The sequence below is a fragment of the Ensifer canadensis genome (assembly GCF_017488845.2).
Taxonomy (GTDB): Bacteria; Pseudomonadota; Alphaproteobacteria; order Rhizobiales; family Rhizobiaceae; genus Ensifer; species Ensifer canadensis.
Genome location: NZ_CP083371.1, coordinates 1,255,743 through 1,311,758, shown reverse-complemented (window position 1 = coordinate 1,311,758; position 56,016 = coordinate 1,255,743). Strand labels below are relative to the sequence as shown.

The 56,016-nt window shown below is 61.1% G+C and carries 55 protein-coding genes and 5 pseudogenes (2 of these 60 running past the window's edge); 40 read left to right on the top strand and 20 right to left on the bottom strand.

All coding sequences use genetic code 11. The annotated features are described in order from the left end of the window. The 6 genes from J3R84_RS25860 to J3R84_RS25835 form a co-directional block, all read left to right on the top strand. On the top strand, positions 1–72 hold the end of the coding sequence (locus J3R84_RS25860; RefSeq protein ID WP_113567482.1) for a LysR substrate-binding domain-containing protein. The gene continues 846 nt to the left of window position 1, outside the view; only the last 72 of its 918 coding nucleotides appear in the window; the start codon falls outside the window, past its left edge; it ends in the stop codon at positions 70–72. A 367-nt stretch (positions 73–439) separates the two neighbouring features. Beyond that, positions 440–1,279, top strand: a complete 840-nt coding sequence (locus tag J3R84_RS25855; RefSeq protein ID WP_113567480.1) for a tryptophan 2,3-dioxygenase family protein — start codon at positions 440–442, stop codon at positions 1,277–1,279. An 88-nt stretch (positions 1,280–1,367) separates the two neighbouring features. Next, positions 1,368–2,396 (top strand): glutathione S-transferase family protein, encoded by a 1,029-nt coding sequence (locus tag J3R84_RS25850; protein WP_113567478.1) that lies wholly within the window; start codon positions 1,368–1,370, stop codon positions 2,394–2,396. An 899-nt stretch (positions 2,397–3,295) separates the two neighbouring features. After that, on the top strand, positions 3,296–3,655 hold the full coding sequence (locus J3R84_RS25845) for a hypothetical protein (protein ID WP_113567476.1): 360 nt from the start codon (positions 3,296–3,298) through the stop codon (positions 3,653–3,655). 76 nt (positions 3,656–3,731) lie between these two features. Next, positions 3,732–3,974: a hypothetical protein gene (locus tag J3R84_RS25840; protein ID WP_113567474.1), complete on the top strand. Its 243-nt coding sequence runs from the start codon at positions 3,732–3,734 to the stop codon at positions 3,972–3,974. A gap of 33 nt (positions 3,975–4,007) precedes the next feature. Continuing rightward, positions 4,008–4,382, top strand: a complete 375-nt coding sequence (locus J3R84_RS25835) for a GNAT family N-acetyltransferase (protein WP_113567472.1) — start codon at positions 4,008–4,010, stop codon at positions 4,380–4,382. 246 nt (positions 4,383–4,628) lie between these two features. Here the strand turns inward: J3R84_RS25835 and J3R84_RS25830 are convergent, their stop codons facing one another. Then, complete coding sequence (locus J3R84_RS25830) at positions 4,629–4,862, bottom strand: DUF6429 family protein (protein ID WP_113567470.1); 234 nt, start codon at positions 4,860–4,862, stop codon at positions 4,629–4,631. A 289-nt stretch (positions 4,863–5,151) separates the two neighbouring features. Here J3R84_RS25830 and J3R84_RS25825 point away from each other — a divergent pair, with 289 nt between their 5' ends. Next, positions 5,152–5,625, top strand: a complete 474-nt coding sequence (locus tag J3R84_RS25825) for a GNAT family N-acetyltransferase (protein ID WP_113567468.1) — start codon at positions 5,152–5,154, stop codon at positions 5,623–5,625. Positions 5,626–5,673: 48 nt separating this feature from the next. Here J3R84_RS25825 and J3R84_RS25820 read toward each other — a convergent pair whose 3' ends face one another. Together J3R84_RS25820 and J3R84_RS25815 are read right to left on the bottom strand one after the other, a co-directional pair. Continuing rightward, positions 5,674–6,366: a hypothetical protein gene (locus J3R84_RS25820; protein WP_113567466.1), complete on the bottom strand. Its 693-nt coding sequence runs from the start codon at positions 6,364–6,366 to the stop codon at positions 5,674–5,676. A 61-nt stretch (positions 6,367–6,427) separates the two neighbouring features. Then, entirely contained in the window at positions 6,428–6,691 is a 264-nt protein-coding gene (locus tag J3R84_RS25815; protein WP_113567464.1) for a hypothetical protein, read from the bottom strand. Between the two features lie 292 nt (positions 6,692–6,983). Here J3R84_RS25815 and J3R84_RS25810 point away from each other — a divergent pair. The 3 pseudogenes from J3R84_RS25810 to J3R84_RS25800 form a co-directional block, all read left to right on the top strand. Next, a pseudogene (locus tag J3R84_RS25810) lies at positions 6,984–7,587 on the top strand (ImuA family protein). After that, a pseudogene (locus tag J3R84_RS25805) lies at positions 7,508–8,427 on the top strand (Y-family DNA polymerase); the annotation flags it as partial. The pseudogenes J3R84_RS25810 and J3R84_RS25805, both read left to right, overlap by 80 nt. A gap of 19 nt (positions 8,428–8,446) precedes the next feature. Further along, positions 8,447–8,853, top strand: a pseudogene (locus tag J3R84_RS25800) (DUF72 domain-containing protein); the annotation flags it as partial. 131 nt (positions 8,854–8,984) lie between these two features. Here J3R84_RS25800 and J3R84_RS25795 read toward each other — a convergent pair. The 6 genes and pseudogenes from J3R84_RS25795 to J3R84_RS38545 form a co-directional block, all read right to left on the bottom strand. Next, a complete protein-coding gene (locus tag J3R84_RS25795; protein ID WP_203528088.1) occupies positions 8,985–9,533 on the bottom strand; it encodes a YidB family protein in 549 nt (182 codons plus the stop codon). Positions 9,534–9,563: 30 nt separating this feature from the next. Next, positions 9,564–10,059 (bottom strand): annotated as a pseudogene (locus J3R84_RS25790) (YciE/YciF ferroxidase family protein). Between the two features lie 54 nt (positions 10,060–10,113). Then, entirely contained in the window at positions 10,114–11,016 is a 903-nt protein-coding gene (locus J3R84_RS25785) for a PhnA-like protein (RefSeq protein WP_203528087.1), read from the bottom strand. 854 nt (positions 11,017–11,870) lie between these two features. Continuing rightward, positions 11,871–12,263: pseudogene (locus J3R84_RS25780) on the bottom strand (extracellular catalytic domain type 1 short-chain-length polyhydroxyalkanoate depolymerase); the annotation flags it as partial. Between the two features lie 242 nt (positions 12,264–12,505). Beyond that, positions 12,506–12,802, bottom strand: coding sequence for a hypothetical protein (locus J3R84_RS25775; protein ID WP_113567457.1), 297 nt, complete (start codon positions 12,800–12,802; stop codon positions 12,506–12,508). 467 nt (positions 12,803–13,269) lie between these two features. Further along, complete coding sequence (locus J3R84_RS38545) at positions 13,270–13,509, bottom strand: HNH endonuclease (RefSeq protein WP_225968549.1); 240 nt, start codon at positions 13,507–13,509, stop codon at positions 13,270–13,272. 78 nt (positions 13,510–13,587) lie between these two features. Here J3R84_RS38545 and J3R84_RS25765 point away from each other — a divergent pair, with 78 nt between their 5' ends. Continuing rightward, positions 13,588–14,382 carry a DUF429 domain-containing protein gene (locus tag J3R84_RS25765; protein ID WP_203528085.1) on the top strand — a complete coding sequence of 265 codons (795 nt, stop codon included), beginning with the start codon at positions 13,588–13,590 and terminating at the stop codon, positions 14,380–14,382. Between the two features lie 752 nt (positions 14,383–15,134). On the opposite strand, the gene J3R84_RS39105 is transcribed toward J3R84_RS25765, so the two are convergent. Next, positions 15,135–15,437 carry a YdcA family protein gene (locus J3R84_RS39105; protein WP_113567579.1) on the bottom strand — a complete coding sequence of 101 codons (303 nt, stop codon included), beginning with the start codon at positions 15,435–15,437 and terminating at the stop codon, positions 15,135–15,137. Positions 15,438–16,258: 821 nt separating this feature from the next. Between J3R84_RS39105 and J3R84_RS25755 the strand changes: the two genes are divergently transcribed. Further along, the gene (locus J3R84_RS25755; protein ID WP_113567455.1) at positions 16,259–17,290 is read left to right on the top strand and encodes a trans-3-hydroxy-L-proline dehydratase; all 1,032 of its coding nucleotides are present in this window, start codon (positions 16,259–16,261) and stop codon (positions 17,288–17,290) included. Positions 17,291–17,301: 11 nt separating this feature from the next. Here the strand turns inward: J3R84_RS25755 and J3R84_RS25750 are convergent, their stop codons facing one another. Then, positions 17,302–17,922, bottom strand: coding sequence for a helix-turn-helix domain-containing protein (locus J3R84_RS25750; protein ID WP_113567453.1), 621 nt, complete (start codon positions 17,920–17,922; stop codon positions 17,302–17,304). Positions 17,923–18,152: 230 nt separating this feature from the next. On the opposite strand from J3R84_RS25750, the gene J3R84_RS25745 reads away from it, so the two are divergent. The 15 genes from J3R84_RS25745 to J3R84_RS25675 all read left to right on the top strand — a co-directional run bounded on the left by J3R84_RS25745 (position 18,153) and on the right by J3R84_RS25675 (position 36,389). Then, positions 18,153–19,730 (top strand): ABC transporter substrate-binding protein, encoded by a 1,578-nt coding sequence (locus J3R84_RS25745; protein ID WP_113567451.1) that lies wholly within the window; start codon positions 18,153–18,155, stop codon positions 19,728–19,730. A 65-nt stretch (positions 19,731–19,795) separates the two neighbouring features. After that, positions 19,796–20,737, top strand: a complete 942-nt coding sequence (locus tag J3R84_RS25740) for an ABC transporter permease (RefSeq protein ID WP_113567449.1) — start codon at positions 19,796–19,798, stop codon at positions 20,735–20,737. Further along, on the top strand, positions 20,734–21,603 hold the full coding sequence (locus J3R84_RS25735; protein WP_107027220.1) for an ABC transporter permease: 870 nt from the start codon (positions 20,734–20,736) through the stop codon (positions 21,601–21,603). The genes J3R84_RS25740 and J3R84_RS25735 overlap by 4 nt, the downstream gene beginning before the upstream one ends. A gap of 1 nt (position 21,604) precedes the next feature. Continuing rightward, the gene (locus J3R84_RS25730; RefSeq protein ID WP_025428617.1) at positions 21,605–22,618 is read left to right on the top strand and encodes an ABC transporter ATP-binding protein; all 1,014 of its coding nucleotides are present in this window, start codon (positions 21,605–21,607) and stop codon (positions 22,616–22,618) included. After that, positions 22,615–23,628: an ABC transporter ATP-binding protein gene (locus J3R84_RS25725; protein WP_082523801.1), complete on the top strand. Its 1,014-nt coding sequence runs from the start codon at positions 22,615–22,617 to the stop codon at positions 23,626–23,628. Before J3R84_RS25730 ends, J3R84_RS25725 begins: the two co-directional genes overlap by 4 nt. 28 nt (positions 23,629–23,656) lie before the next feature. Continuing rightward, positions 23,657–25,459: an aminopeptidase P family protein gene (locus tag J3R84_RS25720; protein ID WP_025428619.1), complete on the top strand. Its 1,803-nt coding sequence runs from the start codon at positions 23,657–23,659 to the stop codon at positions 25,457–25,459. Between the two features lie 226 nt (positions 25,460–25,685). Next, a complete protein-coding gene (locus tag J3R84_RS25715) occupies positions 25,686–26,417 on the top strand; it encodes a DeoR family transcriptional regulator (protein WP_038577837.1) in 732 nt (243 codons plus the stop codon). 178 nt (positions 26,418–26,595) lie between these two features. Continuing rightward, a complete protein-coding gene (deoC, locus tag J3R84_RS25710) occupies positions 26,596–27,609 on the top strand; it encodes a deoxyribose-phosphate aldolase (RefSeq protein ID WP_025428620.1) in 1,014 nt (337 codons plus the stop codon). A 5-nt stretch (positions 27,610–27,614) separates the two neighbouring features. Then, positions 27,615–29,999 carry an aldehyde dehydrogenase family protein gene (locus tag J3R84_RS25705; RefSeq protein WP_025428621.1) on the top strand — a complete coding sequence of 795 codons (2,385 nt, stop codon included), beginning with the start codon at positions 27,615–27,617 and terminating at the stop codon, positions 29,997–29,999. A gap of 153 nt (positions 30,000–30,152) precedes the next feature. Beyond that, positions 30,153–30,608, top strand: coding sequence for an RbsD/FucU family protein (locus J3R84_RS25700; RefSeq protein WP_025428622.1), 456 nt, complete (start codon positions 30,153–30,155; stop codon positions 30,606–30,608). A 121-nt stretch (positions 30,609–30,729) separates the two neighbouring features. Continuing rightward, positions 30,730–31,662, top strand: coding sequence for a ribokinase (gene rbsK / locus J3R84_RS25695; protein WP_025428623.1), 933 nt, complete (start codon positions 30,730–30,732; stop codon positions 31,660–31,662). Beyond that, entirely contained in the window at positions 31,659–32,537 is an 879-nt protein-coding gene (locus J3R84_RS25690; protein ID WP_057218111.1) for a carbohydrate ABC transporter permease, read from the top strand. Before rbsK ends, J3R84_RS25690 begins: the two co-directional genes overlap by 4 nt. Continuing rightward, entirely contained in the window at positions 32,534–33,562 is a 1,029-nt protein-coding gene (locus tag J3R84_RS25685) for a carbohydrate ABC transporter permease (protein WP_025428625.1), read from the top strand. Before J3R84_RS25690 ends, J3R84_RS25685 begins: the two co-directional genes overlap by 4 nt. A gap of 41 nt (positions 33,563–33,603) precedes the next feature. After that, a complete protein-coding gene (locus tag J3R84_RS25680) occupies positions 33,604–35,058 on the top strand; it encodes an ABC transporter substrate-binding protein (protein ID WP_025428626.1) in 1,455 nt (484 codons plus the stop codon). Positions 35,059–35,297: 239 nt separating this feature from the next. Continuing rightward, a complete protein-coding gene (locus J3R84_RS25675; RefSeq protein ID WP_025428627.1) occupies positions 35,298–36,389 on the top strand; it encodes an ABC transporter ATP-binding protein in 1,092 nt (363 codons plus the stop codon). A gap of 46 nt (positions 36,390–36,435) precedes the next feature. Here the strand turns inward: J3R84_RS25675 and J3R84_RS25670 are convergent, their stop codons facing one another. The 5 genes from J3R84_RS25670 to J3R84_RS25650 are packed head-to-tail and all read right to left on the bottom strand — an operon-like array spanning position 36,436 to position 40,528. Beyond that, the gene (locus J3R84_RS25670) at positions 36,436–36,942 is read right to left on the bottom strand and encodes a GAF domain-containing protein (RefSeq protein WP_025428628.1); all 507 of its coding nucleotides are present in this window, start codon (positions 36,940–36,942) and stop codon (positions 36,436–36,438) included. 21 nt (positions 36,943–36,963) lie between these two features. Continuing rightward, positions 36,964–37,704: an ABC transporter ATP-binding protein gene (locus J3R84_RS25665; RefSeq protein ID WP_025428629.1), complete on the bottom strand. Its 741-nt coding sequence runs from the start codon at positions 37,702–37,704 to the stop codon at positions 36,964–36,966. Beyond that, positions 37,701–38,534 (bottom strand): ABC transporter ATP-binding protein, encoded by an 834-nt coding sequence (locus tag J3R84_RS25660; protein ID WP_025428630.1) that lies wholly within the window; start codon positions 38,532–38,534, stop codon positions 37,701–37,703. Before J3R84_RS25660 ends, J3R84_RS25665 begins: the two co-directional genes overlap by 4 nt. Further along, a complete protein-coding gene (locus J3R84_RS25655; RefSeq protein WP_025428631.1) occupies positions 38,534–39,439 on the bottom strand; it encodes an ABC transporter permease in 906 nt (301 codons plus the stop codon). The genes J3R84_RS25660 and J3R84_RS25655 overlap by 1 nt, the downstream gene beginning before the upstream one ends. A gap of 12 nt (positions 39,440–39,451) precedes the next feature. Further along, a complete protein-coding gene (locus tag J3R84_RS25650; protein ID WP_025428632.1) occupies positions 39,452–40,528 on the bottom strand; it encodes an ABC transporter permease in 1,077 nt (358 codons plus the stop codon). Positions 40,529–40,648: 120 nt separating this feature from the next. Between J3R84_RS25650 and J3R84_RS25645 the strand changes: the two genes are divergently transcribed. The 3 genes from J3R84_RS25645 to J3R84_RS25635 all read left to right on the top strand — a co-directional run bounded on the left by J3R84_RS25645 (position 40,649) and on the right by J3R84_RS25635 (position 43,510). Then, positions 40,649–41,335, top strand: a complete 687-nt coding sequence (locus tag J3R84_RS25645) for a helix-turn-helix domain-containing protein (RefSeq protein WP_225968514.1) — start codon at positions 40,649–40,651, stop codon at positions 41,333–41,335. Positions 41,336–41,345: 10 nt separating this feature from the next. Then, positions 41,346–42,935 carry an ABC transporter substrate-binding protein gene (locus J3R84_RS25640; RefSeq protein ID WP_057218105.1) on the top strand — a complete coding sequence of 530 codons (1,590 nt, stop codon included), beginning with the start codon at positions 41,346–41,348 and terminating at the stop codon, positions 42,933–42,935. 146 nt (positions 42,936–43,081) lie between these two features. Next, entirely contained in the window at positions 43,082–43,510 is a 429-nt protein-coding gene (locus J3R84_RS25635) for an OsmC family protein (protein ID WP_025428635.1), read from the top strand. A gap of 44 nt (positions 43,511–43,554) precedes the next feature. Here J3R84_RS25635 and J3R84_RS25630 read toward each other — a convergent pair whose 3' ends face one another. Together J3R84_RS25630 and J3R84_RS25625 are read right to left on the bottom strand one after the other, a co-directional pair. Continuing rightward, entirely contained in the window at positions 43,555–44,076 is a 522-nt protein-coding gene (locus J3R84_RS25630) for a hypothetical protein (protein WP_038578194.1), read from the bottom strand. Between the two features lie 41 nt (positions 44,077–44,117). Beyond that, complete coding sequence (locus J3R84_RS25625; RefSeq protein ID WP_025428636.1) at positions 44,118–44,543, bottom strand: Lrp/AsnC family transcriptional regulator; 426 nt, start codon at positions 44,541–44,543, stop codon at positions 44,118–44,120. 127 nt (positions 44,544–44,670) lie between these two features. Between J3R84_RS25625 and ocd the strand changes: the two genes are divergently transcribed. The 8 genes from ocd to J3R84_RS25585 all read left to right on the top strand — a co-directional run bounded on the left by ocd (position 44,671) and on the right by J3R84_RS25585 (position 51,862). Further along, entirely contained in the window at positions 44,671–45,720 is a 1,050-nt protein-coding gene (ocd, locus tag J3R84_RS25620) for an ornithine cyclodeaminase (protein ID WP_373688522.1), read from the top strand. Position 45,721: 1 nt separating this feature from the next. Next, a complete protein-coding gene (ctlX, locus tag J3R84_RS25615) occupies positions 45,722–46,693 on the top strand; it encodes a citrulline utilization hydrolase CtlX (RefSeq protein WP_025428638.1) in 972 nt (323 codons plus the stop codon). 31 nt (positions 46,694–46,724) lie between these two features. Beyond that, positions 46,725–47,528, top strand: a complete 804-nt coding sequence (locus J3R84_RS25610; protein ID WP_025428639.1) for a dimethylarginine dimethylaminohydrolase family protein — start codon at positions 46,725–46,727, stop codon at positions 47,526–47,528. Positions 47,529–47,558: 30 nt separating this feature from the next. Then, the gene (locus J3R84_RS25605; protein WP_113567447.1) at positions 47,559–48,359 is read left to right on the top strand and encodes a transporter substrate-binding domain-containing protein; all 801 of its coding nucleotides are present in this window, start codon (positions 47,559–47,561) and stop codon (positions 48,357–48,359) included. A 124-nt stretch (positions 48,360–48,483) separates the two neighbouring features. Then, complete coding sequence (locus J3R84_RS25600; RefSeq protein ID WP_025428641.1) at positions 48,484–49,197, top strand: ABC transporter permease; 714 nt, start codon at positions 48,484–48,486, stop codon at positions 49,195–49,197. Further along, the gene (locus tag J3R84_RS25595) at positions 49,197–49,898 is read left to right on the top strand and encodes an ABC transporter permease (RefSeq protein ID WP_025428642.1); all 702 of its coding nucleotides are present in this window, start codon (positions 49,197–49,199) and stop codon (positions 49,896–49,898) included. Before J3R84_RS25600 ends, J3R84_RS25595 begins: the two co-directional genes overlap by 1 nt. A 37-nt stretch (positions 49,899–49,935) precedes the next feature. After that, on the top strand, positions 49,936–50,700 hold the full coding sequence (locus J3R84_RS25590; protein ID WP_025428643.1) for an ABC transporter ATP-binding protein: 765 nt from the start codon (positions 49,936–49,938) through the stop codon (positions 50,698–50,700). Between the two features lie 10 nt (positions 50,701–50,710). Continuing rightward, on the top strand, positions 50,711–51,862 hold the full coding sequence (locus tag J3R84_RS25585) for a M20 aminoacylase family protein (protein WP_107027223.1): 1,152 nt from the start codon (positions 50,711–50,713) through the stop codon (positions 51,860–51,862). Positions 51,863–51,892: 30 nt separating this feature from the next. On the opposite strand, the gene J3R84_RS25580 is transcribed toward J3R84_RS25585, so the two are convergent. Together J3R84_RS25580 and J3R84_RS25575 are read right to left on the bottom strand one after the other, a co-directional pair. Next, the gene (locus J3R84_RS25580; RefSeq protein WP_113567445.1) at positions 51,893–53,269 is read right to left on the bottom strand and encodes an FAD-containing oxidoreductase; all 1,377 of its coding nucleotides are present in this window, start codon (positions 53,267–53,269) and stop codon (positions 51,893–51,895) included. Continuing rightward, complete coding sequence (locus tag J3R84_RS25575; RefSeq protein WP_025428646.1) at positions 53,266–53,733, bottom strand: membrane protein; 468 nt, start codon at positions 53,731–53,733, stop codon at positions 53,266–53,268. The genes J3R84_RS25580 and J3R84_RS25575 overlap by 4 nt, the downstream gene beginning before the upstream one ends. A 335-nt stretch (positions 53,734–54,068) precedes the next feature. Here J3R84_RS25575 and osmF point away from each other — a divergent pair, with 335 nt between their 5' ends. Together osmF and J3R84_RS25565 are read left to right on the top strand one after the other, a co-directional pair. Next, positions 54,069–54,980, top strand: coding sequence for a glycine betaine ABC transporter substrate-binding protein OsmF (gene osmF, locus J3R84_RS25570; protein ID WP_025428647.1), 912 nt, complete (start codon positions 54,069–54,071; stop codon positions 54,978–54,980). A 115-nt stretch (positions 54,981–55,095) separates the two neighbouring features. Continuing rightward, positions 55,096–56,016, top strand: partial view of an ABC transporter permease gene (locus J3R84_RS25565; protein ID WP_025428648.1) — the 5' portion only. The gene runs 246 nt beyond the window's last position; the window shows 921 of its 1,167 coding nt (coding positions 1–921); the start codon lies at positions 55,096–55,098; the stop codon falls past the right edge of the window.

The window sequence follows — 56,016 nt, the reverse complement described above, 5'->3', positions numbered from 1 at the left end:
GTACGGTCGCTCGTGGACTTTCTGGCCGCAGAGGTCCCCAAAGTGACCGCCTTCACTCCGAGAACCGAATAAGCCGCTGTCGGCTGCCTCTCACCCGCGAATGAGTTTGTTTTCCGCCTCGTGCCAGCCGGATAATGTGCCCAGGAAAGCGTTTCGATCGATGCGAAACGCGCTGGCCCAGGATTCCTTAAAATGAAGCAGGGGCCTGAAGAGCCTGGCGCTCGAGCTTGGCCCTGTCACATGAGGGAACAGGCAACGCCCGCCCGCCCGCCGTCGCCGAGCGTCAGCGGCAGCGTGAGGGCAAACATCTAATTGATCTCATCGTCCAACCTTTTGAACGCAGAGTCGAAAAACACCTGCCTGTCCGAGTACCACGTTTGCCCCTACGCTCCCTGCCTGACCGGATCAGAAGACCGGCGTCAATAACGAGGATGGAACGATGAATGAGACCGTGTTGAATCCCCAAGCTGCCGGCGATGGCCATACTCCTTACAGCAGATACGTTCAGACGGAGGTACTCCACACGCTCCAGGATCTCGTAAGCGATAGTCCAGCTGAGCCGGCGTTTCTGGCAAACGTCCAGATCAGTGAAATCTATTGGGCGTTGATCACCCGCGAGCTTCTCACGGCACAAGTCGAGCTGCGCAACGACAACGTTCCGGCGACCACTCGCGTGCTTCGCCGTATCGTTAGCCACATGGAAGCCTTCAATGCCAACTGGCGGTCGCTTTCCTGGTTGACCCCGGCCGAGTTGATGCCGATTCTCAAGGGCCTCAGCGCGAAGCATGGCAAGGACACGGCTCTCCAAGGTTGGACGTTTCGCGAAATGGTCTTCCTGCTGGGGGTGAAGGACAGGCCCTCGCTCGAACACTTCGAGCCGCAGCCGCACCGCCGCAAACAGCTCGCCGAGCGCCTCAACTCTCCTAGCCTCTACGACGACATTCTCGCTGCATTGGCCCGTGACGGCAAACCGGTCCCTCCGCAGTATCTGACACCGAACTACGCCGCGGCCTACGTTCCCAGCAAGGACATCGAGGAGATATGGGCTGACATTTATCGCAAGGACGATCCGGCGGACGCTTGGCGGACACTCGCCGAGCTGCTGGCGGACATCGCCGTTGAGTTCACGAACTGGAAATATCTGCATCTCATGGCTACTCGGCGCACCTTCGGTTCGCGTCCGGCCTACCATGGCGTCGACGCGATCCAGTGGCTGCTTCCGACAATGGAAGAGATCCCGTTCCCGGAAGTTTGGACGGCGCGTGGAATGGTCGCCTGATCGGGGCTGAGACACCGCGGGCAATGATCGATAACCAGCAGGGTTCAGCGCCTGAGCCTGCTCGGTGGCAAACTCGGAGAGTGCGAGAATGGACAGATCCCAATTGGAAGCAATGATCGAATTGGCGCAGAAAGGCATCGTGGAGAAGTCACGGGTCGGAACCATTCGGAATCCGGACGGGGACCACAAAGGCAGGTTCGTCCTGTTTCATGCTGCGATGTCGTTTTGCTCACAGAAGGTGCGGGCGACCTTGGCTCAGCGCGGGGCAGCTTTCAAGTCGAACGAAATGCTCATCCTCGGTCGCAGATTGCCGGATGGCGCTTTAATTCCCGCCGAGAACTACTCCCCTGATTATGTGCGCCTGAGGCTGCTGGGGAGAGAGGTCATGAAGGGGCCGTTGGTCGAAGCCTATTCCGGCATTTCTTCGGTTAGCGCCGCTGGGCTGGATCCGTGCGCGGTCCCAACGCTTGTCGACCTAGATACGGCAGAGGTCATCGTCGACTCTTTACGTATATGCATCCACATTGACGCCGTCCTGCCAGGATCGAACCGGCTTATTCCGGTGGATGCCCGCCAGTTAAAGAACGTGCGGAGGCAGCTCAGGGCAGTCGACCTAACTCCGCATCCCGGACTCCTCTACGGCTTCCATCCGGAAGACGACAGGCGGCCCGAACCTATCAAGCAGGCGATGTCTTCTGTCTACGAGGAGAAGATCGAGGCGTTGAACTCGTTGATTAAGGCAAATGAAGAAAACTGCGAGCTCGCCGCTGCGTATCAGGCGAAGATAGCGAAGGAAGCCGGCGGGAAAGATCTCCGCCGCGATCCCGGCTTTCAGATCAAGCTTCGTGGCTCCACCCGCAACATCCTGCTAGGGCTAGACGCGGACCTGCGCCAAAACCATTACGATTGGCTTTGCGCACCCCACTTAACGCTCGCCGACCTGTTCTGGGGGGTTAGCCTGGTCCGCTTGAAGTATTTGGGACTGGCGAGCCTATGGGGCGATCTACCGACGATCGATGCATATCTTAAGCGCCTCCTCGAGCTGCCGTCGATTCAGTCCGAAGTGCTCGCTTCGACCATATCGTCCATGCCCCCGTCCGACCATCTGGCCGCCTGAAGTCTTGATGTCTTCATCGGCCAGCTAGTTCACCAACGGACGAGATACTGAGCTGTGTATCGGGCTATGAACCGGGACTTAGTCCGAATATTTAAGGGCAAAAACTCGTGGTCCCATTGATGTAGCTATTACAGGTGCAACAAGGGTTGTTGGGGTATGAAGCCGGACCGCCTGCGCCATGCGCGGTCGCCAACGAACAAGCCTCGCGGCCGCACCGGCCGCGGACGGCTGGCAGAATTTCTGAGCGAACGTCCCTGCAAAATCGTCCGCTCACAAGTGTGGGGAGGCGGCATAAGGCGCCTGCTCTACAGTTAGACGAAGGCCGGGTTGGACAACCTTCGTGAAGGACGGCTAGATCGTGTCCATGGGAGGGGTGTAGCTGACGGCTGATGGCCGTGCTTTCCGACATAGGTCGGAGGGGATATCAGCGAGCCACAACGGGAAAACTGATTGGGGCTCATCGCTCATTTGTGCCATGGTCTCCGACACGCAAGCGGGAATAACTGTAGGGGCCGAGTCTGTGCCATCGCTTATTTAGGTATGAAAAACCCGGCTGGTTAGGCCGGGTTCTCGACTTTAAGCGGGTGTCGAGCCCGCTAGTGCGTGGTGCTGTTTATAAGTGCGTCTATGAGTGCGATCTGCGAGCGAGTACCATGCTTGTACTCGTTTATTAATATCTTCGCTTCTGCAGTGGCATCCTTGCGCAGAATGCACTGCTGTGTGCACCAAGCGTCAAGAACCGACTGGAGCATATTGAGGTCATTTGGTGGTATTGAGACATCCGTTATCTGCATCATTTCCCTCCCAAGGATTGACATCTTTTTCGTGAGAAGCCGCCTCCCAACGGCCTCCGGCACATGTGACTTTAGTCTAATGCAACAGGGGCACAAGATGAAAATGTGTCACTTGACCTGAGGTACGTACCCGTTTTTCTATCAGCGAAGATCGCCCTCGACCGTGTTGTCGAAGCTTTGGGTGGAACCGAGGACGAGGCCATGCCGGCTGCGATCCAAGGCGTCGGCCGCGGACGAATACTCGAAATTGAAGTTCCCATGTCGTCCACCCAGGGTGTCGATCCGCACTCCGCGACGAAGACGATGTTCGATGTAGTGGAACGTTCGTTCGGCCACGAGAACTCCTTGGCGCTCGACTTCAACTCACTCGAGTCTCTGCCGCCATCGGTGATCAAACGGGTAATCTCTAAAGGCGAGGACGAATTTCATGATGTGGCGGGGGCGTTCGGTTGCAAAGCCTCCTGAGATCGCCGGGACCTTGATCAATGAAAGACAACGTGGAAGTGTCCGCTACTTTCCCGGGTAGGAGTCAGCGACGGACATGGACGGCGAAAAACTCGAAGAGGACGGCTACCTGAAGGTAGAGACGATCTTCAGCAAGCATGCGGAAGCGCCGTTTGTGCTAGACTTCGCAGTCGTCCTGAGACGATATCCTGAGCACGATGACACCCCGGACCAGCTCTCGCACACCTCAAAGGCTTTCTCTTCCAACCTGGATATATCCCGGATGATGACGAGCGGTATTTCGATGTCTTCGACGAGCGGAGCCAACACGCCGCCATAGGCTATCGCATCCTCGTGAACGACCGGAAATCTCGTGGCGAAAGCGTTGAAAAAAGATGCCGATTTGGATGAGCTCGACGCGGTGGCGTATCTCGAGCGACTGTGGGTGAACCCGTCCCTGCGAGGACACGGCATCGCCCACCGACTTCTCCGCGAAGCTCAGCATGTCCTCGGTCGCGCTGGGCTTCTCGTCATGATGAAGGCACACCCTGACGATTTCGATGAAGGCGCCAATCAGAAGCTCGCCGCCTACTATCAATCAGAAAAGCAACTGCGCTTCCGTCAGGTTTCGAAGAAGCACGAGGGGTGGCTAGTCGCCGCGTGGCAGGATCCTGCCGTCAACAAAGAGGACGAGAGCTTCCTTGATCTTGATGTCAGGGAAACTCCCGCAATCGACGAGAACGAGTAGCGAACACATCATCTTCTGAATAGCCGGCCTAGCAGGCCCCGGCGCGCTGACGGCGCGGTCGCTCGGGGGAGTCTCGACTTCGTCTTCTTTGTTCCAGTAGTCGAGAAATCGCCCCATCCGCTCGGCGTCTTCCCGCCTCCTATCGGCATCGAGCCGTGGGAGTAGCCGCCTTGTCTGAGATGAATATCGTTTATTTCTAACGTAATATCGTCATCGGAGGCGGCCGGAAGTCCCACAAAGGGACGGTTAATGCGGCCGCCGCGTAAACAACTCCCGGAACAACGCTTCCGAACGCTCCAAGCCTTCATCGGTCAGGATCAATGACTTCGACTTGTTGACTGGGTCGCCGATCATGCCCTTCTTGTGAAGCCGATCCGTCGTTGCCCAGTCGAAACCCTTCCAGGCACAACGCTCGTTATGTAGCGTCAGCCATAACAGCGCCAAAACGATATCGTCGATCTTGTCCTCATCGATCTCCATGACCAACGTTACCACGCGCTGCGCCCAAAATCGCGGGGTCCTGCTCGGATACACACCTACCGAAACGACGCTTCTACAAATTGCGCAACGATAGTTGCACGAGCATCCAGCCGCTGGTAGCAAGAGGTCCTAGTCTTTGGAGATGCCTTTGCTTGCCGCCGACCCCACTCGAACTTCACCGGCCGTGCCGCCGGAGACGTCAGTTTGCGATCTCGTGGGCAACTGAAACTCAAGCGCGTTCGGCCAATGATCGCCTTTGAAAGGCGTGATCTCAAAAGCTGAGAAACTCATGATCATATTACTTACACCGGGCGACTTCGAAGCGCTCGCTGAGGGCGTTGCGCCTTCGGGCCTCCGCCTCGTTGAGGATAGCGTCATCGCACCGCAGGAGGTACTGCGCATGCTGTCCGATCTCAACCGAGCCATCGCGGCGGATTTCAGTCCGTCCGCCTGGATGATCGTGGCCAACGAAGAGATCGTCGGACTCTGTTCGGTCATTAGGCCGCCAGGGAACGGTGAGCTGCATATCGGCTACGGCGTTGCGCCGTCGCGCGAAGGTCGCGGCATCGCCACGGCAGCCGTGGGCGACCTGCTGGACTGGGCGCGTAGCGATCGTCGTGTTAGGCGGATTTCGGCCGAAACAGCGGTGGACAACGTCGCCTCCCAGCGCGTGCTGGAGAGGAACGGGTTCGCACAGGCAGGACAACGGACCGACCCTGAGGACGGTCCGCTCATCTGCTGGGAAATCGCTACTCTCCAATGAGGCAGAAGAGGGAGGGGGCACGTGTCCTCTCCCCACTCGGCTGGTTGTTCAGCGGCTGCCCGGCAGGATCTGGCTCTGACGTAGGTCGTCGATCGACTGGCTCTGCGTCATCCGATCTTCAACAGGACGGTCGCTTTCGGACACGTCTCGCTGATGACCCGTCGGCAGGACGTCGTCGACCACGTCGTCCGGAAGCTCCTCTGTCAGCTCGTATGCGCGAACCCGAGGCGACGTCCGCTCGGCGCTTCGCGCGTATAGGCCGACACCCGTTGGAGGACTCGTCGTAACATCCGCTTGGAAAGCGTCGTCGCGGGATGCGGCCTCCTGCCGGTCTCGGCCGCCCGTCCAGCCCTCCGTCCGCCAGATGTCCGCGCGCTCGTCCAGATCAATCGCGCCTTCTTCGTCTAGGATGCCGTGAGCGGTGTCGTAGGTGGCGGCGTCGACGGAGACGGAAACAAGAAAGCCGCCGCGTCGCAGGCCCTCGGCGTAGACGTCGCGGTCCTCGTCCGGGAAGAACCAGTCTCCAAGCCTCGACCAGAAGCCCGAGCCTTCCGCGGCTGCCAACGCGCCTTCCCCGTCGGCCTCGTAGCCCGGCATTAGGCGCACGTCGGCAACGCCCGCTTCTTTCAGCTTGTCGATTGCCGTCTCCGCGTCGCTTCTGGAGTCGAAGAACGCCGTCAGCGTACTTTTGGCGCGGCTGCCGGGTACGCTTGGCGCGTCGTCGTCATACAGATTGGTCATGGAATTCTCCTCCAGTGTTCGTCTGTGGAAAACGAACGGACGGAAGAGCTAAATGTTCCTGCTAGAAGGTGGGCTTCTCATCCAGGCCCGGAAACCGCGTCTGGCACCTGTCACCATCCGGATGCGTCATGCGCTCGCACCCCAGCGCGAAGCGACGCCGCAGCGTCAAGAGGCTCACTCCCGCGCCGAACTGCGTGACGAGCGCCTTCCGATCGAGGCTGTCCCGCCGGTCGCAAAGCGCGCATTCCACCTCGATGAACGAACTGCGGATGTCGCGCAAGGCAGGGCCGCCCTCGTTGTCAGGTCTGGGTCGTCGTCCCGGCATTGCGTCCCCGGAGCCCGACCTCATGTCGGGAAAGGCGGCGTAGCTACATGATCGGGAATCCACAGGCAAGGCGGCGAGGCCGACAAACTATTTTCAATTAAGACGCCCACTTGCGCCTTTCGGCTACGATCTTGATTCACTTCGCTAATCTTTGACGCTCTAATCCACAGGAATAAATTCCCTTCTGGGAGTGCCTTTGACGCAGCGCTCGGGAAGGAACAAAAAGAGAACGATTAGGTTTCAAAACGAAATGCTGTCGTAAGTGTCCAACCGATATCCAAAGGATTCGTGAATGCCTTCGCCTGTCCGCGAGCAAGCCATCGCCGATCTTCGCGAACTCATCGCCGCTCTCAAAGGCGGCGTTGAGAAGCGAAAGGAATGCCTTCCTTTCGGAGTAGACGAGATCGACGCAGTGCTTCCCGGAGGAGGCCTCGCCTACGGCGCTCTGCACGAAATCGCAGGTGGGGGATCGGGCACCGTCGATGGAGCGGCGGCGGCCCTCTTCGCCGCGGGTATCGCCGCCCGCACGAAAGGGAAGGTCGTTTGGTGCTTTTCGAGGCCAGATCTCTTCATGCCCGCCTTGGCGCAGGCGGGCCTTCACCCGGACCGAGTGATCTTCGTGGAAGCCGACCGGGAGGGTGACGTCCTCGCGAGCATGGAGGAGGCCCTCGGCTACGGTGGCCTGGGCGCCGTGGTCGGCGAGATCGTTCGCCTGCCGATGGTCTCCTCGCGCAGGTTGCAGCTTGCGGCCGAGAAGACGGGAACGATGGGGATCGCGTGCGGGCGAGTGTGCTGAGTTTGAAGTAGGAGCCTGCGATGACAAGGGTTGTCTCGATATATCTTCCCGATCTGGCGACCGATCGCATTCGACGAGCCGATCCCGCGATACCGCTTGAACAGGCGATCGCGGTAATCGCGAAGAGCGGCTCCAAGCGCTGGGTTTCGGCCGCCGACGCCGCCGCGAAGAAGGCCGGCGTCCGAGTGAGAATGCCAGCCGCGAAGGCGCAGGCGTTCGTCCAAGGCCTCATGATGATTGACGCCGACCCCGTTGCCGACGCCGAGGCGCTCGAACGGATAACGCTGTGGGCACTGACCGTCTACTCGCCGATCGTCGCCGTGGATGCGCCCGATGGCATCGTCCTCGACACGGAGGGTGCTGACCACATCCAAGGCGGAGAAGAACCGATGCTGAGCGGGATCGCCAACCGCTTTCGTTCCAAGGGTCTTACGGCCAGGGTGGCGATAGCCGACACGTGGGGTGCGGCACACGCCTGCGCGCGCGCGATCAGCAGGGAAACCGTCATCACGCCGCGCGGCGAGACCGTCAGAGCCGTCGAGCGTCTGCCGATCGCCCTGCTGCGGCTGCCCGAGAAGGTCGTCGGCGACCTACGTACGCTGGGGTTCCAGACGATCGGGGAACTGGCGAACACCGCTCGCGCGCCGCTCGCCCTCCGGTTCGGTCCCGAAGTGGCCGGCGTCTCGACCAGATGTTCGGTCGCGTGTCCGAACCCATCGATCCCATCCGCAGCCCAGAGCTGATCGAGGTCAGCCGCTCGTTCGCGGAGCCCATCGCCGCGTCCGAGACGATTAACAAGTACGTCGGACGTCTGGTCGTCCAGCTCGTCGACGGGCTTCAGCGCAAGGGTCTCAGCGTCCGGCGGACCGACTTGATCGTCGAGAAAGTCGACGGCACCCGGCAGGCGATCCGAGCGGGTACCGCGAAGCCGGCACGCGACGATGGCCCCAGGAACATGACTGCTTCCAAGCGTTCGGTACTCCGCCGAGATGTCGCGCGCTATTCTAGATCAGCTTGATCCTCGCCGTAGAAAGTTGTGGAATTCCGCCACAAGAGTTGGTGGAACGACGGCGTTTTCAGCGCCTTTGAGAAATCCGGGACTATCTTTTGCTCCTGCAGTGGCCCCTGCTTGCCCGACGAATTGGTGAAAACGGCTGATGATATCTACATAAGGTTTCACGGGCTCAGCCAATGGTATCGGCATGACTACAGCGACGCTGAATTGAGGACCTGGGCGGAGCGCATTCGTCAAAGCGAGGCGAAAGCTGTTTGGGCATATTTCAACAACGACCGCGATGGTCATGCGCTTAAGAATGCCAAGCGACTGTCGGAACTGCTACTAGCGCAAAGCAAAAGCGGTTCGTGAAGGGTGCGCACGGCGACCCCTCCTGAGTGGGTACGGCGCCTTTTGAACAGGTTCAGCGGATGCCTTCTGGCCAGCGCCGTCGGTAGTGCTTAAGGACCGCTATGCGGCGGCCCTTAAGCGTTCTGTTGCTACTAGATTATCTGTGTTTTTGGCGGCGGAACGGTTTGCCTGCCGTCCAACGAGAATTCGTCCTCTTGAGGCAGGACCCCATTGGGTGTGAGGTCGTCCACGGCCTTTGGCAGATCACGGCTGAGGCGGCTTAGAATCTCCTCTTGAGGCAGACCGGTCCTTGCGGAGAGATCCTCCAGAACTTCCGGCCCGAGCGCTTCGGACAACTCACGATCATCGATCTCAATGTTTGGGCCGGTTTGCACCCACGATTTGGCGGCCTCTCCTTGTCCGTTCTGCTGGAACTGCTTGAGAAGATCGCCGAGACCGCCCGCTAACATGCCGCCTGTCGTTGTGCCGCCGAGCAGGCCGCCAAGTCCGCCGAGGCCACCCGAGCCGCCGGTCAGACCGCCAAGGAGGTCGCCCAATCCCCCTGTCGCCTCCTGCTGGTCAATTGATCCGCCTTGTGGTTTCTGCGTCAGACCTCGCAGAAGCTCCCCGATTTTCTCCCTGTTCTGATACCCCGCCACCGCCAGGACACCGAGAAGGGCTTTCAGTGCTGTGCTTGCCATGTGCTTCTCCTCCTTTGTCGCGAAAGCCTCTTAGGCTTCTGCCTTCTGGTTTACGAAAGACGTGGCGATCGCCGTGAGCGTGAGATCGGTGGCCTGCTCTTAGTCAAGTGTCGACTGCAGGTGCCCCGCGGCTTCGTTGTAGCCCAGTTCGAGCGCCCATGTTCTCAGCGTGCCGTAGCGGGACATCTCGTAATGTTCGACGGCCTGTGCCGCAGCAAGCAGCCCGGCATCTAGGGCAGGCGAGCCCTCGTAGTCTTTCATGACCTCCTCACCTTCCTCGGTAATTCCAAGAATGGCGTTGCAGGTCTTTGCTTCAGGTTTCTTGCCGATCATCTCGAACACCTGCTCAAGGCGTTCGACATGGACCTTCGTTTCGCCAAGGTGCCTTGGTGAAGGCGTCCTTGAGTTGCTGGCTAATGGCAGCCTCCTGCATTTTGGGCAGGGTAGCGACGATCTTCTTTTCGGCGAAGTACACGTCCTTCAGTGTATCGTGGAAAAGGTCGGCGAGTTTCTTTCTGTCGGCCATGATGGGCTCCATGGTGGTAAAACCCGACCACCGAACTCCGGTGGCCGGAGTTGGTTAAACACGAGGGCGGGTTGCTGCTGGGCCGGAGAGCAGGAGGGTATGCTTCGTTCCGCTGACGCCTCCGAACCAGGCTGCGACGGCACCAAGCACGAGCGCGAGGAAGCCGAGGATGGCCCCGGCGGAGATTGCTGTGGCTGTGGCTTCGGCCGCCTCCAGGGCCTGTTGCTTGGCAGCTGCGACGTTTTCTCGATATGCCTTTTCGTATTGGTCGACCTGCGCGCGCGCCTGATCGGCAGGAATGCCCTGTGCCTTCGCAACGGCATCGGCCGCTTTAACGCGAGCATCTTCGGCGGTCGCTTCGTCACCCGTCACAGCAGCCTGCACAGCGGCGACTGCCGCATCCTGCAGGGCTTTGGGATCGTTGCCGGTCGACCCCCGAATTTGTTGTTCTATCCCGGCCATGGGGTTGGCAGAATTGGCAAGGGCGGGAACTGCCGCGGTCGCTGCCGTGGCAGCTGTCTGTCCCACGCCGCCCACCACGCTCGACAACCCGCTGAAGGCGCCGCCCACCAGCGCACCGACTGAGGTCGTCAGTAGATAGAGCACGACGAGAGTGGTGACTGCCCAGGTCGTCAAGCCGTGGTAGCCGCCAGTCGTATTGCTCGGACGACCGGAAAGGCGACTTGCGATATATCCGCCGACAAATGAAGCGATGATGCCAGCGACGACAAACCATATGCCGCCCATGATCGAGAAGGTGGTTGCTTCGGGGTTGTCGGGCGTTGCGGGATCAAGGACCGCCGCGCCGATACCGACGCCCAATAGGTTCAAGAGAAACTGGACAGCAAGTGCCATCGCAACGCCCGCGAAAATCGAACCCCACGAAATCTTGTTGAACAGCGTTGTGGCAGACGGATCGCCGATGGCGCCGGGATGGATCGAGACAGGTTCGGTCATGGCTTTTCCTTTGGCTCACGGGAGCGTGATTAAAGGCTTAAACGCCATCCGACATCGCTTGTTCCGTTCCGCAGATGTTCCAACTCAAAACAGCGTAGCGGCGGGAGTTCGAACAGCGAGCCTGTCGTTCATTGTGCGGTCGAATGAGACAAAGATTCTTCAGGACCCATATTGGAGCCCGCCTTCATACCACCCGGTTGGGACAGCTTATGCGCACGATGACGTACTCTTCTCTTACGATCTCAGTGGCTCGGCGACCGACAACACCCGTCGATCACGATTATATTGACCAAGGTACGAAAGCATAGACGCTCCGTGCATTATCTGACTGCTCACAGCTGCTGGTGTGGTTGAGGCGGCGCGGGGAGGGCTATGGCTGCCATGTTAACGGCGGGTCGTCCGGCCTTCCTCTCGCAGCGAATGTGCCCATTCACAAACATCAACCGACTGTATTGACCGGAGTAGAAAGTCGATCGACGCCGCCCGACGGCTCGCCCGACTCCCTAGCGAGCGTTACGGACGCACCGCTCCGATCGGAACACAATGGGCTATCGCGCTGTTTCCTGGGCACACACAAGGAGTGATGAAATGAACCAGATCATCTATCTCGTCGGCCTCGTTGTCATTGTCGTCGTTATTTTGTCATTCTTTGGACTGTCCTGAGATAACGATTCGCGCTTGCCGGAGCGCCGCGACCATGAGCGGCGGGCTGGCCTCCCGGCTAGACACTGTTCGCGTGGACCGACTTCGTATGCTCGGCAACGGAGCTGTTAGACTGGAAGCAGTTCATCCGGGTTCGATCTCGTCGGGAAGGACGTCAGGCTCGGGTTGGCGAAAACAAAAATGAGCTACGGCGAGAGGCCGGTGATATAGATTCGCTGTTCATCGACATCATACTTTGCCACCATCGCAGCGATCATCTGCCGGATGGACATCGCCTCGCCCTGATCGCGACGCGTATCGGCAATGTCGAACCAGTTGAAACACAGGTTTGCGTTATTCTGCCGGACCTGTTCGGGAAAGAGAACCACGAAACCGTAGTCCTCGGCCAATGCGGACCAGCCGGAGCCGGCGTCGTAACCTGCGGCTGTCTGCGTGCAGCCGTGCAGCACGACCACAAGGGCTGGCGAAGAGGGGAGCTGGGCTGGCGCGTATTGCCAGGCCGCCAGAGCCCCGGGATTGTCCCCGAAATGGTCGAGTTTCCGAAGGATCGAGGTGGTGTGGTCACCGGCTTTGACCGTGCGCATTCGTGCTAGGCGTTCGAGAGTATCGGAGATCTCATGGGTGCTCCAAGGACGCGTCAGGCTGGCGGATATACTTAACCCTCGGGCGGCGATAAGGTTGCTGCACCGCACAATAGATCTTCGTCCGGTGATAGATCGGAGGGTGCCAAAATAGGGCCTGCCCGCTTGCCACACTCGCAACGCGTGCAACTTGTCATGCTCCATGATGCGTGCGTGAGACGGGATTGGGAATGGTCCCATCAGAGCTAGAGCCGTTCTATCATAATTGAACGGATGATGATCTCATCCTGGTGCAGTCGAGCCTCGAGTTCCTTTCGATAAGTCCCCCACCAAACACGGTCTAGTTCTTGGGCCATCACCTCGACGATGACGATGCGGTCCCGTTCCACGCCGCCGCCCGATTGCCACAGCCCTTCAGCTGGCGCCGTCACATGCATTGTCACTCCGCCGAAGGTCGCCGTTAGCTCTTGCCGCATACCCTCGAGTATTGTGCGGGTATCATCATCCGGAACAGGAACGAGTATCTCGATGAGGTGTGCCACGTCGTCTCCATTGTTCTCAAAGTGGCTATCCGCCGTGCGATGCAGCGCATCATGTATGCAATGAACCGAGGTCTTACCGCCTGTTGCCAACGCCAAACGGAACGGCACGAAGCTCGGTTGTTTAAGTCAGAGAAGAGAGCCGCCGCCAGACAAACCGTACCGCAGCCACCGCTCACGAAAGCGAGGTCGTTGGGGCGGGGCGTTGGTTCCAGCCCATACCTGCTCGCACACTTCCCTAACCGGGATAGGAGCCTGACCTGTTCCTTGCTGCTTATACTGCGTCGGATGCAATGTTCTACAACATCGAATACGGGTCTGGGTGGCTGCGTGTTGAGCTTTTGATCAACGATTTGCTGGGGTCGTACCTCCGGCCCCGATAACGCCGGAAATGGCGGGTGAGTTCCCTGTGTATTAAGCTTTCAGGCTTCGCCCCGAGCCCTGGCTGCCAGCGAGGGCCGCTTACGGTCTCACGAGGCGAGAATAAGGGCGGATAGCCATGCACCGAGTGCCAGCAAAACCCATACTTTCGCGTGCCTGAACCCCCGTTTTCGGGTGACGAGGTTCGATAGCTCGTCGGACCCGCCCATCGATCTCGGAAGGAGATGATGCACGTCGGCATCGCGGGACTTTACTTTTGCCGCGCACGAGACGCATTTGTATTCATCCCTCGCCAGAACAAGGCCACGGGTGTCTTCCCAATTTCCCACGGAATGCGGCTCTTCTTCGGTTGTCTTTGCAACAGTTTGGAGGAAAGTCACTAGAAAGCGTAACCGCACGGAGACGAAATGAGATCAGTTCTGGGGATCGACGCAGCTTGGACCGAACGCGAGCCCAGCGGGGTCGCGTTGATCGCCAACGACGGCTCCGGCTGGCAGTTGGTCGAGGTTGCAGCTTCTTATTCTGCCTTCCTGCAGCCCGACCTTGGCGGCGTTCCGATCCTGCGGCATCGGGGATCGCTGCCTGATGCGACTGCCATCATTGAGGCCGCCAGCGACAAGGTCGGCACCCCTGTCGATCTCGTGGCAATCGACATGCCGCTATCAATGACACCGATCACCGGACGGAGGGCATCGGACAATATGATTTCGTCCTTGTATGGCGCGAGACATGCGAGCACTCACACTCCGAGCGTGACCCGCCCGGGCAAGCTCAGTGACGAACTCCGGATCGGGTTCAACGACATCGGATATCCGCTGGCTGTCGAGGATCCTGCCGGGCGCGTCCTCATCGAGGTCTACCCGCACCCGGCGCTTATCGAATTGGCGGACGCAGAGCGAAGGCTACCGTACAAGGCTTCGAAGGTGAGAAAATACTGGCCGGAAGTGGCTCCAGGCGCGCGACTGGAGAAGCTTGTCGAGGTCTGGAGCCAGATCGTCGGACTTCTGGATGCTCGGATCCGAGGCGTTGCGGCGGCATTGACATTGCAATCGGTCACCGCTCGGAGATACGAGATGAAGGCCTTCGAGGATGCATTGGATGCTGTCGTATGCGCCTGGGTGGGGGCATGCGTGATGGACGGGATGGCAAGCGCGCATGGGGACGAGCAGTCGGCGATATGGGTGCCGCGGCTTGGGGGTTGAGGAAAGATTGCTGACGTAATCTGCTATTCGTTGGCTGGAAGGACGGCCCCAGAATCGGAACGCGAGCAACTGTGCGAAGACGGTGCATCACTTCAATCGGAAAGCGTCGCGATCTGGAGGACCGCGGCCAGTCTATGATCTGAACAGGGAAGTTAATGGTTTGATCAAGTCCCATCATCGTCTACTTGAGTTGGTTCATCTTGTGACCGACGAGATGAGCGCGCGATATCCATTATATTCGGCAGCATGCGGGCTCGCTCGTAGAAGTGTCGCACCTGTTCCTCCGGGACGTGCCACTGCCAGTGAGTGCGTCCCGAGAACAGAGTGCGTATGCCAACAGATAACGGCACCCGGGACGCGATGATAGATGTACCAACGTATGTCCGGAGAAATCGCGCGAACCTGTCAGCGCTTTCTACCGACGACGCGAAGCGGCACGGCGGAGCCGCGATGTTTCGGGAGAATTCCTTAGACCGCTCTGTCGAGCTTTAGGTTACACATAGGTTGATCCGAACTGCGAAGCCAAATGGCCCTGCGGTACGATGAGGTAACGCTCGGCCACATGAAAACCATGGTTGAACTCGGCCTAGCCATGGGCATAATCGAGTCAGGCGCCGTGGAAACGGAGACCCAGTAGTCGGAAACGACTTTTCAGGCATATGCAATCGCGCAATCGGGAAGCAGGTAGGGACGCACGAAGGGTCCCATTAGATTTGCGCATAAGCGAGATGGCCAGAACCCCATCAAGCAAACTACTTCTTTAAATAACTTTTTGAGCCGTCATCCGTAATGCAGAAGTGCCCGCCACGCGGACCGATGCAATAAGTACCGCTGGCGCAGGGGCAGCTTCCGGTCGCTGTTGGTGCCATCTCTGAAGTAGCCGATCCCATTAGCGATGCGCCACCCATGTAAGATCGGCAATCTTTTTTGCTGCCGCTCACCGAACCATCGTTGCATATAAACGTCGACCCTTGGCAGTGATTGACACCTCCCTTTCTGCCGCTGCAAGGCTCGTTCGCTGTCGCGACTCCATTGAAGGCGAACGCGGCCCCGATAACGGCAGCGTAAACGGGCGCTCGAAGGAACGTCGTCCTACGTCCCGCGACAAGACCGGGTGTTCGGAAGGTTCGATTGCATGGGTTGACGAGTGAACGGGACAGACGCTCCCGATTTCCAGCCCGTAGCGAGGTCAATGAGACGTTACACAATTTTCGCCTGCTCCGACTGAGAGTTCCGACTCCAGATCTACTCCGCATTCCGTGAATATCTTCCTCACAGCGATCGGCCGGGCTTCTGCATTCCCTGGCGGAGGCGAGATCTCGAGATTTTCTTTTCAGGACGGTAGACGCCGGCCTCTTCCTGTCGGTTTCAGCTGATCACCTGACGTCTGGTATTCGTCTGACAGCATGACGCCGAGCCTCATTGCGGGAGGGCTCGCTGGTCGCCTCCTCAGATTGGTCAATGCGTGGCCTTCGATGCATCGGATCTAATCAGCAACTGCTTGCTCCATCCGACACCCTCGAAATCCATATGACCGCTGGGTAGGATGGTCGGCAATCCTCCCAGTGCCTTCGAAATGCCAGTCTGGTCGGCATTTCGGCTCGTAATCGCGCGCACGATAAAACCCAACGATTGCCGGTGTTTGGGCGCCGGTTCGCCCGTGCGGCAGAGTTCGTTGCTTTCAGCATCGCGGCTTTGCGCAAAAAATCGTATATTTCAGATTGTATATTGGATCCAATATTTCTATTACTGGTCCCACGTCGGCTGCGGCGGCCGTTTGGTCACTGAAAAGAGAGCCAGTCTCCCGAGTGTCGGCGTACAGATATCAAGGCATGGCATGTGGATGCGGTCCGCATGCATCGCGTGGAGGCGAGAGATGCGCAGCAGCAAGGTCATTCATATTGTTTCCTGCCATGCGGAGGGTGAAGTCGGCGATGTCATCGTCGGCGGCGTTGCGCCACCGCCGGGCAAGACGCTGTGGGAGCAGCGACGCTTCATCGCCGAGGATCAGACCCTGCGCAATTTTGTGCTCAACGAACCGCGTGGCGGTGTTTTCCGCCACATCAACCTGCTGGTGCCGCCAAAGGATCCACGCGCGACCATGGGCTTCATCATCATGGAGCCTGAAGACACGCCGCCGATGTCCGGGTCCAACTCGATCTGCGTTTCGACCGTCCTGCTCGACAGCGGCATCGTGCCGATGCAGGAGCCGGAGACGAGAATGGTGCTGGAGGCGCCCGGCGGGCTCGTCGATGTCGTTGCCACCTGCCGCAACGGCAAGGCCGAGCGCATCACCGTCACCAACGTCCCGTCCTTTGCCGGCAAGCTCGATGCCAAGATCGAGGTGGAAGGGCTCGGCACACTCACCGTCGACACCGCCTATGGCGGCGACAGCTTCGTCATCACCGATGCTCGCATGCTCGGCTTCTCCGTGACGCCGGATGAGGCGCGAGAGCTTGCCGAGACCGGGATCAAGATCACCCGTGCCGCCAACGAGCAGCTCGGCTTCGCGCATCCGGAAAACCCGGAATGGGCACATATCTCGTTCTGCCAGCTGACGCTGCCGGTGGAAGAGCGCGATGGCGTCCTGCACGGACGCAACACAGTGGTGATCCAGCCGGCAAAGCTCGACCGGTCGCCGACCGGCACCGGCTGCTCCGCGCGGATGGCGGTGCTTCACGCGCGCGGCCAGATCAAGGTCGGCCAGCGTTTTGTTGGCCACTCGATTGTCGACTCGACGTTCGATTGCCGTATCGTCGGCGAAACCACCGTTGGCGGGCGCCCGGCCGTCGTCCCGGAAATCTCCGGCCGTGCCTGGGTGACCGGTACGCATCAGGTGATGCTCGACCCGGCCGATCCGTGGCCATCAGGCTATCGGCTCGCGGATACCTGGCCACGCAAGCAATAGGCCGTCAGACGCTATTGTTCGGCAATGATGCGCGTTGTGCCGACCCAGAGTTCACGGGCCGGCCCTGCGCCGATGTTACGGGCGCGGTGCGGTAGCGACGAGGGGAAGTGCAGGGTGTCGCCCGCTTTCAGGACATACTCCTTGCCGTCGATCTCGTAGAGCATTTCGCCTTCAATCAGATAGAGAAAATCCTCGCCCTCATGGCTGGTTAACTCGGAAGCGTAGCCGGCCGGCATGTGGGTGATGCAGCCGTTGAGCTGGGCGCCGGGAAAGCCGCGCTCGAGCAGTTCATAGACACGCTCCTTCGTCTCGACATTGTAACCGCGGCGTTCGCCGGCGTGAGACACAATGGAATGGGCGTGCTGCGGCGGCTGCGACAGGAACGTATCGACGCTGGTGCCGAGCGCATTGGCGACATTGTAGAGCGAGATCAGCGAAGGGGTCGAAATGCCTCTTTCGATCTGGCTGATGAAGCCCTCCGTGAGGCCGGCTTCACGCGCGACCTGCTTCATCGTCTTGCCGATTTCCTTGCGGCGCGCGCGTAGCATCTGGCCGATCGTTGCGGCCGCAGGCATGTCGGTGAGGGGGGCGCCGGCGTTTGCCGCTGGCGCCTCATCGGTATCGAGAGGCATGATTTTCTTTCCGCTTGACTCGCGTCTATTGTTGTACTTTAGTCCAGCTAAAGTCGGTTATGCAAGCTGATCAACTCGGCTTAGTACCGCTTTAAAAAGGGGAACAACAAGAATGCCTTCGCTGCAATCCGGACGCAAAGGAAAACGTTCGGAAAAATTGGATCCAATATCCAATTGGTGTGAGGCGTCGTGCCGGCGCTAGCCGGTCGATCAAACAGGAGGAGTGAGAGATGAAACGTTTGTTGCCGATCTTACTGGGTGCCGCCCTTGGGCTGGCCGCGGCCACGTCTGCGCTCGCCATCGAACGTGGCGGTGCGATGACCTTTGCGCGTTATGACGATTCCACGGTCATCGATCCTGTTTATGCCGATCGCAACCCGGACCTCTGGATGGTCACCGGCCTATACGAAACGCTGCTGCGCAACGGCCCGGACGGTTCGATCGTTCCAGGGTTGGCCGAGGGCTATGACGTTGCTGCCGACGGGCTTTCGATCAAGCTCAAGCTGCGCGACGGACTGAAATTCTCCGACGGGTCGGCCCTGACCGGCGCCGACGTGGTGTTTTCCCTTGACCGGGCCCGCAATCCCGAGCTTGGCCCTTGGGCGGGTCTGCTTGGCGCCGTCGACAAAGTCTCCGCCGATGGCAATCAGGTAACGCTGGCGCTCAAGAACCCGGACCCGACCATCGTCTCTATCCTCGCAACCTTCAACACCGGCATCATGCCGCAAGCGGCCTTCGAGAAGGCGGCCGGCGCCAACGATCAGGAAAAGGCGCGTGCCTTCTTCGAGGCCGGCCCGGTCACATCGGGCCCATTCACGATGAAGAGCCGCGTGCAGGGCTCAAGCATGACCTTCGCACGCAATCCCAACTACTGGCGGCCCGGCACGGATGGGCAGCCGCTGCCCTATCTCGATCAGGTCGATTTCGTCATCATCCCAGACGATGCCACCCGCATCCTTAAGCTTCAGGCCGGTGAAGTTGATGCCGCGGAGTTCATTCCTTTCGCTCGCGTTGGCGAACTCAGCGCTGATCCGGCTCTGAAGATGGAGCTCTTTCCCTCGACCCGCATCGTCTACGCACCGATCAATACGCGCGAGACACGCGAGGACGGCTCCAAGAACCCGCTTGCTGATGTAAAAGTGCGGCAGGCGCTGAACTACGCCACCGACAAGAACGTGCTGATCAAGCTCGTCACTTTCGATACCGGCAAACCGATGACGTCGTTGATGTCGGCCGCCACCCAGCTCCATTATGGGCCTGAGCCGCTCTACCCCTACAATCCAGACAAGGCCAAGCAACTGCTTGACGAAGCCGGTCTCGGCGGCGGCTTCGAGGTGAAGTTTACGACGCTTGCCGGCAGCGCCGACGACGCGACCTTGTTCACCGCGCTGCAGCAGATGTGGTCGCCGCTCGGCGTTAATCTCAAGGTCGAACAGGTCGACAATCCGACCCGCGGTGAGAAGAACCGCTCCGGCGACTTCGACATCCACACCTATGGCTGGGCAAACGACGTCAACGACCCGGCGCAGGTGACCGGCTGGCTCGGCTACTACAAGCAGCGCCAGGCCGTGGGCACGGGCTGGAACAATCAGGAGTTCAACACGCTGTTCGAAGCGTCCAACATCGAGGTCGATCCGGCCAAGCGCAAGGACGAGTACAAGCAGATGCAGGAAGTCTATGCAGAGGGCGCGCCGCTGCTCTTCCTGTTCGAGACCCCTTTTGCCGTTGCCGTCTCGAAGTCGATCGAGGGCTACGTGCAGACGCCGCTCGGTGCGAACGACTTCTCCGAGGCCTGGCGGGCCAAGTGACGACAGCCTGAATTCATGATGTTGGGCGGCGAGAGCTGCCCGGCATCGCTTACAAGGTTCAATCCATGCCCTCGTTATCCTATCTTCTGGCGCGGTTGCTGCAGATCATCCCGACCTTTCTTCTGGTGATGATCTTCATCTTCCTGCTCGTCCGGCTGCTGCCGGGCGACCCGGCCATCGCCATGGCCGAAGCCAAGGCAACGGACGCGCAACTTGAGCAGATCCGCCACAATCTCGGCCTCGATCAGCCGCTGCCGATCCAGTTTCTCGTCTTCGTCAAGAACACGCTGACCGGCGATCTCGGGCGTTCGATCATGCTGAAGGCGCCCGTGACCGAGATCATCCTCGCGCGCCTGCCGACCACGGTCTTCCTGGCGCTCTATTCCGTTCTGCTGGCGATCTCTCTCGCAGGGCCGCTGGCGTTCCTTGCCGCGTCGCGGGTCAACGGTCCCGTCGATGTTGCAATCCGCAGCGTCTTCCAGGTCGGGCTGTCCATGCCGGTCTTCTACATCGGCCTCGTGCTGTTGACGGTCCTCGCAGCCCAGCTGCGCTGGTTTCCGGTCGGCGGCTACGGAACGGGCTTTCTCGACAATCTTCATCACCTGATCCTGCCGGCGCTCAGCGTCGCGCTTTACACCTCGGCCATCATTCTTCGCAATCTCAGGGCCTCGCTGATCGAGGTGCTCGATGCCGACTACGTGCAGTTCGCCCGCGCCAAGGGGCTTTCGCGGCGCATCGTCATGACCCGGCATGTGCTGCGCAACGCACTGGTCTCCACCGTGACGCTGCTCGGCCTTTCCATCGGCAACCTGATGAGCGGAACGCTGGTCACCGAGACCGTCTTTGCCGTTCCGGGCGTCGGCCGGCTGATGCTGGAGGCGATCTTCGCGCGTGACTATCCGCTGATCCAGGGGCTCACACTCACCTTCGCCGTGCTGGTTTCCGTCGTCTTCTTGCTGACGGACATCGTGCAATCCTGGCTCGATCCGAGGCTTCGTCAGTCATGAGTATCGTCGTGCAATCTCCCATCCGTAAGGCGGGTCGCGTGCGCGCCTTCCTCGGCCGGGCCTTCTTACGACCGTCCTTCGTCATCGGCTTTGCGATCCTCGCGCTGTCGATCGCGCTGGCGCTGTTCCCTGGGATGTTCGCGCCCTACGATCCGCTTGCCTTCGACCTGAGTGCAATCCAGCAGGGGCCGAGCCTCGCCCATCCCTTCGGCACCGACAATTTCGGGCGCGACGTGCTCTCGCGCGTCATCTGGGCCTATCGCGTCGACATGCAGATGGCCTTCTTCGCCACGATCTTCGCACTTCTGATCGGCATGACGATCGGAGCTTTCGTCGGCTATTACGGTGGCATCGCCGACACCATCTTCGGCCGCTGCGTCGATGCGATCATCACCTTTCCCTTCCTCGTTCTGGTCATCGCCATCGTCGCGGTGCTCGGGCCTGGCCTCGTCAACATGTATGTGGCGATCACCGCGGTGAACTGGGTGTACTACGCCCGTCTCACGCGGGCCGAGATCATGGCGCAAAAGGCCAATGATTATGCCGCGGCCGGCCGCGTGCTCGGTTATTCCGACCGACGCATCATCTTCCGGCATCTGCTTCCCAACGCGATCTCGCCGATCATCGTCTACTGGATGACCGATATGGCGCTCGCCATCCTGCTCGGCTCTTCGCTCGGCTATCTCGGCCTGGGCGCACAGCCACCGGCGGCCGAATGGGGCGTGTTGATCGCCGAAGGCCGCAACTTCCTGCTGACAGCCTGGTGGATGAGCCTGATGCCGGGCATCGCCATCGTGCTCACCGGCCTCGGCTTCAGCCTCGTCGGCGACGCGCTGGCCGATCTGCTTCGACCGAAAGGGCGCTGACATGAACCAACTCGAGAAAGAAACGGTTCTGGACGTCCGGCATCTGCGCACGGAATTCGGCCTGCCAGAGCGCCCTCTTGTTGCCGTCGACGATGTTTCGTTTCAGGTGCGGGCGGGGGAGATCCTTGGGCTTGTCGGCGAATCCGGCTCGGGCAAGAGCATCACCTTGCGCTCGATCCTCGGCATCGTGCGGCCACGCGGCCGCGTCGGCGGCGAAATCCTCTGGAAGGGCCGGGATCTGGTGCCGCTCGACGAGGGCGCGCTCAGACGGGTGCGTGGACGCGAGATCGCGATGATCTTTCAGGAGCCGATGTCGTCACTGAACCCGTTGTTGACCGTCGGTTTGCAGATATCGGAAAACCTTGCCGCCCATACCGATCTGGATGGGAAAGCCAGAAAGGCGCGCGCGATCGAACTGCTCGACATGGTCGGCATTCCCGCGGCGCGCAACAGGCTCGGCGATTACCCGCACGAGTTTTCCGGCGGTATGCGGCAACGGGTGATGATCGCCATCGCCCTTGCGTCCAACCCGAAGCTGCTGCTGGCCGATGAGCCGACGACGGCGCTGGACGTGACCATCCAGGATCAGATCCTACGGCTCATTCAGGCGCTCAGCCGCGACCTCGGCATGGCCGTGATCCTCGTCACCCACGACATGGGCGTGGTGGCGGAGACCTGCGATCGTGTAGCGGTGATGTATGGCGGCCGTCTTTGCGAGACAGGACCGACGGCTGATGTCATCGGCGACGCCCGGCATCCCTATTCCCTGGGACTTCTGCGCTCTATCCCGCGCGATGTCGCACCACGCACGCCGCTCTATTCCATCCCCGGAGCACCGCCGTCACTCAACGCCTTGCCGGCCGGTTGCGCGTTTACGGCACGCTGTCCCGTGGCCGGGCCGGAATGCCGGGATGTTCGCCCGAGCCTCGAAGCGATCGGACGGCTGCGCCAGGTCGCCTGCCACCACCGCGAGGAAGCCCTCGTTCATTTCAGCGCACGGGAGGCGGCGCAATGAGCCAATCGATGCAAGAAGCGGCCACGCCGCTACTTTCCATCCGCGACCTTTTCATGCGGTTCGAGAAGCGTCGCTCGCTGTCGGATACGCTTGCCGGTCGGCCGCGGCAGGTCGTCTCAGCGCTCAACGGCGTCGATCTCGACGTGATGCCGGCCGAAACGCTGGGGATCGTCGGCGAGTCCGGTTGCGGCAAGTCGACGCTTGCGCGCTGTATCGCCGGTCTTCACCGGCCGACATCGGGCGATATCCGTTTCGAAGGCGAGAGTGTCATCGACCTCAAGGGCGCCAGGCGACGCGGCTACAACAAGCGCGTCCAGATGATGTTCCAGGATCCCTATACCTCGCTCAATCCGCGCATGACCGTGCGCGATACTCTGCGCGAGGCGATCACTGTCCATCGCATGCGCGAGGGCGCCGGCGTCGACCGCCGTGTCGACGAACTGCTCGACCTTGTGCGGCTGCCTGATGGCGCAGCCGACAAGTATCCGCACGAGTTTTCCGGCGGCCAGCGCCAACGCATCGGCATCGCGCGGGCACTCTCGCTGGAGCCGACCTGCCTTGTTGCCGATGAGCTCGTCTCCGCGCTCGACGTGTCCGTTCAGGCGCAGGTCGTCAATCTGCTGCTGGAACTGCAGGACAATCTGGGGCTGACGGTGCTCTTTGTTGCCCATGACCTCAGGCTGGTGCGCCATGTCTCCCATCGCGTGGCGGTGATCTATCTCGGCGCCATCGTCGAGATCGGGCCGTCGGAGGCGCTGTTTTCCAAGCCGATGCACCCGTACTCGCAAGCCCTGCTGGCCGCGGCCCCGTCGCTCGACCCGACGGAGCGGCGCAGGGCGCCAGCCCTGTCGGGTGAGTTGCCGAGCCCGCTCGACATTCCGCCCGGCTGCCCCTTCCACGTCCGCTGCCCGCACGCAACCGAGCTTTGCCGCCGGGAAAAGCCGGCACTGCGGCCGGTCGGCAACGGCATGACCGCCTGTCACTTCGCCGAAACGATCGGCGGCGCGTGAAGACAAATATTCAATAGGGAAAGACCACATGACATCGAAAGACAGGCTGGAGGCTTCCGGCCGGATCGAGGCCCTGCGCCGCAAACTCGACGAGCAGGGGCTGGACGGCTACGTCGTCCCGCGGTTCGACGAACATCAGGGCGAGTATTGTGCGCCCCATGACAACAGGCTCGCTTTTGTCACCGGCTTCACCGGTTCTGCCGGCGTTGCGATCGTCATGCGCGACCGCGCGGCAATCTTCGTCGACGGTCGCTATCAGGTGCAGGTTCGCCAAGAGATTGATGCCGACAGCTTCGCCATCGAGCATTTCTACGACGCACCGCTCAAGGACTGGCTGCGGAAGAACCTGCGCAAGGGCGAACGCGTCGGCTTCAATTCGATGCTGCTGCCGTCGACCTGGGACATGGATTGCGGCCAATCGGTTGTCGCCGCTGGCGCCGAGTGGGTCGCCGTAACCGATGATCTCGTCGATGCGATCTGGTCGGACCAGCCCGAACGCCCGCTTGGCAACGTGATGGCCCTGTCGCGCGACTATGCCGGCGAAAGCGTCGCCGACAAGAAGCGCCGCATTGGCCAGATGCTGGCGGAGCAAGGCGCCGACGTGCTGATCGAGGCGCAGCCCGACAACATCGCCTGGTTCCTGAATGTTCGCGGCCGTGACATAGCGTTCAACCCAATGCCGCAATCCTTCATGATCGCCGACAGGGACGGCCGGGTCGAATGGCTCGTCGACCACCGCAAGCTGCCCAATGACCTCTCGGACTTCGAACTCGACGGCGTGACGATGTCCGAGCCGGAGGTGTTGCTCGACCGCGTCCGGACCGCTGCCGCCGGGCGGGTGGCGCTCGTCGATGCCGGCTTTGCCCCATCGGCGGTCGCCCATGCGACGCGCGAGGCTGGCGGCAGCGTGCGCCTTTTGCGCAGCCCGATCACGCTTGCCAAGATGCTGAAGAATCCCGTTGAACTCCAGGGCTTTCGCGATTGCCATCGCCATGATGGTGCTGCGTGGATCAGGTTCTTCGCATGGCTGGAGGCCAATGCGGCCAAGCGCGAGAAGGACGGGCGCCCGGTAACCGAACTGGAGGCGGAGGATCGTATTCTCGCCCTTCGGCAGATGGAGGAGACCTTCGTCGAGCCGAGCTTCCGCTCGATCTCGGCGGCCGCCGGCCATGCCGCCATGTGCCACTATGCGGCCAGCGCCAAGAGCGATGCGCCGATCACCTCGCAAGGCATCTATCTGCTCGATTCAGGTGGGCAGTATTTTACCGGCACGACGGACGCGACGCGCACGACCGCGATCGGAGCTGTCAGCGATGAAGTGCGCCGCACCTATACGGCGGTCCTCAAGGGGCTGATCTCCATGGTCTCGCTCAAATTCCCGAAGGGGACCTACGGCCATCACCTCGACGCCTTCGCGCGCCGGCCGCTTTGGGACCTCGGGCTCGACTATGATCATGGCACCGGTCACGGTGTCGGCCACTTCCTGTCGGTGCACGAGCAGCCGCAGCGTTTCGACCGGCGCGTCAACGAGATCGAATTGCGGCCGGGCATGGTGACGACCATCGAGCCTGGCTATTACAAGGCTGGGGAATACGGCATCCGCATCGAGAACCAGGTGGAAGTGATCGACGACGGCGATGGTTTCATGAGCTTCCGCAGCCTGACGTTGGTGCCGATCGATCTGCGGCTCGCGGATATCAGCCTGCTGAGCGAAACTGAGCGGCAGTGGATCGACACCTACCATTGGCGTGTAGCCAAGACCATGGAAGGGGTGTTCGATCCGGAGACCGCAGCGTGGCTGGCAGCGCGTACCGCGCCGATCGCCAGCTAGCCGAGCGAAAAGCGGCGGCGGGTTTCTTTGATCTACCGCCGGCGGCATTCTCAAAGCGACAATTTTCGACGACGGAGGCTTGCATTGCGGTCTCCGTCGTCTGCTTTTGCCGGGTCGTGTGAAGTTACTTGCCGAATAACGACACTTTGTGATAATTGTCACAAATTGTGTTCGGCCATCTCTGCTGTGATGTTTTGGCTCGAACGACCGGACAGACGGAACGATTATGGCCAGCCGCAAGACAGCCCGCATCATTCAACTCGCCGACGCGCTCTCCGGCCGTCGCGTTCTTCATCTGCGCGATGCCGCTGCCTTGCTCGGGGTTTCCGAGATGACCATCCGGCGGGATGTCGCCGATAATCCCGGGCAATTCACCTTCCTCGGCGGCCACATCGTGCCTGCGGGCGAGATCGATGGCGATATGCCCTATGAGCTGGCGCGCGAGGCCGACAGTCATGCAGCGGCAAAACGCGAGGCCTGTGTCCATGCGGCGCAGCACATTCGTCCGGACGAAACCATCTTTATCGATTGCGGTACGACGCTCGAGTATCTGGTCGATCTCATTCCGGACAATTATTCAATTACTGCAGTCTGTTACTCGTTAAATGTTGCTGACAGGCTGACGCGAAAACCCAATGTCCGCATCGTCATGCTCGGCGGTGTCTATCATCCGGCCTCGGCGTCGTTCTCGGGGAATTCTGGGCTGGAAACGCTCGATTTGCTTGGGATCAATGTCGCCTTTCTCTCGGCCGCAGGCGTGGACCCGGGACGTGGTGCAACCTGCGTGCATTTTCATGAGGTGGCGGTGAAGCAGAAGGTGATCTCGCTCGCGCGCGAAAGCCACCTCGTTGTCGACCTGAGCAAGATCGGCAAGCTGAAGCCCGCATTCTTTGCACCGATGAACGTCTTTCGTTCGGTGATCACCGAGGACGGCGACACGCGCATTCCGGTGATCTGAGACCTCGCCAAAAAATGGCAGCATTTCACCGAAACGCGATAGGTCGCTTGACACGTCGCGTTTCTGGTGGAATGCTAACAAAAATACGATAGAAAAATAACAAAATGAGAATCGCCGCCGACACGGGTAACAGCCGTGCTATCGTGCCGCGATGTCAGGGAGTTCGAGGAGCAATCGCTTGGAAGACCTTGCTGTGAAGAATGTGGCCGCGAAAGCCGTGGCACCTGTGGCCGCTGGCCATAACTGGCCGCGCAACGATGGCATGGAGCTTGATCTCGGCTGGGTTGTCGACCAGCGTGTCAACCTTTCGGCTGCCGAACGACGCGTCTCGACGCTGCCTGGTCGCCGGACGGTGAAGAAGGACGCGCAGGCCGCCTGGCTGCTGAAGGCCGTGACCTGCATCGACCTGACGACGCTCAACGGCGACGACACGACCGAACGCGTCAAGCGGCTCTGTGCCAAGGCGCGCCAGCCGGTTCGCCAGGACATTCTCGATGCGCTTGGCATGGGCAGTCGCGGTATCACCACCGGCGCCGTCTGCGTCTATCATCGTTTCGTTTCGACCGCCGTCGACGCGCTTGAAGGTTCGGGCATTCCGGTTGCCGCCGTCTCCACCGGTTTTCCTGCCGGCCTCATTCCGCATGACGTCAAGCTGCGCGAGATCGAGGCTTCGGTTGCCGATGGCGCCAAGGAAATCGACATCGTCATTACCCGCGAGCATGTGCTGACCGGCAATTGGCAGGCTCTCTATGACGAGATGCGCGACTTCCGCGCCGCCTGCGGCGATGCGCATGTCAAGGCGATCCTGGCGACCGGCGACCTGAAGACGCTGCGCAATGTGGCCCGCGCTTCGCTCGTCTGCATGATGGCGGGCGCCGATTTCATCAAGACCTCCACCGGCAAGGAAGGCGTCAACGCCACCCTTCTGGTGACGCTGGTGATGCTGCGCATGATCCGCGCCTATCAGGAACGCACCGGCATCAAGGTGGGCTACAAGCCGGCCGGCGGCATCTCGGCCGCCAAGGATATCCTCAACTACCAGTTCCTGATGAAGGACGAACTCGGTCGTGAGTGGCTGGAGCCGGACCTTTTCCGCGTCGGCGCATCGAGCCTCCTCGGCGATATCGAACGCCAGCTGGAGCATCACGTGACCGGCGCCTACTCGGCCCTCAACCGACACCCGATTGGATGATCCCGATGACAGTCGCAAGGTATTTTGACGAAATGTCCTATGGTCCCGCACCGGAAGCCGACACCGAAGCTCGCCAGTGGCTGGCGCGCCACAAAGGCGAGTTCGGCCACTTCATCAACGGTGCTTTTGTCGCGTCTTCCTCCGGCAAGGCCTTCGAAACCTTTGAACCCGCAACCGGCGCTCTTCTGGCAAAGGTCGCCCTGGGTAGCGCCAAGGACGTGGACGACGCGGTCGCGGCGGCACGAAAGGCGCAAGGGTCCTGGGCCAAGCTGCCGGGCCATGCACGTGCCCGCCACCTCTATGCCCTTGCCCGCATGATCCAGCGCCATGCGCGGTTGATCGCGGTGGTCGAGGCGATCGACAACGGCAAGCCGATCCGTGAAACGCGCGACATCGACATTCCGCTGGCCGCCCGCCACTTCTACCACCACGCCGGCTGGGCGCAGCTGCAGGAAACCGAGTTTGCCGATCAGGTGCCGGTTGGCGTCGTCGGTCAGGTCATCCCGTGGAATTTTCCGTTCCTGATGCTCGCCTGGAAGGTCGCGCCGGCCCTGGCGCTGGGCAACACGGTCATCCTCAAGCCGGCGGAGTTCACGCCGCTGACGGCCTTGCTTTTCGCGGAACTTGCCGCTGCAGCCGGACTGCCTGCCGGCGTGCTGAACGTCGTGACCGGCGAAGGCGAAACAGGCGCGCTGATCGTCGAGCATGCGGATATCGACAAGATCGCCTTCACCGGCTCGACGGAGGTCGGCCGCCTGATCCGCGAAAAGACGGCTGGTACCGGCAAATCGCTGACGCTTGAGCTCGGCGGCAAGTCGCCTTTCATTGTTTTTGACGACGCTGATATCGATGGCGCCGTTGAAGGTGTGGTAGACGCGATCTGGTTCAACCAGGGCCAGGTCTGCTGTGCCGGTTCCCGACTTCTGGTGCAGGAAGGCGTCGCTCCGCTCTTTTACGAGCGCCTGACGCGGCGCATGCAGACCCTGCGCGTCGGCCATCCGCTCGACAAGGCGATCGATATGGCGGCGATTGTTGCGCCGGTGCAGTTGCAGCGCATCGAGAGCCTGGTCGCCAAGGGCGTCGCCGAAGGCGCGAAGCTTCACCAGCCGAAGATCGAGCTGCCGAAGGGCGGCAGCTTCTATCCGCCGACCTTGCTCACCAACGTGCAGCCGACTTCGATCGTCGCGACCGAGGAAATCTTCGGACCCGTCGCCGTGTCGATGACCTTCCGCACGCCGGAGGAGGCAATCCAGCTCGCCAACCATTCGCGCTACGGCCTGGCCGCAAGCGTTTGGAGCGAAACGATCGGCCTGGCGCTGAACGTCGCAGCCAAGCTTGCGGCCGGCGTCGTCTGGGTCAATGCCACCAATCTCTTTGACGCTGCGGCCGGTTTTGGCGGCAAGCGTGAATCCGGCTTCGGCCGCGAGGGCGGCCGCGAAGGCTGCTACGAATATCTGAAGCCCAAGGCCTGGGTCGGTCGGAAGCTGCGTGCAGCACCGGCAGAACCGGTGTTGAAGCAGGCGTCCGGCGATTTCTCGCTGCCGTCGCTCGATCGCACGGCCAAGCTTTTCATCGGCGGCAAGCAGGCGCGCCCGGATGGCAACTATTCGCGCCCTGTCCTTTCGCCGAAGGGCAAAGTGCTCGGCGAGGTCGGTGAGGGCAACCGCAAGGATATCCGCAACGCCGTCGTTGCGGCGCATGCGGCCTCCGGCTGGGCGTCGGCGACGTCGCATAATCGTGCACAGATCCTCTATTACGTCGCCGAAAACCTGAGCGGCCGGGCGGATGAATTTGCAGACCGTATCGTCGCGATGACCGGCGCCTCGGCAGCCAACGCGAAGGCAGAGGTCGAGGCTTCGATCTCTCGGCTCTTCAGCTACGGCGCCTGGGCCGACAAATACGAGGGCGTGGTCCATCAGCCGCCGCTGCGCGGCGTCGCGCTTGCCATGCCCGAAGCGATCGGTGTCGTCGGTGTCGTCTGCCCGACGGAAGCGCCGCTGCTCGGCTTCATCAGTCTGGTGGCACCGTTGATCGCTACCGGCAACCGCGTCGTTGCGGTTCCAAGCGAACAGCACCCGTTGGCAGCGACGGACTTCTACTCGATCCTCGAGACGTCCGATGTTCCGGCGGGGGTCATCAACATCGTCACGGGCTCGGCGATGGAGCTGGCAAAAACGCTGGCAAGCCACAACGACGTCGACGCGCTCTGGGCCTTCGGCACGCAGGAGCTTTCGACAATGGTCGAAAAGCTCTCGGCAGGGAACCTGAAGCGGACCTTTGTCGACAATGGCAAGGCGACCGACTGGTTCGATCGCTCGGCTGCAGAAGGACAAGCCTATCTGCGCCGCGCCACCGACGTCAAAAACATCTGGATCCCTTACGGCGAGTAAGGGATCCCCATCTCGGGGCGGGGGGAGCCGGCTCGAGAATGCAGCGACTGCAACGTTGCATGGTAGATTTGGGAGAGCGTGGCGCCGACATGGCGGCACGCAGTTTCACGCCACTCGGGAGCATGCGAGCGGGCGTCTGGAGGAGGGTTGTCTATGCTGAAAAATCTGGACCCGGCGCTCAATGCCGATGTTCTGCACGCGCTTCGTTCCATGGGGCACGGTGATACACTGGTCATCTCCGACACCAATTTCCCATCCGATGCGATCGCCAGGCAGACCACGCTCGGCAAGCTTTTGCGGATCGACAACGTATCTGCTGCACGCGCCGTGAAGGCGGTCCTGTCGGTATTGCCGCTCGACACGCCGTTGCAGCCTTCGGCCGGGCGCATGGAGATCATGGGGGCGCCGACGGAAATTCCCGGCGTGCAACAGGAGGTCCAGGCCGAAATCGACCGCGCCGAGGGCAAGCCTGCGCCGATGTACGGCATCGAACGCTTTGCGTTTTATGAGGAAGCCAAGAAGGCCTATTGCGTCATAACCACCGGCGAGACGCGCTTCTATGGCTGCTTCCTTTTCACCAAGGGCGTCATTCCACCGGAAACGGCCTAGCTGACCATACGTTAGCCTAAGCATCAGCCGCCTGAGCTGATCGTCGTAAGATCTTGAAGTTGTGAAATTTAGCTGGATCTCCGCTTCGTCCTTCGTCGCGGCCTGACCAGGGGAGGCAGGAATGAAGGTTGGTGTTTCGATCCTGGGGATCTTCGTGGCCGATACGGCCTATCTGGCGCGGCGCATGCCCGTTGTCGGCGAAACGATTACCGGCAGCGGCTTTTCGGTCGGGCCGGGTGGCAAGGGGTCGAACCAGGCCGTCGCCGCAGCGCGGGCGGGCAGTCAGGTTTCCTTCATCTCGAAAATCGGGCGCGATACCTTCGGCGAGATGGCGCTTCGTACCTATGCCGAGGCAGGCGTGACACCCAAGATCGTCCAGATGGACGACCTTCCGACCGGTGCGGCCTTCATCTACGTCAACGACCAGAATGGCGAGAACGCGATCATCGTCTATCCCGGTGCGGCCGGGTCGATCGGTATCGACGATGTCGAGGCGGCGCGAGAAACGATCGAAGGATCGCGCATCTTCGTCACGCAGCTGGAGCAGCCTGCGGCTGCCGCCCAGCGAGCGCTCGAAATCGCACATGCGGCAGGTGTCGTCACCGTCTTCAATCCGGCGCCGGCGGAACCCTTCCCGGATGCGATCTACCCGCTTTGCGATTACATCGTGCCGAACGAGACCGAAGCGGCAGCGCTGGTCGGATTTGCTCTTGCCACGGCCGACGATGCGCGGCGGGCAGGTGACGCCCTTCTGAAGAAGGGCGCAAAGTCCGCGTTGATCACTCTCGGCGAACGGGGCGTCCTTCTCCACAGTGAGAGCCAGTCCGTTTTCGTCCCGGCGATGGCAAGCGGCGCGGTTATCGACACGACCGGTGCGGGCGATGCCTTCGTCGGCGGGTTCTCGGCGGCACTGGCGCGGGGATTGGCCCCGGTTGAGGCAGCACGCTTCGGCTGCGCGACGGCCGGAATCTCGGTTACCCGCCGCGGCACAGCACCTGCCATGCCGACCCTTGCGGAGATAGAGGCTCTACTTGGGCGAGGGGCGGCCGCATGACCACGCGCAACGACCCGATCAAGCACTTTTTCATCTGGCCGGCTCTCATCATCGTCCTGGTGATTTCCATCTTTCCGTTGATCTATTCGCTGACCACCAGTTTCATGAGCATGCGTCTGGTGCCGCCGATGCCGGCGCGTTTCGTCGGTTTTGGCAACTATGCGGATCTCTTACAGAACCCACGCTTCTGGCATGTTGCGGGCACGACCACGCTGATCGCGTTCATCTCCGTCGGCCTGCAATATGTGATCGGCCTTTCCGTCGCGCTTGCGCTTAATTCCCGTGTGCCGGGCGAGGGCATCTTTCGCGTCAGCTTTCTATTGCCGATGCTGGTGGCCCCGGTTGCTGTGGCGCTGATCGCCCGTCAGGTTCTCAATCCGACGATGGGTCCGCTCAACGAGTTGATGAGTGCTCTCGGTTTTCCCAATTTGCCGTTCCTGACGCAGACGAGTTGGGCGCTCGGGTCGATTATCGCCGTCGAGGTCTGGCAATGGACGCCTTTTGTCATTCTGATGCTGCTGGCCGGGCTGCAGACGCTGCCCGATGACGTCTACGAGGCCGCGGCGCTGGAGAACGCGACACCCTGGCAACAGTTCCGCGACATCACCTTTCCGATGCTGCTGCCGATCTCTGTTGCTGTCGTCTTCATCCGGCTGATCGAAAGCTACAAGATTATCGACACGGTCTTCGTGATGACGGGCGGCGGGCCTGGAATCTCGACCGAAACGCTGACGCTCTTTGCCTATCAGGAGGGCTTCAAGAAATTCAATCTCGGCTACACCTCGGCGCTGTCGTTTCTGTTCCTGATCGTCATCACGGTGATCGGCCTCGTCTATCTCGCCATCCTCAAGCCGTATCTGGAGAAGCACAAATGAGCGTGCGCACCCTCAAGGGGAAACGGCGTTGGGCCGCGCTCGGCGGTTGCCTCATCTGGCTCGCCATTACTTTCTTCCCGCTCTATTGGGTCCTGATCACGTCGTTCAAGACGCCGATCGCCGTCGTCGGCGGGCCGACCTATCTGCCCTTCGTCGATTTCGAGCCGAGCCTCACGGCCTGGCGCGAACTTCTGTCCGGCCAGCGCGGCCAGTTCTACAACACCTTCCTGGCCTCGACGATCATCGGCCTTTCAGCGTCTATCCTCGCGACAGGCATCGGCGCGATGGCAGCTTATGCGCTGGTGCGCTTTACCTTCCGCTTCCGGCTGGCCTCCGCCCTAATCTTCGTCGTCATCGCCTTCGGCGGCTTCCTGCTCGGTCGCAATGTGCTCGGCTTCGGGCAGGGGATCTCGCTGATCTACGCCTTCATCGCCGCCTTGGCGCTGGCGGTGTTCTCAAGTCGCTTCCGGTTGCCGGGGCCTGAACTCGGCAACAACGACATCGTCTTCTGGTTCGTCAGCCAGCGCATGTTCCCGCCAATCGTTGCCGCCTTCGCGCTCTATCTGATGTACACCGAAATGGGCAAGCTCGGCTTCAAGCTGGTCGATAGCTATATCGGCCTGACCTTCGCCTATGTCGCCTTCTCGCTGCCGATCGTCATCTGGCTGATGCGCGATTTCTTCGAAGCGCTGCCAGTCGAAGTCGAAGAGGCGGCCATGGTCGACAACGTTCCGTCCTGGCGGATTTTCTTCGGCATCGTTCTGCCGATGTCGAAGCCGGGGTTGATCGCGACATTCATGATCACGCTAGCCTTCGTCTGGAACGAGTTCCTGTTCGCGCTGTTCCTGACCAATTCGAGATGGCAGACGCTGCCGATCCTCGTGGCTGGTCAGAACAGCCAGCGCGGCGACGAGTGGTGGGCAATCTCCGCCGCCGCGCTGGTGGCGATCATTCCGATGATGGTCATGGCCGGGCTGTTGAGCCGGCTCATGCGCTCCGGTCTGCTGCTGGGGGCGATCAAATAACGACCTGTTTTTCGGCAAGAATTCATTCAAGGGAGGAAAGAATGAGGAAACTGCTACTGACATCAGCGTCGCTGGGTGTCCTTGCCATGGCAAGCACCGGCACGGCACTCGCCTGCGACCCCGATTATTCCGGCGTCGAACTGACGGCGACCACGCAGACCGGGCCTTATATCGCGTCCGCGCTGCAACTTGCGGCCAAGGGTTGGGAGGAAAAGACCTGCGGCAAGGTAAAGGTGGTCGAGTTTCCGTGGTCGGAACTCTATCCGAAAATCGTTACGTCGTTGACATCGGGCGAAGATGCCTTTGACGTCATCGCCTTTGCGCCGGCTTGGGCGCCGGACTTTACCGATTTCCTGTCGGAAATGCCCGCCGACATGCAGAAAGGCGCCGACTGGGAGGATATCGCACCGGTCTATCGCGAACAGTTGATGGTCTGGAACGGCAAGATCCTGTCACAGACGATGGATGGTGACGCCCATACTTACAGCTATCGTATCGACCTGTTCGAGAATGCCGACAACCAGAAGGCCTTCAAGGCGAAATACGGCTACGATCTGGCGCCGCCGAAGACCTGGAAGCAGTATCTCGACATCGCCGAATATTTCAACCAGCCCTCCAACAACCTGTGGGGAACGGCCGAAGCCTTCCGCCGCGGCGGCCAGCAGTTCTGGTTCCTCTTCAGCCACGTTGCCGGCTACACCAGCCATCCCGACAATCCAGGCGGCATGTTCTTCGATCCGGACACGATGGATGCGCAGGTCAACAATCCCGGCTGGGTCCGCGGCCTCGAGGAATATATCCGCGCCTCGAAGCTCGCTCCGCCGAATGCCCTGAACTTCTCTTTCGGCGAAGTGAACGCGGCGTTTGCCGGCGGCCAGGTTGCCGAGTCGATCGGCTGGGGCGATACCGGCGTTATCGGCGCCGACCCGAAGCAGTCGAAGGTGGCAGGCAATGTCGGCTCGGCGTCCTTGCCGGGTTCGGACGAGGTCTGGAACTACAAGACCAAGAAGTGGGACAAGTTCGACCACGTCGTGCAGACCTCCTTCATGGCGTTCGGCGGCTGGCAGGCGGCGGTACCCGCATCGTCGACCAAGCAGGAAGCGGCCTGGAACTACATTCAGTATCTGTCGAGCCCTGCCGTCTCCGGCCAGGCGGCGATCACCGGCGGTACCGGCGTCAATCCCTATCGCATCTCCCACACGACCAATGTCGATCTCTGGTCGAAGATCTTCTCCGAGCGTGAAGCCAAGGAGTACCTGGGCGCGCAGAAGGAGGCGGTGACCGCGAAGAACATCGCGCTCGACATGCGTTTGCCGGGCTATTTCTCCTACACCGAAGTGCTTGAAATCGAACTTTCCAAGGCACTTGCCGGCGAAGTCACACCGCAACAGGCGCTTGATAGCGTCGCTGAGCAGTGGAACAAGCTGACGGACGAATTCGGTCGTGACAAGCAGCTTGCTGCCTATCGCGCATCGATGGGCCTGCCACAGAAATAGGATGAGCCAGCGCCCGCTCCGAAGTGACCGGGGCGGGTTTCTCGATATCTGCGGCCGGGGCGCACCGTCCCGGTTGCAGCTACGCTACAGCGCCGCGCGTCAGATATGGCGCACTAAAGACGCTGTGGCGCTTGAAACCTGCTGCATAAAGTTCTCCTCAGATCGATGTCGATTTGAGGGATTATGCAGTATCCCGGTCGCTTTTCGCGCCGGCTATCGTCAGCAGAAAAGGCGTCAGCATGTCCCAGGTCCGGTTGGAGCAGATCACCAAGTCCTTCGGTAACATCACCGTCATCCCGCCGCTCGATCTTGAAATCGCCGACCGGGAGTTCGTCGTTCTCGTCGGGCCGTCCGGTTGCGGCAAGACGACCACCCTGCGCATGATTGCCGGCCTTGAGACGGCATCTTCGGGCACGGTGCGGATCGGCGAGCGTGACGTCACCGATTTACGCCCGGGCCTGCGCAATTGCTCGATGGTGTTCCAGAATTACGCGCTCTACCCGCATATGACGGTGGCCGAGAACATCGGCTACGGCATGAAGGTGCGGGGCACTTCGAAGGCCGACATCGAAAAATCCGTCGCCGAGGCGGCCCGTATTCTCAATCTCGGCGCCTACCTCAATCGCAAGCCGAGCGCCCTTTCCGGTGGCCAGCGCCAGCGCGTCGCCATCGGTCGCGCGATCGTCCGCCAGCCCGATGTTTTCCTGTTCGATGAGCCGCTGTCGAACCTCGACGCCAAGCTGCGCATTGAAATGCGCACGGAAATCAAGCTGTTGCATCGACGTCTTCAGACGACTGCCGTCTACGTGACCCACGATCAGGTCGAGGCCATGACCATGGCCGACCGCGTCGTCGTCATGAATCAGGGACGCATCGAACAGGCCGCCGATCCGATCACCCTCTACGAGGCGCCGAGCAATCTGTTCGTCGCGGCATTCATCGGCGCGCCGAGCATGAATTTCGTCGAGGGAACGCTCGAGCGCGGCGACGGCGGGCTATGGTTCAAGGCGGATGGTGGCATCGCAGCCAGGATACCAGACACACGAGCCGAGAAACTCGGCGCTTTCATCGGTCAGGCCGTCGTGCTTGGCATTCGCCCGGAGCACACGATGGCGTCGGACGTCGATGCGCCGAAGCTCTCCGTGCAGGTACGCGATATCGAGCCCCTGGGGCCGCACACACTGGCGCTCGGCAAGGTCGGTCAGGCAGCGTTCACCGCACAGATCCACGCGGCATCGCGGGTCAGGCCGGACGACACGATCGAGGTCCCGATCGAGACGCAGAAGATGCACTTCTTCCTGAAGCAGACCGGCATGGCGATCGGTCGCTGAGGCAAAGGCGTGGCCGAGGGCAATCGATGCCCCCGGCCACGACATGTCAGTTCTTGGCCGAGCGAGCGGCGGCGAGGAAAGCCAGCTTGGCCGGCAGTTCCAGATGCTTCGACAGGGCAACGCGCTCGGGCGTGTAATGATGTTCGACGTCGAGGCAGTTGACGGTTCCGAGCAGTTCGCCACCGACAACGACGGGGATGTTGGCGACCGATCCGCAGCCGAGTGCCCAGATCGTTTCGTGGTCGCCGAATACCTTGGAGATGTCGACAATCGTATTGGCGACGAAGGTCTGATGCGCCTTGTGCACGATGTCGAACCAGCTGTCGTAGCGGATCGGCTTGGTGCCGGAGGTCGGGTATTCCTCCGGATGCGAGGTATAGGCGCGACGGGCGACTTCGTTGACCATGTCGACGGTCATGATCGTGAAGAGCTTGGCGCCGATCACCTGGCGGCAAAGCGTCTGAAGCGCGCCCCATACGGCGTCCGCGTCGATGTCCTTGGCAATCGCCGCGTCGAATTCAGCCAACGCGGCAGCGATCTGTTCACTGTTCATCATAAGTCCTTGGAATGTTGATTAGTTCGCGTGCGCTGCGCTGATGTGCATCAGTTCGCGCGAATAGGGGTCCTTGAGGTCGCCACGCTTGAGGTCGGCGACATCGGCCACTTCGACGATGCGGCCCTGCCGCATCACTGCCAGCCGGTCGCAAAGGAAGGAAACGACTGGAAGGTTGTGGGTGACCATGAGGAAAGTCAGGTTCTGTTCCTGCCGCAAACGCTTGAGCAGGTTCAGGATTTCCGCCTGTACCGACACGTCGAGTGCCGAGGTAGGCTCGTCGAGCAACAGCACCTTCGGCTTCAGCATCAGTGCACGCGCAATGGCGACGCGCTGGCGCTGGCCGCCGGAGAGCTGGTGCGGAAAGCGGAAGCGGAATTTCCGGTCGAGGCCGACGGAGGACATCACTTCTTCAATACGCGCGCTGCGATTTCCGATGCCGTGAATGGTCAACGCTTCGCCGAGCGTGGCATCGACGGTCTTGCGCGGATGCAGCGAACCGTAGGGATCCTGAAACACCATCTGGCACTGACGGGAGAAGGCCCGGTCGATACCGTGGCTGCGCGGCTTGCCGAAGACGTTGATCTCTCCGGTCCACTCGGGAGCAAGGCCGGCGATTGCCTTCAGCACCGTCGACTTGCCCGAGCCGCTCTCGCCGACGAGCGCAAAGCTTTCGCCATCGGCAATCTCGAGATTGACGTCGTGCGTGATGTGCGCGTCGCCGTAGAAGATGTCGAGGTTCTTGAGGGAAAGCGCCGTCATTTCTTTGCCCATGCGCTGCGGTCGAGCACGGGAAGCTCGGTCCGGGTTTCGTCGAGACGCGGGATCGAAGCGATCAGACCACGGGTATAGGGGTGTTTGGCATTCATCAATTCGCCCGCCTTGCACTCTTCCACGACCTCGCCGGTGTTCATCACCAGGATCCGGTCGCAGTAGCTCGAAACAAGGTTGAGGTCGTGGCTGATGAAGATCAGGCCCATGCCCTTGCGCTTGACCAGTTCGTCGATGATGTCGAGGACCTGTGCCTGCACCGAGACGTCGAGCGCCGAAGTCGGTTCGTCGGCGATCAGGAGGTCGGGTTCCGGGATCAGCATCATTGCGATCATGACGCGCTGGCCCATGCCGCCGGAAACTTCGTGCGGGTAAAGTTTCGCAACGCGCTCCGGGTCGGCGATCCGGACCGATTCCAGCATGGTCAGAACGCGGTTGTTCACTTCGCGGCGCGGCATACGCTGATGCGTCAGCAAGGCCTCGGCGATCTGTTCGCCGATCGTCATCACCGGGTTCAGCGAGAACTTCGGGTCCTGCATCACCATCGAGATGCGGGCGCCGCGGATCGGGCGCATCTGCCGTTCGGAGCGTGTCAGCAGGTCGATGCCGTCGAAGGTCAGCTTGTCTGCCGTTACCCGGCCCGGTGCGCGCACCAGTTTCAGGATCGAGCGGCCGGTCATCGACTTTCCCGAACCGCTCTCGCCGACGATCCCAAGGCGTTCGCGGCCGAGCGTGAAGGAGAGGCCACGGACGACCTCAAGGTCGCCGCGCGGCGTCGGGAAGGTGACGCGCAGGTTTTCGATTTCGAGAAGCGGGTTCATCAGCGTTGCTCCCCGCTCTTCGGATCGAGCACATCGCGCAGACCGTCTCCAAGGAAGCAGAAGCCGAGGCTGACGAGGATGATGGCAAAGCCTGGCATGGTTGCCACCCACCACTGGTCGAGAATGAAGGAACGGCCGCGCGAGATCATCGCACCCCATTCGGGAAGCGGCGGCTGGGCGCCCAGCCCGATAAAGCCGAGGCCGGCTGCCGTCAGGATGATGCCGGCCATGTCCAGCGTGACGCGCACGATCATCGAAGAGGTGCAGAGCGGCAGGACGTGACCGAGATTGACCCGGAGGCTCGACGCACCGAGCAGCCGCACGGCCGAGATGAATTCCGAGTTCTTGAAGGTCATCGTCTCGGCACGGGCGACACGGGCGTAACCCGGCCAGGAGGTGATGGCGATGGCGATGATCGCATTTTCGATGCCGGGACCAAGCGCCGCGACAAAGGCAAGCGCCAGGATCAGCTTGGGCAGCGACAGGAAAATGTCGGTGATGCCCATGAGGATGCGATCGACCCAGCCGCCGAAATAGCCGGCGGCAACACCGATCACCAGGCCGGCGGGCGCTGCGAGCACCGCCACCAGCGTCACAATCGCCAGCGTGATGCGTGCACCGTAGACGACGCGCGACCAGATATCGCGGCCGAGTTCGTCGGTTCCCATCCAATGCTCGGCACTTGGCGGCAGCAGGCGCTCGCCGAGTGCCTGGCGAAGCGGATCATGCGTCGCGATCCAGGGTGCGAACAGTGCGGTCAACACGAGCACCAGGATGATGATCGCGCCGACCACGGCGAGCGGATTGTGCATCAGCGCGCCGAAAATCCGGTAGAACCTGCCAAGGCGCGCTTGCATCGGCGAGGCGGGGCTGTCGTCGATCAGCCAGTCGCGAAGTGTTGTCATGTCCGCTTCTCCCTAGCGCGCACGCGGATCGAGCACGCGATAGAGCACGTCCGATATCTTGTTGATGCCGATGAAGACCGCGCCGATCACCAGGGTCGAGCCGAGGACGGCCGCCATGTCGGCGTTGAGCAGGGCGACGGTCAGGTAGTTGCCGATGCCGGGCCACGAAAAGATCGTCTCGATCATCACGGAGCCTTCGAGCAGGCCGGCATAGGAAAGCCCTATGACGGTGATCAGCGGCACGCGGATCGGGCGGAAGGCATGGCGCCAGATCACGAGCCGTTCCGGAACGCCCTTGACCCGCGCCGTCGTCACATATTCCTGGCTCAACTGATCGAGCATGAAGGACCGTGTCATGCGGGCGATATAGGCAAGCGAGAAGAAGCCGAGGCAGGACGCCGGCAGGATGAGATGCCAGACCGCGTTGCGGAAGATCTCCCAGTCGCCGGCGATGATGCTGTCGACGAGGATAAGGCCGGTGATCGGGGTGACGACGCCGTCGTAGAAGATATCGACCCGACCAGGGCCGCCGACCCATTTCAGCTTCGCGTAGAAGACGGCGAGCCCGACGAGGCCGAGCCAGAAGGCCGGCACCGAATAACCGAGCAGGCCGACGACGCGGATGCCCTGATCGAGCCAGGAGCCGCGGCGGCTTGCGGCGACGACGCCGAGCGGCACGCCGATCAGTACGCCGAGGATGATGCCGAGCGTCGCCATCTCCAGCGTCGCCGGGAAGACCCGGGCGAGATCCTCGATCACCGGCTTGCCGGTTGATACTGCCGTGCCGAAGTTGCCGGTGACCACATCGCCGACATAGCTGACGAACTGGGCGGCCAGCGGTCGATCGAGACCCATTTCCTCGCGGACGCGCTCATAGACGGCGACGGGGGCACGGTCGCCGACGACGGCGAGCACTGGGTCGATCGGCACGATGCGGCCGATGAAGAAGGTGATTGCGAGCAGCCCGATGAAGGTCACGCCAAGCGTGACGAGAAAGCCAAGCAGCGAAAAAAGGCGCCGTCTGCCCGGGCTTTGTGCCCCGGCGCGGCGCGTCGGCGCGGGCGCTGTAGTCGTGTTGTTGTTTGCCACGTGGCGATTCCATCCCTCGTTCGCTTGCGGTCGCGGCTGTCGATAGCGCAAGAATTCGCTTGGAGTATATAAATAAGTTTGCTTAAATCAAAAAAATTTTACTGGTGAGGAGAATCCATTGTGACCGTGCCATCTGAGGATGCAGAGACCGCATCCGCCAGGGCCGCGACTGCGGGCCAGCCGCGGATCGGCGCGCTGTTGCGTGCGCGCCGGCGGCAGATGCATATGACGCTGCAGGCGCTGAGCGATGCTGCGGGGGTATCGGTTGGCTATCTCAGCCAGATCGAGCGCGATCTCGCCATGCCTTCCCTCGGCACGCTTGCGCAGATCGCCCAGGGGCTGAACGCCGAGCTCAACCACTTCATCCTGGCACCGGCGATCGATACCGGTCTGTCACGCGCCAGCGAGCGCATGGTCTTTTCCGTCGGCGGCTCGCCGGTGTCCTATGAGCGGATCGGTGCGGACTTTGCCGGGAACCAGCTATCCAGCTTCGTCATCACCATCCCCGCCGGACACCGCTCGGAGGTGTTCAGCCATGAGGGCGAGGAACTGGTGTACGTCCTGCAGGGCGAAATCCTGTTCGGTCTCGATGACGACGAGACCACAATTACCCCCGGCGACGGCCTGCATTTTCGGGGTATCCAGCCACACTACTGGTGGAACAAGACGGATCGGCCCGTCCGGCTGATCTGGACCGGCACCCTGCCTCTGTTCCGATCCCGTACACCCTTGCCCAACGAGACCGGTATGCCTCAGGCAACCCCCAAGCCGGCGACGACAACAAAAACCAAACCTCATCGAAAATAGGAGAGCGATGATGAGAATGTTCAAGGCCGCGGTTTTCGCGGCATCCCTTATGCTGAGCGTGGCTCCGGCAGCTTTGGCGGAGACCCCGGCCGAAGTGCTGGTGGTTGCCCAGAACATCGACGATATCGTCAGCATCGATCCGGCCGAAGCCTACGAGTTTTCGTCCGGCGAATATGTGACGCAGACCTATGACCGTTTGGTGCAATATGATGCGCCCGACGTCCTGAAGCTTTCGCCTGGTCTTGCCAGCGAATGGACCGCCGACGATGCGGCAAAGACGATCACCTTCACCCTGCGAGATGGCGTCACCTTCTCCTCCGGCAACCCGCTGCGTGGCGAAGATGTTGTCTACTCCTTCAAGCGCGTCGTCGCGCTCAACAAGGCGCCTGCCTTCATCCTGACGCAGCTCGGCTGGACACCTGAAAATATCGACAAGATGGTGACTGCCGACGGCAACAAGGTCACGATCAAGTATGAAGGCGACTTCTCGTCGGCGTTCGTACTCAACGTTCTGGCGGCACGTCCGGCCTCGGTCGTCGACGCGGAAGCCGTCAAGGCGAACGAAGCCGACGGCGACTACGGCAATGCCTGGCTCAAGGCGAACTCGGCCGGTTCCGGCCCGTTCGTGCTCAAGGCTTTCCGCGCCGGGGAACTTCTGAACCTGCAGAGCAACCCGAACTATTTCGGCGGCGCTCCGGCCATCAAGGGCGTGATCATCCGTCACGTTGCGGAAGCCGCAACCCAGCAGCTGATGCTTGAAACCGGCGACGTCGACATGGCGAAGAACCTGACGCCCGACCAGGTCGCAAGCCTTGGGGCCAAGAGCGGCATGAAGGTCGAATCCTACCCACAGGCGGCCGTCCACTTCCTGTCGTTCAACCAGAAGGCCGCAGCCCTGCAGCCGCCAGCCGTCTGGGAAGCAGCCCGTTATCTCGTCGACTACAAGGGCATGACTGACAGCTTCCTGAAGGGCCAGATGGAGGTCCACCAGGCCTTCTGGCCGAAGGGCTTCCCGGGCTCGCTCGACGAAACGCCTTATACCTACGATGTCGAAAAGGCGAAGAAGATCCTTGCCGATGCCGGCATCCAGACGCCGATCAAGGTGACGCTCGATGTTATCAACTCGACGCCGTTCACCGACATGGCACAGTCGCTGCAGGCTTCCTTCGCCGAAGCCGGCATCAACTTCGACATCATCCCGGGAACCGGCAGCCAGGTCATCACCAAATACCGTGCCCGTACGCATGAGGCCATGCTGCTCTATTGGGGCCCTGATTTCATGGACCCGCACTCGAACGCAAAGGCCTTCGCCTATAACGAAGACAATGCGGACGACAAGTATCAGTCGACGACCACATGGCGTAACGGCTGGGCAGTCCCGGCAGAGCTCAACGAAGCGACGAAAGCTGCGTTGAAGGAAGCCGATCCGGCCAAGCGTTCGGCGCTCTATGTCGACCTGCAGCGCAAGGTGCAGGAAACGTCACCGATCGTGATCATGTTCCAGGCCGCAACTCAGGTTGCGATGAAGGACAAGGTCGAAGGTTACGTCAACGGCGCTACCTCCGACTTCGTCTTCTACCGCCTCGTCAAAAAGAACTGATTCCTGTGCGCGCTCACTTGCACCTGCAACTGAGCGCGGACATATCAGAGCCGCGGGCCACTTGTGACCCGCGGCACCACGGCCGAATCGGGACTTCTGCGTAGTGGCTGAACCCGATTCTGCGAACATTGGAGAAGGCGAGTAAAATGGCAGACGTGAAGGTAAGGACGCGAGAAACAGGCGCCACGGCAGTGGTGGGCAGGACCGGCTTTCCGCACGTGACTTCGGTTACCGGCGGCGAACTGGATATCGTGACGGGCCCGTCGCAGCCGGGCTACGGACCGCTTGACCTGCTCTATGCTTCGCTCGCCAGCTGCCTGGTATTGAGCGCCCGCATTGCCGCCAGCCGTTTTGGCGTCCTCGACCGGTTGACCGAAGTCAGCGCCAGGGTGACGGGCGAGAAGGCCCATGACGAACCGTCACGGATCGGGAAATTCGAGATCGTCTTCGACATCAAAGGCGATTTTGACGACGCGACCCGGCATGCCATTGCCGAGGCTGCCGAAAATGAAATCTGCACCGTCAGCAACACCTTGCGCGGCAACCCGGAATTTGTGACCCGATACGCAGATTGACCCTCTTTGTATGAGTGGCCCGACCGTCTCGGGCCACGGCCCGCTCAATCCATGAACGGCGCCAATTCCCTATCGAATTCGACTTCGACCACGTTGTTGAACAGCGCGGTTGCGACCATGATCCCCGCAAATGCCACGAGGTTGACGAGCGCCGCATTGTCATAGCGCGCTTTCAACCCGTCCCAGATCTCTGCCGGCACCGCATTCGAATTGGCGACGATCGCCCGGCCGAAATCGATCAGCCGCTGTTCGTCCTCGGTCGGCACGAGGGAATGGAAGTCGGCGCCGGAATTGGCGAAGGCGCGGCGGAAAAAGCCCATCGCGATCGGCGATTTCATCGCCTCGGAGATTGCATGCGAGAGCAGCCAGATCGCCCGGTCGTCGAGAACAGGCCGCAACTCCTCCCGCAGCGTGAACCACTCGGCATAGATCCGGTGCGCCGTCGGCGAATGCAAGAGGGTACGCTTCATATTGGTCATGCGGCCACGGACTTGGACCTCCTCGTCGTGGGCGGCACGGATAGCGTCGGAAGCGGTGTCGTAATCGATCTGGGGAATGTGGCTCACGGTCATGCCTGTATTGGTGATGGCGGGGGGACGCGCAGATGTCAGATGGTGCTGAGAAGTATGCTCGTCTCGCTGTTGAGCACGCCTTCGACGTCGCGGACCTCGCGCAGGATGCGGTCGAAGTCGCTGAGGCTGTTGGCGCGAATTTCGGCCACCATGTCCCAGGCGCCATTGGTGGTGTGGAGAGCATAGAGTTCGGGCAGGCCGCGAAGGAATTTGATCACCTTTGTGGTCGTGCGCCCGCTGACCTCGATCATCATGATTGCCCGAATGGCGCGCTGGTCATAGTCCTGGCGGACGCGCAATGTGAAGCCCAGCACCGCCCCGGTTTCCAGCAGCCGGTCGATGCGCGTCTGTACGGTTGCACGCGATATGCCGAGAACCGAGGCGACCTTGGAGTAGGGCGCGCGGCCGTCTTCTCGCAGAAGCGAGATAAGCTGGTGATCGAGGTCATCGAAGATATGCATAAAAATCTTATAGATGAGTTGTACAATTTGCGCAATCTTTTGCAAGATGTTGCGCAAGTTTAAAATTTCAACTCGCTTCTTGCGTGCCTACGCTGACCTCATCGAATTTCCCGATGGAGATGAAATCGTGGTTCAGTATGTCGGTGTCGGCAACGTAATCGAGCTGGTCAAATCGATCGGCATTGAAACGTTCCTGTTGGGTCTTGCGGAATATATCGAAGACGATTTCCGCAGGTGGAACGCTTTTGAGAAAACCCCGCGGCTGGCGAGCCATTCGAAGACGGGGGTCATCGAATTGATGCCGACGTCCGACGGCGAGCATTACGGCTTCAAATACGTCAACGGCCACCCGAAGAATCCGAATGTTGGCTTGCAGACTGTGACGGCCTTCGGTGTTCTCTCGGACGTCAGCACTGGTTATCCCTGCCTCGTCTCCGAGATGACGATCATGACGGGTCTGCGCACGGCGGCGACCTCTGCATTGGCCGCAAAGTACCTGGCTCGCCCCGATGCCCGCTCGATGGCGATCATCGGGCTTGGCGCGCAGTCGGAATTCCAGGCGCTCGCCTTCCGGGCCCTGCTCGGGATCAAGCGCCTGCAGGTGTTCGATATCGACATCGAAGCGGCGGACAAGTTCCTGAAGAACCTCGCCGACATGGATTTCGATATCGTTGTCGCCAAGACCGCAGAAGAGGCCGTTGCTGGCGCCGACATCATCACGACGGTGACGGCCGACAAGCGCAACGCGACGATCCTCTCCGACAATATGGTCGGCGCCGGCGTGCACATCAACGCCGTAGGGGGCGACTGCCCCGGCAAGACCGAACTGCAGGGCGATATCCTGCGTCGTGCCGATGTCTTCGTCGAATATCCGGAGCAGACGCGGATCGAAGGAGAAATCCAGCAGATGGCGCCGGACTTCCCGGTGATCGAACTCTGGCGCGTGATTGCCGGCGAGGCTGAAGGCCGCCGGTTGGGCTCGCAGATCACCATCTTTGATTCCGTCGGCTTTGCCACGGAAGACTTTTCGGCGCTGCGCTTCCTTCGTGACAGGATCCAGGGCACGGCCTTCTACACCGAGCTCGACCTGACGACGCAGCCGGAGCATCCGCGTGATCTCTACGGACTGTTCAAGCAGCCGGCGGCCGCTGTCATTGCCGAGCGGAGCGTTGCCTGAGATGAAGAGACTGTCCGTACAGGCGCCGAAGGGTGTCGTGATGATCCGTCCGCACCATTTCGGCCCGAACCCGATGACGGCCAAGGACAATGCCTTCCAGTCGACTGACGAGGCGCGCAAGCCCTCGGCGATCGCAACTGCCGCTTTTGATGAAGTGACGCGCATGGCTGATGGCCTGTCGGCCGCCGGCGTCGCCGTCCACCTGTTCGAAGACGAGACGATGACCCGTCCGGACTCGGTGTTCCCGAACAACTGGTTCTCCACCCATTCGGGCGGACATGTGGCCATCTATCCGATGTATTCGGAAAGCCGTCAGAGCGAACGCCGCGCCGACATCATCGAGATGCTCAAGAACGAGTATCGCGTCCAGGACGTGATCGACTACTCAGGCCTCGAAAAGGACGGCGTCTATCTTGAAGGCACCGGCGCCATGGTGCTCGACCATATCGGTCGCGTGGCCTATGCGGCCCGGTCGAACCGCACCAACGAGGTGGCGCTGGAGCGCTTCTGCACCCACTTCAACTTCGAGCCGATGGTGTTTGGTGCGGTCGACCGCAACGGCAACTCGATCTACCATACCAATGTGCTGATGTGCATCGGTACGGATTTCGCGCTGATCGGCACCAGCATGATCCCCGACGCGGCAAGGCGACAGGAAATTTGCGCGCGGCTGGAGGAAACGGGCCGGCAGGTCATCGATCTCACGATCGATCAGATCGAGAATTTTGCCGGCAACGCGATCGAACTCGACGGCGCCGATGGCCGTGTCGTCGTGATGTCGGCGCGTGCGCTTGCGTCGCTTCGGCCGGACCAGGTCAAGGCGATCGAGGTTTCGGCGCGCGTGCTCGCCTTCGACGTGCCGACCATCGAGCTTGCCGGCGGCTCCGTGCGCTGCATGCTCGCCGGCGTGCATTTGTCACGCAGAGAACCCGCCGGTACGCAAAAGCTTTACGCCGCCACATCCGATCGATAGAAGCACCTCATCCAAGCCAAAGGTACTACAAATGTCGCAAGCACGCCCCGTCTACAATTTCAACAACATCATCGTCCGCACGCCCTCGACCACCGTCGTCAACGGCCTGCGTGCCGATGACCGTGGCAATCCGACCTATGAGGGCGTGAAGGCCGAGCACGATACCTACATCGCTGCGATGAAGGATGCGGGCGTCAAGGTCACCGTGCTTCCGGCGCTCGAAGCCTTCCCGGATTCGATCTTCGTCGAAGATCCGGCGCTGGTGTTCACCGAAGGCGCGATCCTCCTGCGTCCGGGTGCTGCCACCCGCGTCAAGGAAACCATCGAGATCGAGCCGACGCTTCGCGCGATGTTCGAGACGGTTCTCGATCTGCCGGGCACCGGCCTTGCCGATGGCGGCGACGTGCTGACGACCCGCGAAAGCGTGATGATCGGTCTTTCCGCCCGCACCGACAAGGTCGGCGCCGAAGCGCTGCAGGCGTGCCTCGACAAGCTCGGCCGCAAGAGCGAGATCGTCACCACACCGGAAGGCGTATTGCACTTCAAGACCGATTGCTCGCTGCTCGATGAGGAAACCGTGCTCTCGACCGCTCGTCTTGCCAAGTCCGGCGTGTTCGACCGCTTCAAGCAGGTCATTATTCCCGAAGGCGAAGAGCCGGCGGCCAATGCGCTGCGCGTCAACGACGTCGTCATGGTTGGCTCCGACTTCCCGCGCACGATCGAGATGCTCGACAAGCTCGGCTACAAGGTCGTGCCGATGAAGACGACTGAAATCGGCAAGATCGACGCCGGCCTGTCCTGCATGTCGCTGCGCTGGTTCAGCAACACGCTCTGATCCAGACATAATATTCGCGGAGGAAACATCATGAGAACTTTCAAGTCGGCCCTGTTCGCGGGGATCGCCCTCACCATGGCGGCAAGCGCTGCTTTCGCTGAGGACACGCTGCGTCTGGGCATGACGCCCGAGCCCTACATGCCGTTCACGCAGGTCAACGCCGGCGGCGAATGGGAAGGCCTTGAAGCCGACCTGTCGCGTGCCCTCTGCGAAAAGATGGCCGTGAAGTGCGACATCAACCAGATGGCGTGGGATGGCCTCATCCCGTCGCTGAAGGAAAACAAGGTCGATTTCATCATCGGTGCGTTCTCGATCACCGATGAGCGCCGCAAGGTCGTCGACTTCTCGACGCCTTACTACACCGAAGGCACGTCCTTCGTCGGCGCCAAGTCCGACACCAGCGAGATCAAGACGACCGACGCCGCCGACGGCGGTGGCCAGATCATCGATCCGGCCAGCGTCGAGGGCAAGATCATCGGCGTTCAGACGTCGAGCGTGCAATCGGCCTACGTCGCCAAGTATCTGCCGGGCGCCGAGGCCAAGAGCTACGATACCGCCGACAACTCCGTCGCCGATCTCGTCGCCGGCCGCGTCGACTACGTTCTGATCCCGGACCTCTACATCCAGACGTTCCTGAAGTCGCCTGACGGCGCCGACTACGAAATCAAGGTCGAGGTTCCCAAGAACGCCGTACTCGGCGAAGGTGTTGCCTATGCGGTGCGCAAGGGCGACGCTGCGAACCTCGAGAAGGTCAATGCCGGCCTCGCCGCTCTCGAAAAGGATGGGCAGATCAAGACGCTCGTCGACAAGTGGATCTTCGGCAAGAAGTGATAACGGACGTTTTCGAGGGCGACGGGCCGAGGCCCTTCGCCCTCGATCGCCAAACGGACCGCAGCGTCCGGGGCATCATCGCAGCCTTTGGCTGACGACACCAATCGGGAACAGGTAGCGACGGATGGAGTATTACTGGCAATTGCTTGCCTGGGGCGGCGAGGGCTGGGGCGATGATTTCGCCTGGGGCCTGGTGATGACGCTGCAGGTATCCGTGGTCGCCTATGCAGTCGCGGTCGTCTTCGGGCTGCTGGGCGCTGCCGGCAAGCTGTCGAAGCACCGCTTGCCACGTCTTCTGGCCGATATCTACACGACCGTCGTGCGTTCGCTTCCCGAACTCCTGGTTATCCTGCTTCTGTATTTCTCGGTGGCGAGCGGCGCTGAGCGGCTGCTGAAGCATTTTGGTCTCGTCGCCGAGACGTTTCAGTTCAGCTCGTTCTGGGCGGCAATCATCGCGCTTGCCTTCGTCTCCGGCGCGTTCATGACAGAAGTGCTGCGTTCGGCCTTCCTCGCCGTTCCGCCCGGGCAGATCGAGGCTGCGGTTTCGATCGGCATGCGGCCACGCAAGGTCTTCACCCGTATCGTGCTGCCGCAGATGATGCGCCACGCCGTGCCCGGCATGGGCAATCTCTGGCTTTCCATCACCAAGGAAAGCGCCATCATCAGCGTGCTCGGCTCGTTCAGCGAGTTGCTCTATACCGGCTACCGCGCTGCCGCGGGCACCAAGCAATACATTTTCTTCTACGGGTTGACGGCCGTCCTGTTCCTGCTGATTACGCTTGTCTCAGCCTTGGTGATCGCGCAGATCGAACGCCGCCTTAACCGGGGGCACAATTGATGGAAACGATCTCCAACGTTGTCGGCTTCTTGCCGGCGCTCATCAAGGCGACCCCGCTGACGCTGCTGTTGACCGCCGTTGCCGGCGTCTTCGGTCTGGTCATAGGCACGTTTGTCGCGCTCGCCCGGCTTTCGACCCGACGCATCCTATCGATGCCGGCCTATGTCTTCACCTTCGCGTTTCGCGGTACGCCGCTACTCGTGCAGATTTATCTCATCTATTACGGCCTCGGGCAGGTCCTGCCGGGAACCTGGGTTCGCCACAGCTTCCTGTGGCCGTATCTTCGCGACGGCCTGTGGTACGCGATCTTCGCGCTCAGCCTCAACCAGGCGGCCTACAATGCCGAAGTCATCCGCGGCGCGATCAAGGCGATCCCGCGTGGGCAGATCGAGGCCGCAAAATCGATCGGCATGCGATCGTCGATGATACTCAGGCGGATCACGCTGCCGCAGGCGCTGCGATCCTGCTTGCCGGTTCTGACGGGCGATCTGATCATCCTTTTGAAGACGACCTCGCTCGCCTCGACGATCACCATTCTCGAGGTGATGGGCACCGCGCGCATGCTGCAGCGTCAGTCGCTGTTGATCTTCGAGCCGTTGATCGCGGCCGGCATCATCTATTTCACCGTCGTCTTCATTCTGACGCGAGTGATGAACGTCGTCGAAAAGCGGCTGACCCGCTACCGCACGGCGAAGGCATAGGTACACGGCGCGCAGAGGCGCCACGGGAGGAACGATGATGGTCGCAACCGCACTGTCAGTGAAGAACATCCACAAGAGCTTCGGCTCGGTCGAGGTACTCAAGGGTGTTTCGTTCGAAGCGAAATCCGGCGACGTCATTTCGCTGATCGGCAGCAGCGGCTCTGGCAAAAGCACGCTGCTGCGCTGCATCAACTATCTCGAGACGCCCGACGAGGGCGAAATCTCGGTATCGGGCGAAGTGATCAGGACGTTGAAGGGCAAGGACGGCAAGCTCGTTGCCGCCGACAAGCGCCAGCTCGAGCATATCCGCACCCGCCTCGGCATGGTGTTCCAGAGCTTCAATCTCTGGTCCCACAAGACCATCCTCGAAAACATCATCGAGGGGCCGATGCATGTGCTTGGCATGACGCGCAAGGACGCCGTCGGCGAGGCCGAGGTGCTGATGGAGAAGGTCGGCATCACGCCGAAGCGCGACCACTATCCCAACCAGCTTTCGGGCGGCCAGCAGCAACGCGCAGCGATCGCGCGGGCTTTGGCGATGAAACCCGATGTGATGCTCTTCGACGAGCCGACATCGGCGCTGGACCCGGAACTCGTCAACGAGGTGCTGCTGGTCATCAAGAAACTGGCGGAGGAGGGGCGCACCATGGTGATGGTGACGCATGAAATGTCGCTGGCGCGCGACATCTCCAGCGAAGTCATCTTCCTTCACAAGGGGCTCGTTGAAGAACGCGGCGCCCCGTCGCAGGTCATGCGTGACCCGAAGTCGGCGCGCCTGCGCCAGTTCCTGCAGATGGCTTGAGGAGAACACCATGCGCGACGTGATCCTGTCGAAATTCCTGCCTGAACTCGTCAATATCCGCCACAAGCTGCACGAGATGCCGGAGATCGGCCTGTCTGAAGTGAAGACCTCGGAATTCGTCGCCGGCCTGCTGCAGTCCTGGGGCTTCGAGGTGACGCGCGGGCTTGCAACGACCGGCATCGTCGCGACACTGAAGCGCGGCAACAGCAACCGGTCGATCGGCTTTCGTGCCGACATGGATGCGCTGCCGATGCAGGAAGAAACAGGACTCGCCTATCAGAGCCAGCATCCCGGCGCGATGCATGCCTGCGGCCATGACGGTCACACGAGCATGCTGCTGGGCGCCGCCTGGGCGCTGTCGCAGGATGCGAGTTTCAACGGAACCGTGCATCTGATCTTCCAGCCCGCCGAGGAGAATTTCGGCGGCGGCAAGCTGATGATCGAGGACGGCCTGTTCAAGCGCTTTCCCTGCGAGCGCGTCTTTGCGCTTCACAACTGGCCAGGTCTGCCGGCCGGTACCTTCTCGACGCGCGCCGGTGCCATGGCCGCCTCGATCGATGTGCTGACGCTGACGATCAGGGGCAAAGGCGGCCATGGGGCGCAGCCGGAACTGACGGTCGATCCGGTGGTCGTCGGCTCAAGCGTCGTCATGGCGCTGCAGACGCTCGTGTCGCGCAACGTCTCGCCGCATCAGCCCTCGGTCGTGACCGTCGGTTCGTTCCAATCGGGCTCGGCGTCCAACATCATTCCCGACACCGCAGTGCTGGAGATCAGCATGCGGGCAACCGATCCTGCCGTGCGAAAGCAGTTGCAGGAGCGCGTCGAGCAGATTGCGCGTTTCCAGGCGCAGAGCTTCAATGCCGATGTTACTTTCGGCTGGCAGGTCGGTTATCCCGCGACCATCAACGACGCGGAGGCGGTCGCAGAGGCGCGCGCCGTGATCAGCGAGAAATTCGGTGAAGGCGCGTTCGTCGAACTCGCCCAGCCGTTGATGGGCAGCGAGGACTTTTCCTTCCTGCTCGAAGAGGTTCCCGGCGCCTACGTGCTGATTGGCAATGGTGAGAGCAGCGGGCTCCACACCACGCGCTACGACTTCAACGACGAAATCCTCGAACGTGGCGCGATGTATTTCTACCATCTCGCACGCTCTGCGCTGGTCTGAACCAACACCTGACGGTCGGCTTGCCGACCGTCAGTTTGCCGGCGCGAGATCCCCGAAGACCGTCGGGATAAGCTCCGAAACCGTCGGGTGAATGTGCACCGCATGGGTGATCGTGGTGTAGGGCTTCTTGGCGTACATGACGTCGAGAATGCTCTGAACCGCTTCGTCGCCGCCGGTGCCCAGGATCGATGCGCCGAGGATCTCCTTGCTGTCGGCGTCGACGACAACCTTCATGAATCCCTCGGTCTCGCCTTTTTCGACCGCCCGGCCGACCCGGGTCATCGGCCTCCTACCGACGGCAATCTTGCGGCCGGTCTTGCGCGCCTCGGTCTCGCTCATGCCGGCGCGCCCGAGCGGCGGGTCGATATAGAGCGCATAGGTGGAGATGCGGTCGCTGACGCGCCGCTGCTCGCCGTCGAGCAGGTTGGCGGCGACGATCTCGAAGTCGTTATAGGCAGTGTGGGTGAAGGCGCCGCGGCCGTTGCAATCTCCCATGGCGAAGATGTGCGGCACGTTGGTCCGCAAGGCGTCATCGACCTCAATATAGCCGTGCGCGTCGGTCTTTACGCCCGCCCTGTCGAGCCCGAGATCGTCGGTGTTCGGCCGGCGGCCCGTCGCAAGCAGCAGATGTGAGCCGGTGACCTCCGGCGCGCCCGAGGTGCAATCGACGCCGGCGACGACATCGTCGCCTCGCCTGGCGAAACGAATGCATTCGGCGTTGAGCCGAAACCGGATGCCCTCCTTCTCCAGGATCGCAAGGACCGCATCTGAGACATCTGGGTCTTCGCGGGCAATCAGCTTCGGGCCCTTCTCGATCACCGTTACCTCGGAGCCAAAGCGGCGGAACATCTGGGCGAATTCAAGGCCGATATAACTGCCGCCGACGATGATCAGATGCCTTGGAAGAACATCCTGGTCCATCATCGACACATTGGTGAGAAAAGGCACGTCGTCGACACCGGGAAAATCCGGTACTGCCGCCCGACCGCCGGTGTTCAGGAAAATCTGGTCGGCAGTGAGGATTTCTTCGCCCACCCGGATCGTGTGCGGGTCCTCAAATTGGGCATGACCTTCGATGACGGTGCAGTTTTCCATCCCCTTGAGCCAGTTTTCAACGCCCGTGCGGGCGTCGGTCCTCACCTTGTCCTTGCGCGCCATGACGCGCTTGAAATCGACCGAAACCGGGCCGGTTGTCACGCCGAAATCGGCACCGCGACGCGCCATGTGCACGGCGTAGGCGCTGGCGACCATCGCCTTGGTCGGCATGCAGCCGGTGTTGACGCAGGTGCCGCCGAAGAGCTTGCGCTCGATAAGCGCCACGGCCTTGCCGGCCGCGGCCAGACGACCGGCCAATGATGGTCCCGCCTGGCCTGCGCCGATGATGATGGCGTCGAAATGTTTTGTCATAGGACCGAGGACACCACCCAGAGCGCGAGCAGCACTGCAACGACGTCTTCCAGCAGGGCAATCGGCAGGTCCTTACCGCCGGTGGCTGCGACCAGGCGTTTGCGCGCCTCATAGCCACCAAGCGTGCCGATCACGGCGCCGATGACGCCGGCAATCAGGCCGCCGACCAACGAACCGCCGGCAGTGCCCAGCACCGCACCGCAGAATCCGCCGCTGACGATGCGTGCGCCGAACTGTTGCGGCACCTTGCGGCTCGGTGTGCTCGGCAACTGGTCGGTGACGAATTCAACGAGCGCGAGGAGCCCGAAAATGTAAGGCGTAAAGCGGAAGCCCATGAAGGCTGCCCAGGTGCCGGAAAGCGGCAACCAGCCGGCGGCCGCACCAATGCTGACGGCGGCAGGTGCAGTCATGACGCGAAGGCCGGCGACCACGCCGATGAGAAGCGCGAGAAGATAGATTGACATCAATTCCCCGAACGTTCGCCGGGCGAACCCGCGCCGCCAGCCCCCAAGCGGTTCGGATCGAGCGGCATCGCAACCAAGAGTGAAAGCGGATGTTTCCGGCGGGCCTCAATCAGAGTGACCGACAACGCTGTTGATTGCAACGTCCAATCCTACGCTGCCCCATGCGGTAGTTGATGCTTTCGATCGCGTTACTTGATGTTGGAATTTTTCGCGCGCCGCACTTCCTGCGTGCAGCTCTATTTTTCGTCGAAGACTGACATATATGGAATGGCTTGCCCGGACGACGCGAATATTCCGTGATCAAACTGCGGGACTGAATTTCGAGGGAGATCTCCATGCGCCTGACCAAACTGCTTATCGGGACAGCCTTTGCCTTGACACTCACTGCAGCCGCCGCCAACGCCGACGTCGTGGTGTCCTCCAAGATCGATACAGAAGGCGGTGTGCTCGGCAACATCATCCTTGCTGTGTTGAATGCCAATAATATCAAAACTGTAGACCGCGTACAGCTCGGTGCTACACCGGTGGTGCGCAAGGCGATCACCGCCGGCGAGATCGACATCTACCCGGAGTACACCGGCAATGCCGCCTTCTTCTTCGAGAAGGCCGATGACCCGGTCTGGAAGGACGCGGCGAAGGCCTACGAGTCCGCCAAGAAGCTCGACTACGACGCCAACAAGATTGTCTGGCTGACGCCATCGCCGGCCAACAACACCTGGGCAATCGGGCTGCGCAAGGACGTCGCTGAAGCCAACAAGCTGGCGACGTTGTCCGATTTCGGCAAGTATGTTGCCGGCGGCGGAAACATCGTGCTCGCCGCATCGTCCGAATTCGTCAACTCGGCAGCAGCGCTTCCCGCATTCCAGACGACCTACGCCTTCACGTTGAAGCCGGAGCAGCTGATCACGCTTTCGGGTGGCGATACGGCAGCGACAATCGCTGCGGCTGCTAACCAGACGAATGGTGCCAATGCCGCGATGGTCTACGGCACCGATGGCGGCATCGCCCCCTCCGGCCTCGTGGTGTTGGAAGACGACAAGGCAGTCCAGCCGATCTACCAGCCGGCTCCGATCATTCGCGAGGCAGTGCTGAAGGAAAATCCTCAGATCGAGTCCCTGCTGAAGCCGGTCTTCGAGAAACTCGATCTGGTGACACTGCAGGAGTTGAATGGCCGCGTCCAAGTCGGTGGTGAACCGGCCAAGACGGTTGCCGAAGACTTCCTGAAGAAGAACGGCTTTCTGAAATAGGTTGACGCAAATGCGCGACGCTGGTCGGATGCACGCATCCGACCAGCGTTTTGTTTTCTAGGCGTAGAACGACCAAGGTCCGTCGAGCGGAAGCCGGGCGAGAAAAAGGGATCTGATGCAGCTCCGCGTGGACAAGCTTGGCGTGATCATTGCCGTGCTTACCGCCTACGGCGCCTTGCTGGCGCCCTTTGCGACTTTTCGTGCCAACCGCATCGTCGCCGGCGAGGCGAGATCGCTCGGCGAGGCGTTGCCTCCGGCGTGGGCTGCCATCATCCTTATCCTCGTGATCGCCACGGCGGTTGTCGCCCTCCTGAAAACGCCAAGCCCGCTACGCCTTGCCATCGCCTTTTCGACGATCGCGGCATTGGCGCTCGGTATCGGTGCTGCAGCCGGCCACCTGACGCCGCCTGAAAATACCTACGCCCGCGTTTCGCCAGCATCAGGGTTCTGGATTCTTTTGTTTGCGCTCGGTCTTCTAGCGGCCGACGCATTGACCCGGATGCGTCCATCCCCGCTGGTGCGAGTGCTGTTCCTTGCCGCCGTCCTTGGTTTTATTGCCGCGCTCCTGTGGTCCGGCACCTGGGACGGTCTGTCGCTTCTGAAAGAATATGCCAGCCGCGCCGACACCTTCTGGGCCGAGGCAGGCAAGCATGTGATGCTCGCCTTGGGTTCGCTTGCCGCCGCCACCATTGTCGGCATTCCGCTCGGCGTTCTCTGCCATCGTGTCACGCGCCTGCGCGATGGCCTTTTGGGTGTCCTGAATGCGATCCAGACGATCCCGTCGATTGCACTTTTCGGCATTCTGATAGCGCCGCTTGGCTGGATTGCGATCCATGTTCCGGGTGCTGCCGCCATCGGCATCCGTGGGATCGGGGCGGCACCGGCATTCGTTGCCCTTTTCCTCTATTCGCTGCTGCCTGTCGTCGCCAATACAGTGGTGGGGCTTGCCGGCGTGCCGCGAGAAGCCAACGACGCGGCACGCGGCATCGGCATGACCGACTTCCAACGCCTTGCCGGTATCGAGTTTCCGCTGGCT

Excerpts from the sequence above, each read along its gene's own strand:
- J3R84_RS25855 (WP_113567480.1), top strand. The coding sequence starts at position 440 with ATGAATGAGACCGTGTTGAATCCCCAAGCTGCCGGCGATGGCCATACT.
- J3R84_RS25850 (WP_113567478.1), top strand. The coding sequence starts at position 1,368 with ATGGACAGATCCCAATTGGAAGCAATGATCGAATTGGCGCAGAAAGGC.
- J3R84_RS25840 (WP_113567474.1), top strand. The coding sequence starts at position 3,732 with ATGGACGGCGAAAAACTCGAAGAGGACGGCTACCTGAAGGTAGAGACG.
- J3R84_RS25830 (WP_113567470.1), bottom strand. The coding sequence starts at position 4,862 with ATGGAGATCGATGAGGACAAGATCGACGATATCGTTTTGGCGCTGTTA.
- J3R84_RS25825 (WP_113567468.1), top strand. The coding sequence starts at position 5,152 with ATGATCATATTACTTACACCGGGCGACTTCGAAGCGCTCGCTGAGGGC.
- J3R84_RS25820 (WP_113567466.1), bottom strand. The coding sequence starts at position 6,366 with ATGACCAATCTGTATGACGACGACGCGCCAAGCGTACCCGGCAGCCGC.
- J3R84_RS25815 (WP_113567464.1), bottom strand. The coding sequence starts at position 6,691 with ATGCCGGGACGACGACCCAGACCTGACAACGAGGGCGGCCCTGCCTTG.
- J3R84_RS25795 (WP_203528088.1), bottom strand. The coding sequence starts at position 9,533 with ATGGCAAGCACAGCACTGAAAGCCCTTCTCGGTGTCCTGGCGGTGGCG.
- J3R84_RS25785 (WP_203528087.1), bottom strand. The coding sequence starts at position 11,016 with ATGACCGAACCTGTCTCGATCCATCCCGGCGCCATCGGCGATCCGTCT.
- J3R84_RS25765 (WP_203528085.1), top strand. The coding sequence starts at position 13,588 with ATGAGATCAGTTCTGGGGATCGACGCAGCTTGGACCGAACGCGAGCCC.
- J3R84_RS25755 (WP_113567455.1), top strand. The coding sequence starts at position 16,259 with ATGCGCAGCAGCAAGGTCATTCATATTGTTTCCTGCCATGCGGAGGGT.
- J3R84_RS25750 (WP_113567453.1), bottom strand. The coding sequence starts at position 17,922 with ATGCCTCTCGATACCGATGAGGCGCCAGCGGCAAACGCCGGCGCCCCC.
- J3R84_RS25745 (WP_113567451.1), top strand. The coding sequence starts at position 18,153 with ATGAAACGTTTGTTGCCGATCTTACTGGGTGCCGCCCTTGGGCTGGCC.
- J3R84_RS25740 (WP_113567449.1), top strand. The coding sequence starts at position 19,796 with ATGCCCTCGTTATCCTATCTTCTGGCGCGGTTGCTGCAGATCATCCCG.
- J3R84_RS25735 (WP_107027220.1), top strand. The coding sequence starts at position 20,734 with ATGAGTATCGTCGTGCAATCTCCCATCCGTAAGGCGGGTCGCGTGCGC.
- J3R84_RS25730 (WP_025428617.1), top strand. The coding sequence starts at position 21,605 with ATGAACCAACTCGAGAAAGAAACGGTTCTGGACGTCCGGCATCTGCGC.
- J3R84_RS25725 (WP_082523801.1), top strand. The coding sequence starts at position 22,615 with ATGAGCCAATCGATGCAAGAAGCGGCCACGCCGCTACTTTCCATCCGC.
- J3R84_RS25720 (WP_025428619.1), top strand. The coding sequence starts at position 23,657 with ATGACATCGAAAGACAGGCTGGAGGCTTCCGGCCGGATCGAGGCCCTG.
- J3R84_RS25715 (WP_038577837.1), top strand. The coding sequence starts at position 25,686 with ATGGCCAGCCGCAAGACAGCCCGCATCATTCAACTCGCCGACGCGCTC.
- J3R84_RS25705 (WP_025428621.1), top strand. The coding sequence starts at position 27,615 with ATGACAGTCGCAAGGTATTTTGACGAAATGTCCTATGGTCCCGCACCG.
- J3R84_RS25700 (WP_025428622.1), top strand. The coding sequence starts at position 30,153 with ATGCTGAAAAATCTGGACCCGGCGCTCAATGCCGATGTTCTGCACGCG.
- rbsK (WP_025428623.1), top strand. The coding sequence starts at position 30,730 with ATGAAGGTTGGTGTTTCGATCCTGGGGATCTTCGTGGCCGATACGGCC.
- J3R84_RS25690 (WP_057218111.1), top strand. The coding sequence starts at position 31,659 with ATGACCACGCGCAACGACCCGATCAAGCACTTTTTCATCTGGCCGGCT.
- J3R84_RS25685 (WP_025428625.1), top strand. The coding sequence starts at position 32,534 with ATGAGCGTGCGCACCCTCAAGGGGAAACGGCGTTGGGCCGCGCTCGGC.
- J3R84_RS25680 (WP_025428626.1), top strand. The coding sequence starts at position 33,604 with ATGAGGAAACTGCTACTGACATCAGCGTCGCTGGGTGTCCTTGCCATG.
- J3R84_RS25675 (WP_025428627.1), top strand. The coding sequence starts at position 35,298 with ATGTCCCAGGTCCGGTTGGAGCAGATCACCAAGTCCTTCGGTAACATC.
- J3R84_RS25670 (WP_025428628.1), bottom strand. The coding sequence starts at position 36,942 with ATGAACAGTGAACAGATCGCTGCCGCGTTGGCTGAATTCGACGCGGCG.
- J3R84_RS25665 (WP_025428629.1), bottom strand. The coding sequence starts at position 37,704 with ATGACGGCGCTTTCCCTCAAGAACCTCGACATCTTCTACGGCGACGCG.
- J3R84_RS25660 (WP_025428630.1), bottom strand. The coding sequence starts at position 38,534 with ATGAACCCGCTTCTCGAAATCGAAAACCTGCGCGTCACCTTCCCGACG.
- J3R84_RS25655 (WP_025428631.1), bottom strand. The coding sequence starts at position 39,439 with ATGACAACACTTCGCGACTGGCTGATCGACGACAGCCCCGCCTCGCCG.
- J3R84_RS25640 (WP_057218105.1), top strand. The coding sequence starts at position 41,346 with ATGAGAATGTTCAAGGCCGCGGTTTTCGCGGCATCCCTTATGCTGAGC.
- J3R84_RS25635 (WP_025428635.1), top strand. The coding sequence starts at position 43,082 with ATGGCAGACGTGAAGGTAAGGACGCGAGAAACAGGCGCCACGGCAGTG.
- J3R84_RS25625 (WP_025428636.1), bottom strand. The coding sequence starts at position 44,543 with ATGCATATCTTCGATGACCTCGATCACCAGCTTATCTCGCTTCTGCGA.
- ctlX (WP_025428638.1), top strand. The coding sequence starts at position 45,722 with ATGAAGAGACTGTCCGTACAGGCGCCGAAGGGTGTCGTGATGATCCGT.
- J3R84_RS25610 (WP_025428639.1), top strand. The coding sequence starts at position 46,725 with ATGTCGCAAGCACGCCCCGTCTACAATTTCAACAACATCATCGTCCGC.
- J3R84_RS25605 (WP_113567447.1), top strand. The coding sequence starts at position 47,559 with ATGAGAACTTTCAAGTCGGCCCTGTTCGCGGGGATCGCCCTCACCATG.
- J3R84_RS25600 (WP_025428641.1), top strand. The coding sequence starts at position 48,484 with ATGGAGTATTACTGGCAATTGCTTGCCTGGGGCGGCGAGGGCTGGGGC.
- J3R84_RS25595 (WP_025428642.1), top strand. The coding sequence starts at position 49,197 with ATGGAAACGATCTCCAACGTTGTCGGCTTCTTGCCGGCGCTCATCAAG.
- J3R84_RS25590 (WP_025428643.1), top strand. The coding sequence starts at position 49,936 with ATGGTCGCAACCGCACTGTCAGTGAAGAACATCCACAAGAGCTTCGGC.
- J3R84_RS25585 (WP_107027223.1), top strand. The coding sequence starts at position 50,711 with ATGCGCGACGTGATCCTGTCGAAATTCCTGCCTGAACTCGTCAATATC.
- J3R84_RS25580 (WP_113567445.1), bottom strand. The coding sequence starts at position 53,269 with ATGACAAAACATTTCGACGCCATCATCATCGGCGCAGGCCAGGCGGGA.
- J3R84_RS25575 (WP_025428646.1), bottom strand. The coding sequence starts at position 53,733 with ATGTCAATCTATCTTCTCGCGCTTCTCATCGGCGTGGTCGCCGGCCTT.
- osmF (WP_025428647.1), top strand. The coding sequence starts at position 54,069 with ATGCGCCTGACCAAACTGCTTATCGGGACAGCCTTTGCCTTGACACTC.